This is a genomic window from Actinoplanes ianthinogenes, from assembly GCF_018324205.1.
Taxonomy (GTDB): Bacteria; Actinomycetota; Actinomycetes; order Mycobacteriales; family Micromonosporaceae; genus Actinoplanes; species Actinoplanes ianthinogenes.
Genome location: NZ_AP023356.1, coordinates 6135172 through 6189854, shown reverse-complemented (window position 1 = coordinate 6189854; position 54683 = coordinate 6135172). Strand labels below are relative to the sequence as shown.

61 protein-coding genes and 1 riboswitch (2 of these 62 only partly in view) are annotated in these 54683 nt (G+C 72.1%); of the genes, 31 read left to right on the top strand and 30 right to left on the bottom strand.

Features of this window, described 5'->3' with window-relative positions; genetic code table 11:
• Positions 1–1389 carry the 3' portion of a methyl-accepting chemotaxis protein gene (locus Aiant_RS28120; protein ID WP_229831391.1) on the top strand. It extends 177 nt beyond the left edge of the window, so only the last 1389 of its 1566 coding nucleotides appear in the window; its start codon lies beyond the left edge, outside the window; its stop codon occupies positions 1387–1389.
• Here the strand turns inward: Aiant_RS28120 and Aiant_RS28115 are convergent.
• Positions 1383–1751 carry a VOC family protein gene (locus Aiant_RS28115; protein ID WP_189336152.1) on the bottom strand — a complete coding sequence of 123 codons (369 nt, stop codon included), beginning with the start codon at positions 1749–1751 and terminating at the stop codon, positions 1383–1385. The genes Aiant_RS28120 and Aiant_RS28115 overlap by 7 nt on opposite strands.
• Before the next feature lie 119 nt (positions 1752–1870).
• Between Aiant_RS28115 and Aiant_RS28110 the strand changes: the two genes are divergently transcribed.
• The 6 genes from Aiant_RS28110 (at position 1871) to Aiant_RS28085 (ending at position 6118) form a co-directional block, all read left to right on the top strand.
• Positions 1871–2356 carry a hypothetical protein gene (locus Aiant_RS28110; protein WP_189336153.1) on the top strand — a complete coding sequence of 162 codons (486 nt, stop codon included), beginning with the start codon at positions 1871–1873 and terminating at the stop codon, positions 2354–2356.
• A 175-nt stretch (positions 2357–2531) separates the two neighbouring features.
• A complete protein-coding gene (locus Aiant_RS28105; protein WP_229831392.1) occupies positions 2532–2879 on the top strand; it encodes a hypothetical protein in 348 nt (115 codons plus the stop codon).
• A gap of 40 nt (positions 2880–2919) precedes the next feature.
• Positions 2920–3918, top strand: a complete 999-nt coding sequence (locus tag Aiant_RS28100) for a DUF4388 domain-containing protein (RefSeq protein ID WP_189336155.1) — start codon at positions 2920–2922, stop codon at positions 3916–3918.
• 37 nt (positions 3919–3955) lie between these two features.
• Positions 3956–4453: a roadblock/LC7 domain-containing protein gene (locus tag Aiant_RS28095; RefSeq protein ID WP_189336156.1), complete on the top strand. Its 498-nt coding sequence runs from the start codon at positions 3956–3958 to the stop codon at positions 4451–4453.
• A gap of 62 nt (positions 4454–4515) precedes the next feature.
• Positions 4516–4887 carry a hypothetical protein gene (locus tag Aiant_RS28090; protein ID WP_185040036.1) on the top strand — a complete coding sequence of 124 codons (372 nt, stop codon included), beginning with the start codon at positions 4516–4518 and terminating at the stop codon, positions 4885–4887.
• A gap of 154 nt (positions 4888–5041) precedes the next feature.
• The gene (locus Aiant_RS28085; RefSeq protein WP_189336157.1) at positions 5042–6118 is read left to right on the top strand and encodes a DUF2786 domain-containing protein; all 1077 of its coding nucleotides are present in this window, start codon (positions 5042–5044) and stop codon (positions 6116–6118) included.
• Between the two features lie 4 nt (positions 6119–6122).
• On the opposite strand, the gene Aiant_RS28080 is transcribed toward Aiant_RS28085, so the two are convergent.
• The 6 genes from Aiant_RS28080 to Aiant_RS28055 all read right to left on the bottom strand — a co-directional run bounded on the left by Aiant_RS28080 (position 6123) and on the right by Aiant_RS28055 (position 11997).
• On the bottom strand, positions 6123–6896 hold the full coding sequence (locus tag Aiant_RS28080; RefSeq protein WP_189336158.1) for an SDR family NAD(P)-dependent oxidoreductase: 774 nt from the start codon (positions 6894–6896) through the stop codon (positions 6123–6125).
• A gap of 48 nt (positions 6897–6944) precedes the next feature.
• A complete protein-coding gene (gene dusB / locus Aiant_RS28075) occupies positions 6945–8105 on the bottom strand; it encodes a tRNA dihydrouridine synthase DusB (protein WP_189336246.1) in 1161 nt (386 codons plus the stop codon).
• A 748-nt stretch (positions 8106–8853) separates the two neighbouring features.
• A complete protein-coding gene (locus Aiant_RS28070) occupies positions 8854–9534 on the bottom strand; it encodes a hypothetical protein (protein WP_189336159.1) in 681 nt (226 codons plus the stop codon).
• Positions 9535–9652: 118 nt separating this feature from the next.
• A complete protein-coding gene (locus Aiant_RS28065; protein WP_189336160.1) occupies positions 9653–11032 on the bottom strand; it encodes a glycine--tRNA ligase in 1380 nt (459 codons plus the stop codon).
• A gap of 60 nt (positions 11033–11092) precedes the next feature.
• Positions 11093–11638 (bottom strand): hypothetical protein, encoded by a 546-nt coding sequence (locus Aiant_RS28060; RefSeq protein ID WP_229831394.1) that lies wholly within the window; start codon positions 11636–11638, stop codon positions 11093–11095.
• 17 nt (positions 11639–11655) lie between these two features.
• Positions 11656–11997, bottom strand: a complete 342-nt coding sequence (locus Aiant_RS28055; RefSeq protein ID WP_189336161.1) for an antibiotic biosynthesis monooxygenase family protein — start codon at positions 11995–11997, stop codon at positions 11656–11658.
• Positions 11998–12031: 34 nt separating this feature from the next.
• Between Aiant_RS28055 and Aiant_RS28050 the strand changes: the two genes are divergently transcribed.
• Genes Aiant_RS28050 through Aiant_RS28020 form a run of 7 tightly spaced genes read left to right on the top strand, consistent with a single transcriptional unit; the run spans position 12032 to position 16254 of the window.
• Complete coding sequence (locus tag Aiant_RS28050) at positions 12032–12289, top strand: DUF6703 family protein (RefSeq protein ID WP_189336162.1); 258 nt, start codon at positions 12032–12034, stop codon at positions 12287–12289.
• 51 nt (positions 12290–12340) lie between these two features.
• Positions 12341–13234, top strand: a complete 894-nt coding sequence (locus tag Aiant_RS28045) for a metal ABC transporter substrate-binding protein (protein WP_189336163.1) — start codon at positions 12341–12343, stop codon at positions 13232–13234.
• Entirely contained in the window at positions 13231–14013 is a 783-nt protein-coding gene (locus Aiant_RS28040) for a metal ABC transporter ATP-binding protein (RefSeq protein WP_189336164.1), read from the top strand. The genes Aiant_RS28045 and Aiant_RS28040 overlap by 4 nt, the downstream gene beginning before the upstream one ends.
• 2 nt (positions 14014–14015) lie before the next feature.
• Positions 14016–14876 carry a metal ABC transporter permease gene (locus tag Aiant_RS28035; protein WP_189336165.1) on the top strand — a complete coding sequence of 287 codons (861 nt, stop codon included), beginning with the start codon at positions 14016–14018 and terminating at the stop codon, positions 14874–14876.
• A 12-nt stretch (positions 14877–14888) separates the two neighbouring features.
• The gene (locus Aiant_RS28030) at positions 14889–15188 is read left to right on the top strand and encodes an ArsR/SmtB family transcription factor (protein WP_189336166.1); all 300 of its coding nucleotides are present in this window, start codon (positions 14889–14891) and stop codon (positions 15186–15188) included.
• A complete protein-coding gene (locus Aiant_RS28025) occupies positions 15185–15592 on the top strand; it encodes a Fur family transcriptional regulator (protein ID WP_189336167.1) in 408 nt (135 codons plus the stop codon). The genes Aiant_RS28030 and Aiant_RS28025 overlap by 4 nt, the downstream gene beginning before the upstream one ends.
• A 53-nt stretch (positions 15593–15645) precedes the next feature.
• On the top strand, positions 15646–16254 hold the full coding sequence (locus Aiant_RS28020; RefSeq protein WP_189336168.1) for a hypothetical protein: 609 nt from the start codon (positions 15646–15648) through the stop codon (positions 16252–16254).
• On the opposite strand, the gene Aiant_RS28015 is transcribed toward Aiant_RS28020, so the two are convergent.
• Positions 16220–16774 carry a DUF6328 family protein gene (locus tag Aiant_RS28015; RefSeq protein WP_229831396.1) on the bottom strand — a complete coding sequence of 185 codons (555 nt, stop codon included), beginning with the start codon at positions 16772–16774 and terminating at the stop codon, positions 16220–16222. The two genes, Aiant_RS28020 and Aiant_RS28015, sit on opposite strands and share 35 nt — an antisense overlap.
• An 18-nt stretch (positions 16775–16792) precedes the next feature.
• Positions 16793–17608 (bottom strand): alpha/beta fold hydrolase, encoded by an 816-nt coding sequence (locus Aiant_RS28010; RefSeq protein ID WP_189336169.1) that lies wholly within the window; start codon positions 17606–17608, stop codon positions 16793–16795.
• Between the two features lie 107 nt (positions 17609–17715).
• A riboswitch (TPP riboswitch) is annotated at positions 17716–17819 on the top strand.
• Between the two features lie 58 nt (positions 17820–17877).
• On the opposite strand from Aiant_RS28010, the gene Aiant_RS28005 reads away from it, so the two are divergent.
• The 5 genes from Aiant_RS28005 to Aiant_RS27985 all read left to right on the top strand — a co-directional run bounded on the left by Aiant_RS28005 (position 17878) and on the right by Aiant_RS27985 (position 22955).
• On the top strand, positions 17878–18468 hold the full coding sequence (locus Aiant_RS28005; protein ID WP_189336170.1) for an ECF transporter S component: 591 nt from the start codon (positions 17878–17880) through the stop codon (positions 18466–18468).
• A 3-nt stretch (positions 18469–18471) separates the two neighbouring features.
• A complete protein-coding gene (locus Aiant_RS28000; RefSeq protein ID WP_189336171.1) occupies positions 18472–19878 on the top strand; it encodes an ABC transporter ATP-binding protein in 1407 nt (468 codons plus the stop codon).
• Complete coding sequence (locus Aiant_RS27995) at positions 19875–20666, top strand: energy-coupling factor transporter transmembrane component T family protein (protein WP_189336172.1); 792 nt, start codon at positions 19875–19877, stop codon at positions 20664–20666. Before Aiant_RS28000 ends, Aiant_RS27995 begins: the two co-directional genes overlap by 4 nt.
• A 67-nt stretch (positions 20667–20733) precedes the next feature.
• On the top strand, positions 20734–22443 hold the full coding sequence (locus Aiant_RS27990) for a CehA/McbA family metallohydrolase domain-containing protein (RefSeq protein WP_189336173.1): 1710 nt from the start codon (positions 20734–20736) through the stop codon (positions 22441–22443).
• On the top strand, positions 22440–22955 hold the full coding sequence (locus Aiant_RS27985; RefSeq protein ID WP_189336174.1) for a hypothetical protein: 516 nt from the start codon (positions 22440–22442) through the stop codon (positions 22953–22955). The genes Aiant_RS27990 and Aiant_RS27985 overlap by 4 nt, the downstream gene beginning before the upstream one ends.
• A gap of 45 nt (positions 22956–23000) precedes the next feature.
• Here the strand turns inward: Aiant_RS27985 and Aiant_RS27980 are convergent, their stop codons facing one another.
• The 3 genes from Aiant_RS27980 to Aiant_RS27970 form a co-directional block, all read right to left on the bottom strand.
• The gene (locus tag Aiant_RS27980) at positions 23001–23375 is read right to left on the bottom strand and encodes a PH domain-containing protein (protein ID WP_189336175.1); all 375 of its coding nucleotides are present in this window, start codon (positions 23373–23375) and stop codon (positions 23001–23003) included.
• Between the two features lie 11 nt (positions 23376–23386).
• Positions 23387–24304 carry a 5,10-methylenetetrahydrofolate reductase gene (locus tag Aiant_RS27975; RefSeq protein WP_189336176.1) on the bottom strand — a complete coding sequence of 306 codons (918 nt, stop codon included), beginning with the start codon at positions 24302–24304 and terminating at the stop codon, positions 23387–23389.
• Between the two features lie 150 nt (positions 24305–24454).
• Entirely contained in the window at positions 24455–25456 is a 1002-nt protein-coding gene (locus Aiant_RS27970; RefSeq protein ID WP_189336177.1) for an aldo/keto reductase, read from the bottom strand.
• Between the two features lie 146 nt (positions 25457–25602).
• Here Aiant_RS27970 and Aiant_RS27965 point away from each other — a divergent pair, with 146 nt between their 5' ends.
• From Aiant_RS27965 to Aiant_RS27955, 3 genes are read left to right on the top strand one after another with little or no spacing between them, the layout of a single operon-like run.
• Positions 25603–27105, top strand: a complete 1503-nt coding sequence (locus Aiant_RS27965; protein WP_189336178.1) for a wax ester/triacylglycerol synthase domain-containing protein — start codon at positions 25603–25605, stop codon at positions 27103–27105.
• 3 nt (positions 27106–27108) lie between these two features.
• On the top strand, positions 27109–27405 hold the full coding sequence (locus Aiant_RS27960) for an MTH1187 family thiamine-binding protein (RefSeq protein WP_185040012.1): 297 nt from the start codon (positions 27109–27111) through the stop codon (positions 27403–27405).
• Entirely contained in the window at positions 27402–28076 is a 675-nt protein-coding gene (locus tag Aiant_RS27955; RefSeq protein WP_229831397.1) for an HAD family hydrolase, read from the top strand. Before Aiant_RS27960 ends, Aiant_RS27955 begins: the two co-directional genes overlap by 4 nt.
• 197 nt (positions 28077–28273) lie before the next feature.
• On the opposite strand, the gene Aiant_RS27950 is transcribed toward Aiant_RS27955, so the two are convergent.
• The 3 genes from Aiant_RS27950 to recO are packed head-to-tail and all read right to left on the bottom strand — an operon-like array spanning position 28274 to position 30350.
• A complete protein-coding gene (locus Aiant_RS27950; RefSeq protein WP_189336179.1) occupies positions 28274–28798 on the bottom strand; it encodes a histidine phosphatase family protein in 525 nt (174 codons plus the stop codon).
• Entirely contained in the window at positions 28795–29577 is a 783-nt protein-coding gene (locus tag Aiant_RS27945) for an isoprenyl transferase (RefSeq protein WP_189336180.1), read from the bottom strand. The genes Aiant_RS27950 and Aiant_RS27945 overlap by 4 nt, the downstream gene beginning before the upstream one ends.
• Positions 29574–30350 (bottom strand): DNA repair protein RecO, encoded by a 777-nt coding sequence (gene recO / locus Aiant_RS27940; protein WP_189336181.1) that lies wholly within the window; start codon positions 30348–30350, stop codon positions 29574–29576. The genes Aiant_RS27945 and recO overlap by 4 nt, the downstream gene beginning before the upstream one ends.
• Before the next feature lie 107 nt (positions 30351–30457).
• Between recO and Aiant_RS27935 the strand changes: the two genes are divergently transcribed.
• Positions 30458–31225 (top strand): DUF4097 family beta strand repeat-containing protein, encoded by a 768-nt coding sequence (locus tag Aiant_RS27935; protein WP_189336182.1) that lies wholly within the window; start codon positions 30458–30460, stop codon positions 31223–31225.
• On the opposite strand, the gene Aiant_RS27930 is transcribed toward Aiant_RS27935, so the two are convergent.
• The 8 genes from Aiant_RS27930 to Aiant_RS27895 form a co-directional block, all read right to left on the bottom strand.
• Positions 31184–32242 carry an acyltransferase family protein gene (locus Aiant_RS27930; protein WP_189336183.1) on the bottom strand — a complete coding sequence of 353 codons (1059 nt, stop codon included), beginning with the start codon at positions 32240–32242 and terminating at the stop codon, positions 31184–31186. The genes Aiant_RS27935 and Aiant_RS27930 overlap by 42 nt on opposite strands.
• A gap of 83 nt (positions 32243–32325) precedes the next feature.
• Complete coding sequence (era, locus tag Aiant_RS27925; RefSeq protein WP_229831402.1) at positions 32326–33222, bottom strand: GTPase Era; 897 nt, start codon at positions 33220–33222, stop codon at positions 32326–32328.
• Positions 33223–33736: 514 nt separating this feature from the next.
• Positions 33737–34120: a cytidine deaminase gene (locus Aiant_RS27920; protein ID WP_189336184.1), complete on the bottom strand. Its 384-nt coding sequence runs from the start codon at positions 34118–34120 to the stop codon at positions 33737–33739.
• Entirely contained in the window at positions 34113–35429 is a 1317-nt protein-coding gene (locus Aiant_RS27915) for a hemolysin family protein (protein WP_425322720.1), read from the bottom strand. Before Aiant_RS27915 ends, Aiant_RS27920 begins: the two co-directional genes overlap by 8 nt.
• Before the next feature lie 32 nt (positions 35430–35461).
• The gene (ybeY, locus tag Aiant_RS27910) at positions 35462–35932 is read right to left on the bottom strand and encodes an rRNA maturation RNase YbeY (RefSeq protein WP_189336186.1); all 471 of its coding nucleotides are present in this window, start codon (positions 35930–35932) and stop codon (positions 35462–35464) included.
• A gap of 24 nt (positions 35933–35956) precedes the next feature.
• Positions 35957–37033: a PhoH family protein gene (locus Aiant_RS27905; protein WP_189336187.1), complete on the bottom strand. Its 1077-nt coding sequence runs from the start codon at positions 37031–37033 to the stop codon at positions 35957–35959.
• 155 nt (positions 37034–37188) lie between these two features.
• On the bottom strand, positions 37189–38571 hold the full coding sequence (locus Aiant_RS27900) for a serine hydrolase domain-containing protein (protein WP_189336188.1): 1383 nt from the start codon (positions 38569–38571) through the stop codon (positions 37189–37191).
• Entirely contained in the window at positions 38568–38921 is a 354-nt protein-coding gene (locus tag Aiant_RS27895) for an HIT domain-containing protein (protein ID WP_189336189.1), read from the bottom strand. Before Aiant_RS27895 ends, Aiant_RS27900 begins: the two co-directional genes overlap by 4 nt.
• A 78-nt stretch (positions 38922–38999) precedes the next feature.
• Here Aiant_RS27895 and Aiant_RS27890 point away from each other — a divergent pair, with 78 nt between their 5' ends.
• A complete protein-coding gene (locus Aiant_RS27890; RefSeq protein ID WP_189336190.1) occupies positions 39000–41381 on the top strand; it encodes a beta-glucosidase family protein in 2382 nt (793 codons plus the stop codon).
• Positions 41382–41529: 148 nt separating this feature from the next.
• Here Aiant_RS27890 and Aiant_RS27885 read toward each other — a convergent pair whose 3' ends face one another.
• Positions 41530–42873: an MATE family efflux transporter gene (locus Aiant_RS27885; protein WP_189336191.1), complete on the bottom strand. Its 1344-nt coding sequence runs from the start codon at positions 42871–42873 to the stop codon at positions 41530–41532.
• A gap of 86 nt (positions 42874–42959) precedes the next feature.
• On the opposite strand from Aiant_RS27885, the gene Aiant_RS27880 reads away from it, so the two are divergent.
• Positions 42960–43493 (top strand): PadR family transcriptional regulator, encoded by a 534-nt coding sequence (locus Aiant_RS27880; protein ID WP_189336192.1) that lies wholly within the window; start codon positions 42960–42962, stop codon positions 43491–43493.
• The gene (locus Aiant_RS27875; RefSeq protein ID WP_189336193.1) at positions 43480–44262 is read left to right on the top strand and encodes a class I SAM-dependent methyltransferase; all 783 of its coding nucleotides are present in this window, start codon (positions 43480–43482) and stop codon (positions 44260–44262) included. The genes Aiant_RS27880 and Aiant_RS27875 overlap by 14 nt, the downstream gene beginning before the upstream one ends.
• A 192-nt stretch (positions 44263–44454) precedes the next feature.
• Here Aiant_RS27875 and Aiant_RS27870 read toward each other — a convergent pair whose 3' ends face one another.
• Together Aiant_RS27870 and Aiant_RS27865 are read right to left on the bottom strand one after the other, a co-directional pair.
• Positions 44455–45189 carry a 16S rRNA (uracil(1498)-N(3))-methyltransferase gene (locus Aiant_RS27870; protein WP_189336194.1) on the bottom strand — a complete coding sequence of 245 codons (735 nt, stop codon included), beginning with the start codon at positions 45187–45189 and terminating at the stop codon, positions 44455–44457.
• Between the two features lie 378 nt (positions 45190–45567).
• Positions 45568–46689, bottom strand: coding sequence for an epoxide hydrolase family protein (locus tag Aiant_RS27865; protein ID WP_189336195.1), 1122 nt, complete (start codon positions 46687–46689; stop codon positions 45568–45570).
• Positions 46690–46805: 116 nt separating this feature from the next.
• Between Aiant_RS27865 and Aiant_RS27860 the strand changes: the two genes are divergently transcribed.
• The gene (locus tag Aiant_RS27860) at positions 46806–47414 is read left to right on the top strand and encodes a TetR/AcrR family transcriptional regulator (RefSeq protein WP_189336196.1); all 609 of its coding nucleotides are present in this window, start codon (positions 46806–46808) and stop codon (positions 47412–47414) included.
• Between the two features lie 103 nt (positions 47415–47517).
• Here the strand turns inward: Aiant_RS27860 and Aiant_RS27855 are convergent, their stop codons facing one another.
• Entirely contained in the window at positions 47518–47973 is a 456-nt protein-coding gene (locus Aiant_RS27855; RefSeq protein WP_189336197.1) for a MarR family winged helix-turn-helix transcriptional regulator, read from the bottom strand.
• 89 nt (positions 47974–48062) lie between these two features.
• Here Aiant_RS27855 and Aiant_RS27850 point away from each other — a divergent pair, with 89 nt between their 5' ends.
• Complete coding sequence (locus Aiant_RS27850) at positions 48063–48908, top strand: SDR family NAD(P)-dependent oxidoreductase (protein ID WP_189336198.1); 846 nt, start codon at positions 48063–48065, stop codon at positions 48906–48908.
• Between the two features lie 637 nt (positions 48909–49545).
• On the opposite strand, the gene dnaJ is transcribed toward Aiant_RS27850, so the two are convergent.
• The gene (gene dnaJ, locus Aiant_RS27845) at positions 49546–50685 is read right to left on the bottom strand and encodes a molecular chaperone DnaJ (RefSeq protein ID WP_189336199.1); all 1140 of its coding nucleotides are present in this window, start codon (positions 50683–50685) and stop codon (positions 49546–49548) included.
• 34 nt (positions 50686–50719) lie between these two features.
• Positions 50720–51742, bottom strand: coding sequence for a heat-inducible transcriptional repressor HrcA (gene hrcA / locus Aiant_RS27840; RefSeq protein WP_189336200.1), 1023 nt, complete (start codon positions 51740–51742; stop codon positions 50720–50722).
• Positions 51743–51870: 128 nt separating this feature from the next.
• Between hrcA and Aiant_RS27835 the strand changes: the two genes are divergently transcribed.
• Positions 51871–52359, top strand: a complete 489-nt coding sequence (locus Aiant_RS27835) for a DUF4870 domain-containing protein (protein ID WP_189336201.1) — start codon at positions 51871–51873, stop codon at positions 52357–52359.
• Between the two features lie 4 nt (positions 52360–52363).
• Here Aiant_RS27835 and hemW read toward each other — a convergent pair whose 3' ends face one another.
• Entirely contained in the window at positions 52364–53563 is a 1200-nt protein-coding gene (gene hemW, locus Aiant_RS27830; RefSeq protein ID WP_189336202.1) for a radical SAM family heme chaperone HemW, read from the bottom strand.
• A 49-nt stretch (positions 53564–53612) separates the two neighbouring features.
• On the opposite strand from hemW, the gene Aiant_RS27825 reads away from it, so the two are divergent.
• Together Aiant_RS27825 and Aiant_RS27820 are read left to right on the top strand one after the other, a co-directional pair.
• Complete coding sequence (locus Aiant_RS27825; RefSeq protein WP_189336203.1) at positions 53613–54389, top strand: enoyl-CoA hydratase-related protein; 777 nt, start codon at positions 53613–53615, stop codon at positions 54387–54389.
• A gap of 46 nt (positions 54390–54435) precedes the next feature.
• Positions 54436–54683: the 5' portion of a hypothetical protein gene (locus Aiant_RS27820; RefSeq protein WP_425322622.1), read on the top strand. Its footprint extends 613 nt past the window's final position; 248 of the gene's 861 nt are visible here — the first part of the coding sequence; its start codon is at positions 54436–54438; its stop codon lies beyond the right edge, outside the window.

Sequence of the window (54683 nt, the reverse complement as noted above, 5' to 3'; positions counted from 1 at the left end):
GCGCTGCGGGCCGACGTGATGTCGGCGCTGTACGCGACGAACGCGGCGATGCGCGAGACCCTCGCCGTCGACGAGGTCGCCGACCACGGCACGACCATGCTGGAGATGTACGACGCGGCGGCCGGGAACGCCCCGGCGAGCCTCCGGGCCGACTACGCGGCGATCCGGCCGTCGGTGCAGGGATACATCAAGGCGGCCACGGACATGGTCGCCACCGCCGCCGGCGACCACCGGGCCGCGGCGACCGGTCTCAGCGACTTCCTCGCCGTCTACTCGGACCTCGAGGAGAAGCTCGGCTCCCTGGACGAGCGGATGTCCGGCGAGGTCAAGGCCGCCGCCGCCCGCGGCGCCGAGGCGTCCTCGTCGAGCAACCGGTTCATCGTGTTCGCCGCGCTGCTGGCCGCCCTGATCACCGCGACCGCCTGCGCGCTGACCGTGCGCGCGGTGCGCCGCCCGCTGCGCGGGATGCTGGAGTCGCTCCGCGCCCTGGCCCGGCGGGACCTGACCGTCCGCGCCCCGGTGGTCAACCGGGACGAGCTGGGCGCGATGGCGGCCGCCCTGAACGAGGCGACCAGCGTGCTGCAGAACACCGTCTCGGCGACCGCCGACCGGGTCAGCGTGCTCACCGAGGCCAGCGCGGAGCTCCAGATGCTGGCCGGGACGCTGGACCAGTCGGCGGAGGAGACCTCGGCCCAGGCGCGCAACGCGGACAGCTCGGCCGGGAACGTGTCCGGCTCGGTGACCGACATGCTGACCGCCACCGAGCAGCTGTCCGCGTCGATCCGGGAGATCGCCAAGCAGACGTCGTCCGCGACGGAGACCACGAACGAGGCGACCGCCAGTGCCAACCGGACCGCGGAGGCGGTGGCCCGGCTCAGCGAGGCGAGCCGGGAGGTGGGCGCCATCGTGCAGATGATCACGAACATCGCCGAGCAGACCAACCTGCTGGCGCTGAACGCGACCATCGAGGCGGCCCGGGCCGGCGAGATGGGCAAGGGGTTCGCGGTGGTCGCCACCGAGGTCAAGGACCTGGCTCAGGAGACCGCGCAGGCGACCGCGGACATCACCACGAAGATCTCCGCGATCCAGGAGATGACCACCGGCACGGCCGAGGCGATCCAGGCGATCGCCGAGGTGATCAGCCGGATCGACGACGGTCAGCGGACCATCGCGGTCGCGGTCGAGGAGCAGTCGGCCACCACCGACGAGCTGGCCCGCAACGTGGGCGCGGTGTCGGCGGCGGCCGACGAGATCAGCGGCACGGTCTCGCACATCACCACGTCCAGCGCGAACACCGCGGAGGGGGCGAACACCACCCGGCACTCGGCCGAGCTGGTCAGCGGCGCCGCCACCGAGATCCGCACGCTGATCGGCGAGTTCCGCTACTGAGCTGATTCCTCGCGGGCCCGCACGGAGAGCACACAGAACTCGTTGCCCTCGGGATCGGCCAGCGACACCCACGGGACGTCGCCCTGGCCGATGTCGACCGGCCGGGCACCCATGTTGACCAGCCGCTCCACCTCGACCTCCTGGTCGTCCGGGCGCAGGTCCAGGTGCAGCCGGTTCTTCCCCTTCTTCACGTCGGGGTTGCGGACGAACAGCAGGCCGGGCATCTCGTCCGGGCTGCGCCGGATCTCCAGCACGTCCTCGTCCTCGTCCACGATCACGAAGCCGAGCGCCTCGGCCCACCACCGGCCCAGCCGGGCGGGGTCCTCGGCGTCCACCGTGACCTGCTCCCACTGCATCGGCATGTGACCTCCCGGCGATCGACGCGTGACGATCAGGTTACGCGACTCCGACGGGTGACCCCGCCCGGTCGGCGCACCGGCCGTGCGACGACGGCACTCGATGGCCCGCAGGATGACGTTCCGTGATTCCTGGTTCACCGGCGACCGCCACGGTGCGGCGCCTGCTGGCCGAGTTGGGCGAGTCCGGGAGTACCGGCGCGCTGCACGTGGGCGGCACCCCCGGCGGGGTGTTCTACCTGGTGGCGGGGCGGATCGCGTACGCCGAGTCGCCGGCCGCGCCGAGCCTGGCCGAACGCCTGATCGGCTCCGGCCGGATCTCGCCGGCCATCTGGCGGGCGGCGTACGCGGAGGGCCGCCACGGCTGCCGGGTCGGCCGGGTGCTGCTGCGCGACGGCTGGCTCGGGCAGCACGAGCTGGCTCTGCGGGTGGTCGCGGCGATCGCCGGGGCCACCCACGCGCTGCTGCGGCAGGCGGACGCGCCGGCCCGGTTCGTCCCCGGGGAGCGGCACTGGCTGGGCGAGGTCACGCCGCCGCGGGCGGGTGCGCGGCCGCGCCTGATCCCGCGGCGGCGCCGCGCCCGGCACCGGATCCCGGCCACCGGACCATGACGCACAAACCGTGCGACCTGTCGGCTCCGTGTCACCGGAGGATGGCGCACGGTGGTGGCCGAGGTGACCCGCGGCCACCGGCGAACGATTCCAACTGAACACGGCCGAGCAACGAAGCCCGGTAGCAGCGCTGAGGAGAGAAGTGCCCGGCGTCGATCACTGCCTACAGGAGGCCATGACGATCCCCGGCGCGGTCGGGGCCAGCATCGTCGACTACACCACCGGATTCCCGGTCGCCACGACCGGAGCCGCACCCAATGCCGATCACGAGGCCGCGGCGGCCGGGACCGCGGAGGTCATCCAGGCCGCGAACAGCCGCTCGCTGTTCGTCTCGGCCATCCCGCACGACCTGCTCGAAGACCTGATCATCACGACGGCCGGGGGTTACCACCTCCTGCGGGTCGTCCAGACCGAGTTCGACAGCCGTCTGGTGCTCTACGTCTGGCTGGACCGGGTGCGCGGCAACCTCGCCGTGGCCCGCCGCCAGATGCAGCGCCTCACCGACGAGCTCGTCGCAACATGACCGACATATACCCCAACGCGCACACCAGTGAGGAGTAACGGTGGCCCCCACGAAGACCGCCGCACCCGGTGATCTGCTCACGCAGATCGCCGACGAGCGGCAGACCGGCGCGCTGGTGGTGGGTGGCCATCCCGGCGGCGCGGTCTACGTCTTCGAGGGGCGGGTCATCTACGCCGAGTCGCCGGCCGCGCCCGGGGTGGGCGAGCTGCTCACCTCGTCCGGGCGGCTGGCCGGGCGTACCTGGCAGAACGCTCTGGACCTGGCGACCTCGACGGCCCGGGTGGGCCGGATGCTGGTCGAGCAGGGCCATCTCACCCAGGGCGAGCTGGAGCTGTGCGTGCTCGGGGCGACCTACGACGCGGCGTACTTCGCGCTCGCCACGGCCGCCGCGCCGATCGACTTCCTGCCGTCGGCCACCCACTGGCTGGGCCCGGTCGTGCACATCGACGCGGCCGCGGTGCAGCGCGAGGTCCGGCGCCGCGTCACGCTCCTCGACGACATCTACCCGGACCCGCGGATCGACACGGCCCCGGTCAGCCCGGTGTCCCGGCCGCCGCGGGAACGGGTGACGGTCACCGCGATGCAGTGGGAGCTGCTGATCCACGCGGACGGCCAGCGCACCCCGGCCGACCTGGCGCTGCTGCTGGGCCGTGCGGGGTACGCGACCATCCAGGAGCTGCGCCGGCTCGCCGCCCTGGGGCTCATCGAGCTGCCCACGTCGCGCGGGCCGGACACCACCGAGTTCGTCCGCCTGCCGCAGCACCGGGGCAACGCCGCGCCGGTGGCCCGGCCCACGCCTCCGGTGGTCGAGGAGGCGCCGGCCGTACCGGTGATCAGCGGGCCGCCGCCGGCGCTGCCGCCACCGGCCCCACCACCCGGCGAGGGGAACACCGGGCCGAACCGGTTGCCCCGGCTGGCCCGCCGCAAACCCGGGGCGAAGCTGCCGAAGGAGCTCGCCGTCGAGAACCCGCCGGTGCATCAGGGCACCGACGAAGTCCTGCTCAAACGCATACGCACCGCATTGAGGGCACTGCGGTGACGCGCGCACCCCCGATCAGCAGAAGGAGCGTCCGAGGATGACGGTGGATCCGGCGGTACTCGACGAGTTGGGCCGCCTGCGCAGCAAGGTGCCAGAGCTGTCCGGCAGCGTGCTCGCCACCGCCGACGGGCTGGTCGTCGCGCATGATTCGCACGGTATCGAGCCCGACACCCTGGCCGCCCTCGCCGCGGCGCACCTGGCGCTGGCGCGCCGGTTCGCGCACGCGGTCAACCACGGCGAGCTGCGGGAATCCGTCGTCGAGTGCGACGGCGGGTACATCACCTCGTACGCCGCCGGCCCGAACGCGCTGCTCACCGTCGTCACCTCGGGCGACGCGAACCTCGCCATGGTGCACCTGGAGGCGCGGCGGTGCGTACGCCGGATCACCAAGCTCCTGGCCCTGGAGAACGCGCCGCACCGGCAATTGCGGCCCGAAATCCCGCAACAGACCGGACCGTCGTCGCTCCCGCTGGCCCGGCGGACCCCGATGGCCACCCTGCCGAACACCCCGCGCCGCCGCACGGCGGCCGGGTGATCCGGCGGCTCCACCGCGGCGAATGCGCCGCGTCCATCCACCACAACGGAGGAACGAATCCCATGCCCGACATGGACACCGCACTGAAGGAAATCATGGAGATCGACGGCTGCATCGGCGTCGCTCTCGTCGACCACACCAGTGGCATGGCCCTGGGCACCCTCGGCGGCGGCAAGGAACTCGACCTGACGGTCGCCGCGGCCGGCAACACCGACGTGGTCCGGGCGAAGCTGCGGGCGATGGAGATGCTCAACCTCTCCGAGAAGATCGAGGACATCCTGATCACCCTGGACACGCAGTACCACATGATCCGGCCCCTGACGAGCCGGCAGGGCAAGGGGCTGTTCCTCTACGTGGCCCTGCGGAAGGATCGGGCGAACCTCGCGATGGCGCGGCACCAGCTGCGCCGCATCGAGAACGACCTCGACGTCTGACCCGCACCCGGTAGTCCGTGACCGCCGCCCGGCGGCGGGGAGGGTCCGCACCACCCTCCCCGCCCACGGACCCGCTGGTCTCCGGTACCGGCCGGGTGTGGCAGGGGCAACTGATCGCGCCATGACCGGCCGGCCGGCGGCTAGCATGTGCCGCATGCCGGCCCGGGAGATCCTCGCACGTGTCCGGGCCGGGGAGCTCGATCACGAAACCGCCCTCGACCTGCTGACCGGTGTCCCGGCCGCGGAGGCCGACGCGGTGCTGCGCGCCGCGCTGGGCGAGGAATTCAACCGGCTGTTCCGGCACGGCTGGCAGCCGGTCGAGCTGCACCGGGCCATCGCCCGGCGAGGCGACCCGATTCAGGGCCGCCTGGTCGCCGAGGCCGCCGCCGCGTTCCTGGCCGGCAAGGACCCGGTCGACCCGGACTGGCGTGCCCAGGTCGTACAGATAAGGATCGCCGAAGGCCGCAGACCGGACCGCATCGCTCTCCTCGACGCCTCCCTCGGCCTGCTGGCCGAGCTGCGCCTGCTGCCGCCGATCGAGATCCTCATCCCGCCGCCGGGCACCCCGGCGACGACCGTGCACCACCACGCCGACAAGCGGGTCCTCGACCGGGTGCGGGCGCTGCTGGCCAAGGCCGAGGCGACCGACTTCCCGGCCGAGGCGGAGAGCTACAGCGCCAAGGCCCAGGAGCTGATCACCCGGTACCGGATCGAGGAGGTCACCGCGCCGGCCGTCGACGTGGTGCCGTTCGCCCGCCGGGTCGGCGTCGACCACCCCTACGAGAACGAGAAGGCCAGCCTGCTCGACGCCGTCGGCCGGGCCAACAGCTGCCGCACGGTCTGGTCCCCGGAGCTGGGCTTCAGCACGATCTTCGGCTTCGACGCCGACATCGACGCGGTCGAGCTGCTCTACACGTCGCTGCTGGTCCAGGCGAATCGGGCGATGACCCGCGACGAGCCGGCCAAGGGCCGGGCCCGGGTCAAGGCGTTCCGCCGCTCGTTCCTGATCGCCTACGCGGCCCGGATCGGCGAGCGCCTGCGCCAGGCCGCCGACCGCGAGTACGCCGGGCACGGCGACCTGCTCCCCGTCCTGCGCAACCGCGACCTCCAGGTCCGGGCCGCGATGGAGAAGGTGTTCCCGCGCACCGTCCGCGCCCGCGGCAGCCGCGTCGACAGCCTGGAGGGCTGGGAGTCCGGCCGCGCCGCCGCCGACGAGGCCCGGCTGCGCTGACCGGTCACCCCGGCAGCGCGACGCCGGTGAGCTCCGCGCACAGGTCGAGCAGCCGGTCGCGCAGCCCCTCGTCGTAGGCCTGCGGGTTGGCGCGCAGCGACGTGCGGCGCTTGAAGTAGTGCCCGGTGACCGTGGCCGCGGGCTCGTCCGAGGTGGCCAGCCACACCTGGGTCTCCGCGCCCTCCGGCAGGTCGTCGGTGGCTTGCGGGCCGCCCAGCCGGGTGCGGATCCAGCCCGGGTCCACCGCGTTGCTCAGCGTGCCGGGCCGGCGCTGGGCCACCGCGAACGCGAGCATCACGTCGTACAGCTTCGAGTCGCTGTAGGCCTGCATCCCGTCCCAGGGCCGCGCCCGCCACTGCGCGTCGTCGAGGCGGGCCCGGCCGGCCGACTCCAGCCCCGAGGTCAGATAGATGAGCCGGGCCGGCACCGGCATCAGCGCGGTCAGCAGGTAGGGCGCGACGGTGTTCACCTGGAAGATCCGCTCCAGCCCGTCCTCGGTGATCTCCGGGGCGCGCTGCCCGCCGCCGATCCCGGCGTTGTGGATCACCACGTCGAAGGGCCCCGCGGCCACCGCCCGATCCGCCAGCTCCCGGGTCTGCGCGAGGGAGGCGAGGTCGCCGACGAGAACGCCGGCGGCGTCCGGCACCGCCTTCTGCGCGTCCTCGGCGCGGCGCTCGTTGCGGGCGTGCAAGGTCACCCGGTGGCCGGCCGCCGCCAGGATCTCCGCCGTGTGCCGCCCGATGCCGTCGCTGGACCCGGTGATCAGAATCGTCGCCATGCCGGCAGCTTAACCGGTTCACCCCGGCGGCGCCGATCAGCTCCGGGCTCAGCCGCCGCTGTCCTCCATCTCGGCGCCCTCCGGGACGGTGTCGTCGTCGCGGGAGTCGAGCCAGCCGTGCGGGAGCGACACCTTGCCCGGGGCGTTGACCCGGCCGCGCGGCTGACCCAGCGACTCGACCGGGAACGGCACGGCCGGGTCGAGCTTGCCGAGCAGGTCGTCCAGCTCGGCCAGCGAGGAGATCATGGCGAGGCTGCGGCGCAGGTCACCGCCGACCGGGAAGCCCTTCAGGTACCACGCGACGTGCTTGCGGAAGTCGGCGCAGCCGTGCCGCTCGTCCTCCAGCGCCTCGACCAGCAGCTGCGCGTGCCGGGACATGATTTTCGCGACCTCGCCCAGCGTGGGCAGCACCGGCTGGTAGTCCGGCCCCTGGGTGAACGCGGCCTCCAGGTCGGCGAACAGCCAAGGGCGGCCCAGGCAGCCACGGCCCACCACGACGCCGTCGACGCCGGTGTGCGCCACCATCCGCAGGGCGTCCGAGCCCTCCCAGATGTCGCCGTTGCCCAGCACCGGGACGTCCAGGGCCTGCTTCAGCGTGGCGATCGCGTCCCAGTCCGCCTGGCCGGAGTAGCGCTGCTCGGCGGTGCGGGCGTGCAGCGCCACGGCGGCCACCCCGGCATCCTGCGCGGTGAGGCCGGCTTCGACGTACGTCAAATGGTCTTGATCGATGCCTTTGCGCATCTTGATGGTGAGCGGGAGACCGTAGGCCTCGGCGGCCTGCACGGCCTGCCGGACGATGCGCCCGAACAGCTTGCGCCGCCAGGGCAGGGCCGAGCCGCCGCCGCGCCGGGTCACCTTCGGCACCGGGCAGCCGAAATTCAGGTCGACGTGATCCGCCAGGTTCCGCTCGCCGACCATCCGGACCGCCGCGGCGGTCACGTCCGGATCCACGCCGTAGAGCTGCAGGCTGCGAAAACCCTCGTCCTCGGCGAACGCGATCATCTTGAGCGTCTTGGGGATCCGCTCCACCAGCGCCCGTGTCGTGATCATCTCGCAGACGTAGACACCGCCGCCCTGCTCCCGGCAGAGCCGCCGGAACGCCACGTTGGTGATCCCCGCCATCGGAGCGAGCACGACGGGCGGGTTGACGGCGTGGTTGCCGAGCATGAGCGGTGCGGTCACCGGTCCAGGGTGGCTGGCCTCCCCCATCAAAGTCAAAGTCAAGATCTTCATATACGCACGTCCGCCGTGGTACAGACCGCACGCTCCCGCGCGGGCCGGGGCCGGCGATCTGGCCGCTGACGCGTCCAAACCAATCGCCGCCCCCTTCACTGTCCGCCGCCACTCCCGGAGATCAACCCCCAGCCGGCCTCCAGCGCCCTATTCCGTTCCCGGACAGGGCCACCAGCACCAGCCCGACACTGCTCGGCTGGCCCCCAGCGCCCTATCTCGTGCCCGGATAGGGCCACCAGGGCCAGCCCGATACTCCCCGGCTGGTCCTCAGCGCCCTATCTCGTGCCCGGGTAGGGCCACCAGCACCAGCCCGAAACTCCCCGGCTGGCCCCCAGCGCCCTGTCCCATGCCCGGAAAGGGCCACCAGCACCAGCCCGACACTGCTCGGCTGGTCCTCAGCGCCCTGGGCGGACGCGGGATCGGGTCAAGCCGCTTGACACCCCTGGCGCAGGGGATGTCTTCGCTGTCCGCGGTGCTCACCGAACCCCGGAACCCGCTCAGGCCCCCGAGGTTTCTCACGAAACGCCGCCGGTGAGATGGGCTCGGCTTTTCCGACGCCGCGGGGTGTGCGGCGGCGGAAAAGACGCGCCCATCTCACCGGTTACAAGGCGTTTTGTGCGCGGAGCGAAGCGAAGCCAATCAGCCCAGTTTTGTGCGCGGAGCGAAGCGGAGCCAATCAGCCCTGTCGCGCGTCACCTGATCGAGTGCTTGATCCTGTCCGACATCAGGGCAGATGGTGGGAGACGGCTTCGACGAAGCGCGGCAGCCCCTGCGCCTCCCAGTAGGCCTTGGCGTCGGTCCCGTCCGGCTGCCCCTCGATCTTCACGTCCTCGCCCAGGTCGAAGAAGATGGCGCCGACGTCGAACCAGGCGCCGTTCTTGAGGATCTCGTAGCCGGTCACGTCATGGGTGCAGTCGGTCAGCTTCGCCTTCTTCACCAGCTCCGGCGGGCAGGCCTCGTCCTTCTTCCGCTCCTTGAACTTCTCCGTGTACTCCTTCTTCAGCACCTTGGCCGAACCGAACGCGCGGACCTTGATCTTGAGCCGCAGGCCGGGGTCGTCCTCCTCCATGGAGCTCTCCGGGAAGTAGACCAGCGTCTCGCAGGCGCCGTCCGGCTTCTTCTGACTGCTGGCGCCCAGCGTGGCGTCCAGATAGGTCACCGGCTCGTCCGTGCTCTCCACCTTGACGGCCGACGGGATGATCGCCCGCGCGTCCGACTCCGTGATCAGGTCACAGGCGGACGGCCACTGCGCCATCATCACCAGGCCGTCGTCGCCCGGTTTCCCCACGCTCACCGGCGTCGCCGGCGGGGCCTCGCCCAGCCGGAACGGCCCGGCCGGTTTGCCACATCCGCTCACCGTGGCCGCCAGCACGGCGACGACCAGCAGAGTTCCTCGTTGCCACATGGCTCGACAGCATAGAAACCCGTCACCGTCCCGGCTGCCCCGTCCCACCGGAGCGGGTTCGCCAGAAACGCGGAACGCCGGCCGCCCGAGCGGGCGACCGGCGTCCAGCGGTGCGGGATCAGCAGCCGGGCAGGCGCTTGATCAGGTAGTCCTCGATCTGGGACAGCGAGACGCGCTCCTGCTTCATGGTGTCGCGGTCCCGGACGGTCACCGCGTCGTCGGTGAGCGTGTCGAAGTCGACCGTGACGCAGAACGGGGTGCCGATCTCGTCCTGGCGACGGTACCGGCGGCCGATCGCCTGCGAGTCGTCGAACTCGACGATCCAGCGCTTGCGCAGGTCGGCGGCGAGCCCCTTGGCCTTCGGCGACAGCTCCGGGTTGCGCGACAGCGGCAGCACCGCGACCTTGACCGGGGCGAGCCGCGGGTCGAACCGCATGACGGTGCGCTTGTCCACGCCGCCCTTGGTGTTCGGCGCCTCGTCCTCGTCGTACGCCTCGAGCAGGAACGCCAGCACCGCCCGGGTGAGGCCGGCGGCCGGCTCGATCACGTACGGCGTCCAGCGCTCCTGCTTCTCCTGGTCGAAGTAGGACAGGTCGACGCCGGAGTGCTTGGAGTGCGTGGACAGGTCGAAGTCGGTCCGGTTCGCGATGCCCTCGAGCTCGGCGAACTCGCTGCCGCCGAACTGGAAGCGGTACTCGATGTCGACGGTCCGCTTCGAGTAGTGCGAGAGCTTCTCCTTGGGGTGCTCGTAGAAGCGCAGGTTGCTCTCCGAGAGGCCCAGGTCGCGGTACCAGTCCCAGCGCTGCTGGAGCCAGTACTCGTGCCACTGTTCGTCGCTGCCCGGCGCGACGAAGAACTCCATCTCCATCTGCTCGAACTCACGCGTACGGAAGATGAAGTTGCCCGGCGTGATCTCGTTCCGGAAGCTCTTGCCGACCTGGGCGATGCCGAACGGCGGCTTCTTGCGGGCCGCGGTCGCCACGTTCAGATAGTTCACGAAGATGCCCTGGGCGGTCTCCGGGCGCAGGTAGTGCAGGCCCTCGGTGCTCTCGGTCGGGCCGAGGTAGGTCTTCATCAGGCCGTTGAACATCTTCGGCTCGGTGAAGGTGCCCTTGTTGCCGCAGTTCGGGCAGTTCAGCTCCTGCAGCGAGGCAGGCGGGTTGCCGTGCTTGGCCTCGAACGCCTCCTCCAGGTGGTCGGCCCGGAAGCGCTTGTGGCAGGACTGGCACTCGGTCAGCGGGTCGACGAACGCGTCGAGGTGACCGGAGGCGGCCCAGACGTCCCGGTTCAGGATGACGGCCGAGTCCAGGCCGACGATGTCGTCGCGCTGCTGGACCATGGTCCGCCACCACTGCCGGCGAACGTTCTCCTTGAGTTCGACGCCCAGCGGACCGTAGTCCCAAGCCGAGCGGGTCCCTCCGTAGATCTCGCTGGAGGGAAAGACGAAGCCCCGGCGCTTGGCAAGGCTGACAACGGAATCGATGCGGTCGGCAGGCATGAGTCTCCTACGCCGGCTGGGTGTCGGCGGGGGTCTGGGAAGGTTGGACGAAAAGCGAGATTACTCCCCGACCGAGCACACCTCGAACGCGCCCGTGCTGGTGTTCTGCCCCAGCTGCGCGGACACGTGGTCGACATCGCCGTCGGAACGGGTGAGGTCGACCGGGACCGCGCCGGTGACCGGATTGACGTCGCCGATCGTGTAGCTGTCGAACTGCTCCTCGCGAGCCATCCGCGTCCGATACTGCGCGCGGCTCTCGAAGCTCTTGGTCTCCTGGCACAACTGGTCGTACGCCTTGTCGTAGTCCCGGTCGTGCACGGCGTCGAGATAGTCGCCGACCACCACGTGCGCCTGCTCGTTGAGCGCGCTGGTCATGGCGACGGCCAGGCCGATCACCGCGGCCAGCCCGCCACCGCAGACCAGCACCAGGACGCCGGCGCCGATGCCGAACCCGAGCCCGATCCGGCGGCCCCGCCCCTCGACCGGCGGCGCCGGGAACGGCGGGTGCACGCCCGGGCCGGGCGGCGGGGGCGGCGCGACCGGCGGAGGCGGCGCCACGGCGACCGGCGGCGCGGTGTACGGGAAGGGCGGTTGACCGTAGGCCATGGATCCCAGCCTAATCTTCAGCGCCAGGGCTCGGCGGCCCGGTCGCTGTCGATGATCGTGACGGGCTCCCCCGGGCCGGCACTCGCGAGCGTCTCGAAGGCGGACGGCTCGTCCAGCGACCGCGCCAGCAGCGGGGTGGCGTGCACCTTGACGTCGAACGCGCCCAGCGCCCTCCGATAGGCTCCGACCGACTCCCACTCGGTCACCAGGGTCCAGGCGGCGGTGTCCTCCAGCGCCCGGGTGAGCCGGCCGGACAGGTATCCCGGGCAGGCGGCCAGGGCGGCGAGCGCGGCATGCGCCTGCTCGAGGAATCCGTCCCGCGTGTCCGGCGGGACCGTGAAGCGGTTGAGCACCAGCATGTGACGAGCGTACGCACACCCGACAGGAGCCACGGTGACGACGTCCGACCCTTTCCTGCGCCGCCTCGCGCACGTGAATCCGACCACCGCGTTCGTCACGGCGCTGGTCCTGATGCTGGCCGGGCTGTTCCTGCCCGGGGTGGTGGGCGCGCTGCTGCTCGGCCTGCTGGCGGCCGGCCTGGCCGCGCTGACCTTCACCACCTGGCCGGTGCAGTCGCCGATCACCCGGCTGGTCCGGGTGGTCCTGCTCACCCTGCTGATCGTCGCGGTGGTCGGTAAGGCGATGGCGTAGGAACGCATGCGCTTTTGACAATCATTGTCATTATCGACGACAGTTGGTGGCATGATGCGCCGCCTGCTCGCCCTGCTCCTCGCCCTGGCCGCCCTGGCCGGGTGCGGCGCGCGGGCGCAGGCCGGTGGACGCCTCCCGATCGTGGCCGCGTTCTACCCGCTCCAGTTCGTCAGCGAGCGGGTCGGCGGCGACCTGGTCCGGGTCACCAACCTCACCAAGCCGGGCGCCGAGCCGCACGACGTGGAGCTGAGCCCGCGCCAGGTGGCCCAGATCGTCGACGCCCAAGTCGCCGTCTACCTGCACGGCTTCCAGCCCGCGGTGGACGAGGCGATCACGCAGAACGCGCGGGAGCAGGGCTACGACGTGTCGGGCGCGGTCACCCTGCTGCACGCCGAGGACGCGGAGCACGAGGGGCACGAGCACGGCTCCGCGGACCCGCACGTCTGGCTCGATCCGCTGCGGCTCGCCGAGATCGGTGACCACCTGGCCCAGCGGCTGAGCGAGACCGACCCGGCGCACGCCGCCGGCTACACGGCCCGCGCCGCCGCCCTGCACCGGCAGCTCACCGAGCTGGACGCCGAGTTCGCCGCCCGGCTGGGCAGTTGTCAACGGCGTGAGCTGGTCACCAGCCACACCGCGTTCCACTACCTGGCCGACCGCTATCACCTGACCCAGGTCGGGATCACCGGCGTCGACCCGGAGGCCGAGCCGTCACCGCGCCGCCTGGCCGAGGTCGCCGCGCAGGCCCGGGCGCACGGCACCACCACGATCTTCTTCGAGACGCTGGTCAGTCCCAAGGTCGCCGAGACGATCGCCCGCGAGGCCGGGGCGACCACGGCGGTGCTCGACCCGCTGGAGGGCCTGACCGACCCGGACGCGGACTACTTCTCGGTGATGCGGGCCAACCTGGCCGCCTTGACCACGGCATTGGGGTGCTACTCATGAGTGTCATCGAGGCCCGGCACGTGGCGGCCGGTTACGACGGCCGGGAGATCCTGCGCGACGTCACGCTCAGCGTCGCCGCCGGCGACGTCGTCGCCGTGCTCGGCGCCAACGGCTCCGGGAAATCCACGCTGATCCGCACGGTCCTCGGCCTGGTTCCGGTCCGCCGCGGCCAGATCGGCCTTTTCGGTACGCCCCAGCGCCGGTTCCGTCAGTGGGAGCGCATCGGTTACGTCCCGCAGCGCCTCGGCGCCGGCAGCGGCGTCCCGGCCACCGTCGGCGAGGTGGTGGCGTCCGGCCGGCTGGCCCGCCGCGGCCTGTTCCGGCTGCCCGGGGCCGCCGACCGCGCCGCCGTCCGGGAGGCCCTCGACGCGGTCGGCCTGCTGGACCGGATCGGCGACCCGGTCGCCACCCTCTCCGGCGGCCAGCAGCAGCGCACGCTGATCGCCCGGGCCCTGGCCGGCCAGCCCGACCTGCTGGTCCTCGACGAGCCGACGGCCGGGGTGGACGCGGCCAGCCAGGAGGCGTTCGCCGGGGCGCTGACCAAGTTCGCCGCGGACGGCGGCACGATCGTGCTGGTGCTCCACGAGCTGGGCCCGCTGCGGCCGCTGATCGGGCGGGCCGTGGTGGTGCACGACGGCCGGATCGCGCACGAGGGGGTACCGCCGGAGCCGGCCGGGCACCACGCCGAGCCGGGGCACGACCACGTGCACCCGCACGCCGACGAGGAGAGGGCCGGCATCTGCGAGTGGGCGCCGACCGACGGGCAGAAGGCGTACTGAAAATGGATCTTTTGACCTATCCCTTCATGCTGCGGGCCCTGGCCGGGGCGCTGATCATCGGGCTGGCCGCGCCGGCCCTCGGGGTCTATCTGGTGCAGCGGCGGCTGTCGCTGATCGGCGACGGCATCGGGCACGTAGCGCTCACCGGCGTCGGCGTCGGCCTGCTCACCCACCAGTCGCCGGTGCTCACCGCGGTGCTGGTCTCGGTGGCCGGCGCGGTCGCCGTGGAACTGGTCCGCGAGCGCGGGCGCACCTCCGGCGACCTGGCCCTGGCGCTGCTCTTCTACGGCGGCATCGCGGGCGGCGTGGTCCTGGTCGGGCTCTCCGACGACAGCAGCAACGCCAGCCTGATGCAGTACCTCTTCGGCTCGCTGATCACCACGTCGCCGCAGGACATCGTGGTGATCGCCGGGCTGGGCGCGGCCGTGCTGATCGCCATGCTGCTGTTCCGCCCGGCCCTCTTCGCGCTCTGCAACGACGAGGAGTACGCCCGGGTCAGCGGCCTGCCGGTGCGTACCCTCAACCTGCTGCTCGCGGTGACCACCGCGGTCACCGTGACGATCGCGATGCGCACCGTCGGCCTGCTGCTGGTCTCCGCGCTGATGGTGGTCCCGGTGGCGGCCGCCCAGCAGCTCACCCGCGGGTTCCGGTCGACCATGGCGGTGGCCATGCTGATCGGGGTCTGCGCGGCCGGCGCCGGCGTGGTGCTCTCCGGTGAGATCGACACCGCGCCGGGCGCCACCACGGTGCTGCTGGCCCTGGCCGCGTTCCTGGTCACCACCGGGATCAGCGTGCTCCGGCGGCGGCGCAGAGCCGGGTCACCGGCCCCGGTCGAGCCTCCGGATGTCGTGCTTCATGCTTGAGAGAAAAGGACTATGACGGCCACCGGTTACGAAGCGTACGAGTCCGCGGGCGCGCTGTTGCGAGCGCTGTCCGCTCCGATCCGGATCGCCATCGTCGCCGAGCTGGGTTCGGGCGAGCGCTGTGTGCACGATCTGGTGGAACGACTCGGCGCCCCGCAGCCGCTGGTCTCGCAGCACCTGCGGGTGTTGCGCGGCGCCGGCGTGGTGCGGGGTGTGCGGCGCGGCCGCGAGATCGCATACTCCCTGGTGGACGAACACGTGGCGCACATCGTCGCGGACGCCGTCAGCCACGCGAGGGAGAGCCGATCGTGAACCCGGAGAGCAGCGCGCAGCGCAACACCAAGCAGCGGAGCGCGGTGCGTGAAGTGCTGTCCCATACCGAGGGCTTCCACAGCGCACAGGACCTGCACGCGATGCTGCGCGACCGGGGCGAACGGGTCGGGCTGACCACCGTCTACCGCACCCTGCAGGGTCTGGCCGACGCCGGCGAGGTGGACGTGATGCGCCCGCCCGGCGGCGAGCACCTCTACCGGCGGTGCAGCCAGGGACATCACCACCACCTGGTCTGCCGGTCCTGCGGGCGGACCGTCGAGGTGCTCGGCCCGGCGGTGGAGTCCTGGGCCGACAAGGTGGCCGGCGAGCACGGCTTCGTCGACGTCGCGCACACCCTGGAGATCTTCGGCACCTGCCCGGAGTGCGCCGCCAAGGCTGAGTGATCCCTGAGGGTGCCCGGATGCGCCGATCCGGCCCGGGTGCGAGGCTTCGGCTTGTGAAGCTCTATGCCGACCGCGTACCCACCGCCACCCGCCAAGTGATCACCGACCTCCTCATCCTGTTCTGGATCTACCTGTGGGTCCGCGTCGCGCTCGGGATCCACGACCTGGTGGAGAAACTCGCCGTCCCCGGCGCGAAGCTGGAAAGCGCCGGCAGCGGCATCGCCGACAACCTGGCCGACGCCGGCGGCAAGGTCGGCCGGGTGCCGGTGGTCGGCGACCAGCTCACCAAGCCGTTCACCGGGGCGGCCGACGCCGCCCGCTCGATCGCCGAGGCCGGCCACCAGCAGCAGGAACTCGTCGACAAGCTGGCACTGATCCTGCCGCTGATGGCGATCTCGTTACCGCTGGCCCTGGTCCTGTTCCTCTGGCTGCCGCTGCGGCTGCGCTGGATCCGGCGCGCCTCGGTGGCCGTGACGGTCCGCGACGAGCCGGCCGGCCGGGACCTGCTGGCGCTGCGGGCGCTGGCCTCCCGGCCGCTCGGCGAGCTGACCCGGCTCGGCCCGGACATCGCGCAGAGCTGGCGCAACGGCGACGCGGCCGCCGTCGACGCGCTGGCCGAGCTGGAGCTCAGGCGTCTCGGTCTGCGCCCGTCCCGGAGCTGACGCCGACCGGGGCGTCGTCCAGGACGTACCCGTCCTTGTCGTCGTCGTCGGCCCAGTTGCGGTGGGTGATCGGCAGGATGGCCCAGAAGGTGAGGAACCAGCCGGCCGCCACCACCGTGAGGATCACCGCCCAGCGGGCGTGCAGGACGTAGTCGGTGATCAGCAGGACGCTGCTGACCATCGACACCAGCATGCAGGCCAGCCCGCTGGTGGCCATCCGGTGCGAGTACCGGACCAGTTCCGGCTTGCGGCCCTGGCGGAACAGCGCGCGGTGGAACGCCACCGGCGAGATGATCAGCGCGGTGGCGAACGCCGCGCTCATCAGCGCCACCATGTAGACGTCCTTCTGGAAGTCGGTGGCCTTCGGGAAGCCGCTGGAGAACGGCAGGGTCAGCAGGAAGGCGAACAGGATCTGCACGCCCGTCTGCGCGACCCGTAGCTCCTGCAACAGATCGGCGAAGTTACGGTCCCACCGCTGTTTTTCGGTTTCGTTGGACGAGGGGGCCATGGTCACGGCCATGCCCGGTCCGGCCCATGGTCAAACGCCGATGCGTGCCAGCACCGCGTCGGACAGCTCCTTCGGCGCCTGCTCGGGCACCCAGTGGCTCACCCCGCGCATCGCCACCAGCTGGTAGTCGGCACGCACCCAGTCGGCGGTGCGCAGCACGGCGGTGAGCCCGACCACGCCGTCCCGGTCGCTCCAGACGAACGTGGTCGGCACGGTGATCTCACCCAGGTCGGCGACGTCCGCGGTGCGGAAGCCCCGGTACCAGTTGAGCCCGCCGGTCAACCGGCCCGGCTCGCGCATCGCCTTGACATACAGGTCGGCCCGCGGCCCGATCGGGCCGAGCATCCGGCGCAGCACCAGCGCGCCGCCGCCGAGCAGCAGTTTCTCCGCCACCGGACTGCGGAACAGCTGGAAGTACGCCAGCCGGGCGGACTGGCTCGGCCGGACCCGCAGCGCCAGCATCATGGCCCGCGGGTGCGGCACCGAGATCGCGGTCAGCGTGCGCACCCGGTCCGGGTGCCGGCCGGCCACCAGCCAGGCCACCTGGGCGCCCCAGTCGTGCCCGACCAGGTGCACCGACTCCAGGCCGAGCTCGTCGAGCACGGCGAGCACGTCGGCGACCGCCTCGCCGATCCGGTAGGCGCCCGGGCCGGACGGGCGGGCGCCGGGCGAGTAGCCGCGCTGGTTCATCGCGTAGGTGCGCAGGCCGGCGTGGTGCAGCCGGGGCATCAGGAGGTCGAACTCGCGCCGGTCCTGCGGGAATCCGTGCAGCAGGAGCACCGGCTGCCCGTCCGCGGGACCGCCCTCGGCCACCTCGAACGTCAGCCCACGAGCCTTGACCTCCATGTGATGACTCCCTCGCTGTGCCGGACCGGTACCCCGGTGTTAGCGTCATCGAAGCACATCCACCGAAGCTTGGCCGTGACGGCGAAACCGCGCGTCGCGGCCGAGATTCGATCCGACAGGGGAGCGCACAGCGCTGAGAGTGCGGCCTGGCCGCAGACCCTCGTACCTGATCTGGGTAATGCCAGCGCAGGAAGTTCGGTCTTCTCCAGCCGCGCCATGGGCCGTCCATGGCGTGCGTCTCCTCCCGGTGTACACGCTGGGAGGCGTACATGACATCGACCACCACCAACAGATGGCGCACGATAGACATCGTGATCGCCTCGGTCATCGCCGTCGCGTTCGGCGTGATCTTCTGGGCCTGGGACGCCCTCTGGGCCGCCACCGAGAACGCGTTCCTGTTCTTCCCGCCGGCCCAGTCCGTCCTCTACGGCATGTGGTTCCTGCCGGCCGTGCTGAGCGGGCTGATCATCCGGAAGCCGGGCGCCGCGTTCTTCACCGAGACCGTCGCGGCCATCATCTCGGCGCTGCTCGGCAACAAGTGGGGCGCCACGGTGATCTTCCAGGGCGCCGCCCAGGGCCTCGGCGCGGAGCTGGCCTTCGCCCTGTTCCGCTACCGGGTCTTCACCCTGCCGGTCGGCATCCTCTCCGGCGCCCTGGCCGGCGTGGTCGCCGCGGTCTTCGACTGGTTCGTCTGGACCTACGACTACGACCTGTGGAGCTACCGGGTCCCCTACGCCCTGATCACCGTGGCCAGCGCCGCCGTCGTGGCCGGCGCGGGCGCCTGGCTGGTGGTCCGGGCACTGGCCCCGACCGGCGTCCTCGACCGGTTCGCGGCGGGCCGCGAGCGGGCACTCATCTAGTTCATGGCAGAGGTCTTGCTGCGCGGGTTCGGGTGGCGGCACGCGGGCCGTCGCGCCTGGGCGGTGCGCGGGCTGGACCTGCACGTGCGGCGCGGCGAGCGGGTGCTCCTGCTGGGTCCCTCCGGGGCCGGCAAGAGCACCCTGCTGGCCGCGCTGGCCGGGCTGCTGCCGGAGGACTCCGGCGAGGCCGAGGGCACCGTCGAGATCGACGGGCTGGAGCCGCGCAAGGCCCGGGACCGGGTCGGCATCCTCTTCCAGGATCCGCAGACCCAGCTGGTGATGGCCCGCTCCGGCGACGACGTGGCGTTCGGCCTGGAAAATCGGGGACTGCCCGCGGCCGGGATCTGGCCCCGGGTCACCGACGCTCTCACGCGCGTCGGGTTCCCGTACCCGAATGATCGTCCGACCCACGCGCTCTCCGGCGGCGAGGCGCAGCGCCTGGCTCTCGCCGGGGTGATCGCCCTGCGCCCGGGCCTGCTGCTGCTCGACGAGCCGACCGCCAACCTCGATCCGGCCGGCGCCGCGCTGATCCGCGAAGCGGTCAGCCGCGCGGCCGGCCCGGACACCACACTGATCATCGTGGAGCATCGGGTCGCCGAGGCGTTGCCGCTGGTGGACCGGGTGGTGGTGCTGGCGCCGGGTGGCGGGGTGCGGGCCGAGGGCACGCCCGAGGCGGTCTTCGCCGCCTGCGGCGACGAGCTCGCCGACGAGGGGGTCTGGGTGCCGGGCCGCCCGGTCGCGGCCGCCGCTTCTTCGGTACGACCGTCCGCCGCCGAGCCTCTGCTGAGCGCCGAGCGGGTCACCGTCCCGGGCCGGCTGCCCGAGGTGTCGCTGACCGCGCGGGCCGCCGAGGTGCTCGCGGTCACCGGCCCGAACGGCGCCGGCAAGTCCACCCTCGCGCTGCTGCTCGGCGGTCTGCTCGCGCCGGGCTCCGGGCGGATCACCGGGTTCGGTGACAAGCGGCCACCGCACCGCTGGCGGGCCGCCACCCTGACCCAGCGGATCGGCTCGGTCTTCCAGAACCCGGAGCACCAGTTCGTCACCGCCAGGGTCGCCGACGAGCTGGCGCTCGGCCCGCGGCGGCTGGGCCGGTCACCCGGGGAGATCCGGGTGACCGTGGACGAGTTGCTGCACCGGCTGCGGCTGGACCGGCTGGCGGCGGCCAATCCCTACACGCTCTCCGGCGGCGAGGCGCGGCGGCTGAGCGTGGCGACCGCGCTGGCCACCGCCCCGCGGCTGCTGGTGCTCGACGAGCCCACGTTCGGGCAGGACCGGCGGACCTGGGTGGAGCTGGTCGCCCTGGTCGCGGAGCTGCGGGACGAGGGGCACGGCATCGTCGCGGTCACTCACGACGAAGACTTCGTGCGTACCGTAGCCGATCGGACCCTGGCCCTCGGCGGCCCGGAGTGAACCTGATCCTGGAGCCGGTCGCGGATTCCGGCGCGCCGCTGGCGCGGCGGAATCCGGTCGCGAAGCTCGCCGCCGCGCTGCTCTTCACCCTGCCCCTGATCGCGACGCTGGACCCGGTGACGCCGGGGCTCGCGCTGCTGGTCGAGCTGGCCGCGCTGCCGTTCTTCGGGGTGCGGGCCCGGGTGCTCGCGCGGCGCGCCTGGCCGCTGCTGGTGGCCGCGTTCGGGGTGCTGGTCAGCATGCTGCTGTTCGCCGCCGACCGGGGCGGTGACCTGCTCTTCTCGCTCGGCCCGGCGGAGGTCACCACCGGCGTGCTGAGCAGCGCGGCCGGGTTGATCCTGCGGATCTTCGCGGTGGCGCTGCCCGGGATCGTGGTGTTCGCCACCACCGATCCGACCGACCTGGCCGACGCGCTGGTGCAGAACGCGAAGGCGCCGGCCCGGTTCGCGATCGGGGCGCTCGCGGCCTTCCGGCTGTTGCCGCTGCTCGGGCAGGAGTGGCGGATGCTGACCCTGGCCCGGCGGGCCCGCGGGATCGACACCGGGCGCAGTCCGGCGGTGTTCGCGTCGACCGGCTTCGCGCTGCTGGTCGGGGCACTGCGCCGGGGGGTGCGGCTGGCGGTGGCGATGGACGCGCGGGGGTTCGACTCGGGGACGCCGCGGACGTTCGCCCGGGTGCAGCGCTTCACGGGGGCCGACGCCGCGCTGGTCGTCGTGGCGTTCCTGCTGTCCGTCCTGATCCTCACCGCGACGATCGCTCTCGGTCTGTTCCGGCCGATCATCGGTTGACGCGTGTTCGTCGCGACGCCACCGTCTCGACAAGGGACGTTGGCCTGCAACCGCGAGATTGCCTCCCATGGGTCATGGCCACGATCATCCCGTTGCGGCGACGACAACCGGCAACGATCTCCCCGAAGCGCTCGATCCGAGCATCCCGGACAGCGAACTCTCCCCGGCGGACCACTCGCGCCGCACCTTCCTGCGCGGCGCCGGCCTGCTCGGCGCGGGCGCGGCGGCCGCGTCGGTGCTCGCCCGGCCCGGCGCCGCGGCGGCCGCCGGGCTCCCGCACACCCACGACCAGGTCGGGGGCGGGTCGGCGAAGGGCGGGTTCGCCTGGCTCGCCGGCGACCACCACATTCACACGCAGTACAGCTCCGACGCCCAGTACCGGGTGCTGGACCAGGCCGGGCACGGGCACGCGTACGGGCTGGACTGGCTGGTCATCACCGACCACGGCAGCGCCACGCACGCCAAGATCGGCGTGGACCGGGTGAACCCGGACATCGTGAAGACCCGCTCCGCGCTTCCCGGGCTCCTGACCTTCCAGGGCCTGGAGTGGAACATCCCGGGCGCCGAGCACGCGACCGTTTTCGTTCACCCGGGTAAGAACGAGGTGGACGTGCTCAAGCGGTTCGAGAACGCGTACGACGGGTCGTTGCAGCCGGCCACCAACACCGTCGAGCAGAACGAGGCCCTGGCGATCGCGGGCATCAAGTTCCTCGGCGAGCAGGTCAGGGCGCGCAAGGTGGACGGTGCGCTGTTCCTGGCCAACCACCCGGCCCGGCGCGGCGTCGACTCGCCGCACGAGATCCGCAACTGGCGGGACACCGACCCGAGCATCGCCATCGGCTTCGAGGGCGCGCCCGGCCACCAGGCCGCCGGCATCCCGGCGCCGAACGGGCGGGGCGGCGCCCGCGGCTACTACGACAACAACCCGTCGGCCGCGTCGTTCCCCGGCTACCCTCTGGAGAGTTACCGCACCTGGGGTGGCTTCGACTGGATGACCGCCACGGTCGGCGGCCTGTGGGACAGCCTGCTCGCCGAGGGCAAGGCCTGGTGGATCACGGTGAACTCGGACTCGCACGTGGTCTACCTGGACCAGTCCGACCGGGGGCCGGACAGCGACTTCGAGGCCAACGGCAGGTACGACGACCCGGTCTACACCGGCAAGACGCTGACCACGGCCGGTGACTTCTGGCCCGGTTACTACGGGCGGACCAATGTGGGCTCGACGTCGTTCTCGTACCGGGCGGTCATGGACGGCCTGCGGGCCGGGCGGGTCTGGGTCGACCACGGCCGCCTGATCAAGGGCCTGGACGCCCGGGTCCGGGTCACCGGCGACCGCCGCCGGCACACCGGCACCCCGCTGGGCGGGGTGCTCCAGGTCAAGCGGGGCACCTCGACCGAGCTGACCCTGGACCTCGATCTCCAGGACACCCCGAACTGGGCGGCGTTCGTCCCGAAGCTCAAGCGGGTGGACGTGATCGTCGGCACGGTGACCGGGCCGGTCGCGAACCGGGACGCCTTCACCGCGCCGGACACCCGGGTGGTCACGTCGTTCGAGATCAGCCGGAGCGGCGGGCCGGTCTCGCTCAGCTTCGACCTGGGGCGGCTGGACAAGCCGTTCTACGTCCGGGTGCGGGGCACCGACGGGAACCGGACGCAGCCCGGGCTGATGGGGGCCGGGGTGGACCCGTACGGACCCCGGCTGGACGTGGCCGGCGACGCTGATCCGTGGGGCGACCTGTGGTTTTACACCAACCCCATCTGGGTCCTCCCCCGATGACACACGCCGTTGGCGCCGCTGCCGTTCCCGGCAGCGGCAGCGCCCGGATCGTCGGGGTCAGCCTCGGGCACCGCACGCTGGCCGAGGCCGACCACTGGATCCAGGAGCTGACCCCGGTCCCGGTCCTGGCCTGCACCCACCTGGTCGCGGCGCCGTTCCCGCACGTCGCGATCAGCCTGCTCACCCCGGCCGAGTTCGACACCGACCCGGCGTTGCGGCCGGCCGCCGACGCGGCGGCGACCGGACCGGCCGGGCGGGCCGTGCGCTTCCCCGGCAGCACCCGGCTGACCGGCGCGCTCACCGTGAGCGAGATCCTCCAGCGCAGCTCGATCGCCCGGGTCGAGGTGCTGGGCGGCGGTCCGGCCGGCCCGGAGACGATCGTGGACACCGGCGATTTCGTCCGCCCGCAGTTCCGCTCCGGCGAACTGGTCCTGGTCACCACGCCGTCCGCCGGAGACCGCCTGGTCCCGTTCGAGCGCCGCGACCCCACGCCCTGCTGCGCCACACACTGACGCCTGACCGGCCCGGGACTGCCTCCGCGGCCCGGGCCGGCCGGATCACAGGACGTAGGCGGCGATCATCTGGCTGAGCTGCCGGATGTCCACGTTGCGCTTGAACTCCAGGCGGACCTTGCCGAGCCCGCTGAACCACAGATCCAGCTCGGTGTCCCGGTCCAGGCTGCCGGCCGTCTCCACCGAGAACGCCTGGATCTTGCCGTAGGGCAGCGAGGTGAAGTCCGTCTTCGACCCGGTGATGCCCTGCACGTTGGCGGCGATCAGCCGCTTGTTCGTGAAGACCACGAAGTCGCGGACCGACCGGAACGCGAAGATCACCTGCTCGCCCTGGATCAGGAACGGCGCGACCTGCGGAATGAGCTCGCCCGGGTCGCACGGGTTGAGCTTGAAGACGGAGCCGTTGTTGAAATCGATCACAGCCGGTGACCCTAACGTCCCAGCAGGCCCGCGACGTCGGCGGCGAGCTTGATGGTGGCCTCGATCTCGGCCTTGCGGATCGACACGCTCTCGACGTTGAATCCGTAGGGGACGCCCAGGTGCTCGCAGAAGTCGCGCAGGTCACGGGCGATGTCGAGGCAGTGCTTGTACGACTCGGCGACCGGGTCGGCGGCGTGGCGCAGCGAGTTCTGGAGCCAACGGGGCACGTCGACGCCGAGCCAGCCGAGGAACTCCAGCGTCTTGAGCGAGCCGCACAGCGACAACGTGAAGATCGTGGTCCGCGGCTGGACGCCACGCGCCTGGCACTCGTAGTAGTAGTCGGAGATCAGGTTCTTGGTCTCGTTGACGTGGTAGACCACCTGCGAGATGAAGAAGCTCGCGCCCCGCTCCTGCTTGGCCAGCATCCGCAGGTGCTCCTCGCGCCGCTCACCGATCACCACGGCGCCCAGCGGCAGCTCCGGGCGCACCTCGGCACGCAGCTCCTGGGCGCGGCGCAGCCCGGTGCGCACCTGTTTGCCCCCGGACGACGCGCCGACGAAGACGCTCAGCACCCGCTCCGGGTCCGCCTCCCGCATCCAGGTGGCCAGCTCGTCCTCCCGGTACTTCCCGACACAGCGGTAGATGATCACCGGCTGGGACCAGGCGTCCAGGTGCGTCGCGTAATACTCGGCCGGGTCGAGGGTCGCCAGGAACGGGAACGGCCGCTCGTCCGGGTTCCGATCCGACTCGTCGTCGATGTCGTAGAGAATCAGCCCGTCGAGGTCGAGCCCGCCGATCCGCTCCAGCGTGACCTCGGCGATCTCCTTGATCCGCTCCTCGGCCGTGCTGCGCTTCGGCGGCGTGATGCTGAACAACAAAACCCCGCTACGAGTCTCAGCAAGCAGCCGCGGCAGTCCCTCACGAGTCATGCCCCCACCCTAAAAACCCATCTCCGAGTGACCGGCACAACACCCCCCGCCATCCCGCCAGCCGAACCCCTTCCGGTACGCGCGGCCTCAGCCCCACACCCTCACCGTCAAGCAACCGTGCCGGGTCGGAGGAGTAATGCGGATCTCCCGTCAGGCGAGGTCGGACAGATCGGTTTCGGTCAGGTGGAGGGCGGCGGCCGCGATGTTCTGCTCCAGGTGGGTGAGGTCGCCGGTGCCCGGGATGGCCAGCACGTGGGGCCCCTGGTGCAGGGTCCACGCCAGCCGCACCTGATGCTCGCTGGCCCCGTGCCGAGCCGCGACCCGCCCCACCGCCGCCGCCCGCCGATCCCCCTCCGCGCCCGCCTCTCGCCGATCCCCGGCCGCGCCGGCCTCTCGCCGGTCCCGCGCCGCGCCTGCCTCTCGCTGATCCCGGGCCGCGCCGGCCTCTCGCTGATCCCGGGCCGCGCCGGCCTCTCGCCGCGTTCCCGCGATCGCGAAGAACGGCACGAAGGCGATGCCCCGCTCCCCGCACACCCGCAGCAACTCGTCGTCCCCGCGCACGTCGACCGAGTAGGCGTTCTGCACGCAGGACACCGGCGCGATCCGCATCGCCTCGTCCAGCTGGGCCAGCCCGACGTTGGACAGTCCCAGGTTCCGGATCAGTCCCTCGGAGCGCATCGCGGCGAGCGCGCCGAACCGCTCCGCGAACGGAACCGCCACATGCCGCGTGATCCGCAGGTTGACCAGGTCCAGCGTCGCCACGCCGAGCCGCCGCAGGTTCTCCTCGACCTGCCCGCGCAGCCGCTCCGGCGTGTCCGCCGCACCCCAGCGTCCGTCCGGCAGGCGGACCGGTCCGACTTTCGTGGCGATCACAACCCGATTTCGGTACGCGCGGAGCGCCACCCTGATCAACTCAGTCGCATGCCGCACCGGCCCCGGCCCGACGTCGATGATCCCGCCCGGCGAGCAGTAGAACGTCGCCGTGTCGATGTGATCCACCCCGAGCTCGACGGCCCGGCGCAGCACCCGGATCGCCACCTCGGTGTCCGGGTCGGCGGTGAGCCGCATCGACCCGAACCCCATCCGGTTCACCATCCGATCCCCGAGCCGCCACGTCCCCGCCGCCGAAGCATCCACCAGTCCCGAAGTCACCCGGCGACCGTAGGCGCCCCCCACCCTGATCACCCTCGGTCAGTCACCCGATACCGATTCGTCCCCGTCACTGCTACTTTGTAGGCACCGCCAAGCAGGGTCCACCGGCCCTGCCGAACCCGCCGCCACCCCGGCATGCTGGTGGCATGGAGAGCCGTTTTCCCCGGCTCACCGCCGAGGACCTGATCAACCTCGCCGCCGAGAGCCCGGACACCCCGATCCACGTGGCCGCCGTAGCGTTGCTGGACGGCACAACGCTGCTCGACCCGCACGGACGCCCCCGGCTGGCCGAGATCCGAACCGCGATCGAGTCCCGCCTGGACCGCGCCCCCAGGTTGCGCCAGGTGATCCGCGCCGCAGGCCCGTTCGCCGGCCGGCCGATCTGGGCAGACGCCCTCGACTTTTGCATCGACGACCATGTCAATGTCGCCGACCTGCCGGCCCCCGGCGACGAGAGGTCCCTGCTTCGCCTCACCGAACACCTCATCCGCCCGGTGCTCGACCCGGCCCGGCCACGCTGGCGCATGTGGCTGGCCCCCGGCCTGCCCGACGGCGGGACAGCCGTCGTCTTCGTGCTGCACCACGCGATCGCGGACGGCATGGCCACCATCCGCCTGCTGACCGCCCTGCTCGACACCACACCGATCGACGACGACAATCCCGGCGAGACCGCCACCTACCGACATCCTCAGCCGGCGCCACGCTGGATCGACCTGCTCGCCGACAACCTCCGCAGCCACGCCCCACAACACCAGCAACGGTCCAGCCGCGCCCCACGCCAGGAGCAACCGTCCGACCGCGCCCCGCAGCACGAGCAACGACCCGAGCGCGCCGCGAGCCGGGCCGGATCGGTGAGGTCCGCGCTGCGAACGCTGGCCGCGGCCTGGCGAGCACCGCGCACCTCGCTGAACGTGCCGCTGACCCCGGGCCGCCGCCTGGCCGTGCTACGCCTCCCGCTGGCCGACGCGCGTACCGTCGCGCACCGGCACTCCGCCACCGTCAGCGACCTGATCCTGGCCCTCGCCACCGGCGGTGTCCGGTCGCTGCTGCTCTCCCGTCACGAACCACCCGTCCGGCTCAACTGCTCGGTCGCGGTGTCGCTCCGCACCGGCCCGGCGGACCGCCCGGAGGGAAACCGGACCGGCGGCCTGCTGGTCCGCCTCCCGGTCGCCACCGACGAGGCCGCCGACCGGCTCCGGGCCATCGCGGCCGCAACCACCCGGGCCAAACGCGAGCAGTCGGTCGCCACCGCCACCGCCATGCTGGTGGCCATGGCTCGGTTCGGCCTGATCCGCCGGTTGAGCCGGAGACAGCGCGTCACCACGGTCATGGAGAGCAACATGACCGGCCCGGCGACACCGATCCGGCTGCTGGGCGCCCCGGTCCGGCAGGTGTTCGCCGTCGGGAACCTGGCCGGCAACGTCGGCCTCTCCGTGGTGGCACTCTCCTATGCCGGGGAGCTGGCGATCACGGTTCAGGCCGGCGCGGACGCCTTCCCCGACCTCCCGGCGATGACCACCGGCATGCGCCGGGACTGGACAGCCCTCGCCGAGGAAGCCGCGGCCGGGGACCGGAAAGACCGCCCGGGCGGGCGAGACGGAGCAGAAGCCGGTGCCTGCGCGGCTGATCATCGGCGCTGCGAAGATTGAGGCATGCTGGTTGCCTTCTCCGTCACGCCGATCGGGGCCGGGGATTCCGTCGGTGACGCCGTCGCCGAGGCCGTCCGGGTCGTTCGCGCCTCCGGACTGCCGAACCGTACCGATGCCATGTTCACCACCGTCGAGGGCGAGTGGGACGAGGTGATGGCCGTGGTCAAGCAGGCGGTCGACGCCGTCGCCGCGGTCGCGCCGCGGGTCAGCCTCTCGCTCAAGGCGGACGTCCGGCCCGGGGTGACCGGTGCGCTGACCGCCAAGGTCGAGCACATCGAGCGGGTGCTGGGCGAGTCATGAGACGTCTGGTGATGTGGGACATCGACTACACGCTGCTGCGCGGCGGCGGAGTCGCGGCTCAGGCGTGGAAACTGGCGTTCACCGAGGTCACCGGGGTCGCCTGGCGGGACACCCCGATCTTCGGCGGGCGTACCGACCTGGACATCTGCCACGGGGTCTTCGCCGCGCACGGGGTGACCGACTGCACGCCGGAGCGGTTCTTCGCGCGTTACGTGGCGATCGTCGAGACCGTCCGGCACCAGTTCGCCGAGCAGGGCGAGGTGATGCCCGGCGTCCGTGAGGTGCTCAAGCATCTCGGTGAGCGCCCGGACGTGGTGCAGACCCTGGTCACCGGCAACGTCCCGGAGGTCGCCGCGGCGAAGGTGGCCGCGTTCGGCCTCACCGGCTCGTTCGACGCCGAGGTGGGTGGGTACGGCACCGACGACAGCGTGCGGGCCACCCTGGTCCGGCGCTCGCGGGAGCGGGCCGAGGCGAAGTACGGCGAACCGTTCCGCCTGGTCGTGATCGGCGACACCGTGCACGACGTGACCGCGGCGCTGGCCAACGACGCGGTCGCCGTCGCGGTGGCCACCGGCGCCACCCCGGCGGCGGAGCTGGCCGCCGCCGGCGCCCACGTGGTGCTGCCCGACCTGACCGACCTGGAAGCCGCCGTCGAAGCCCTGACCAGGTGAGATCCCCTCAGCGACAACGCATCACCGGGGAGCGGCCGGGAGCGTGAGCCGCCGCGGACCCGCACGACACGCGCCGCGGTCGTGCGCGGGCCGGGCATCGCGGGCCGACTCCCACAGGGCTGCCGGTCGTACCGGAAAAAGATGCGCGAGAGACGGGCGGCATCGCGGCAGCGGGGATGGTCCTGGGCAGCGATCGGTCAGAGCGGCCGCAGCTCCGGCGGGAACCCGGTCCACTGCAGCGCCGCCGGCAGGTGGCTCACGTCGTTGAACATGATCACCCGCGGTTTCTGTGCCGGGAAGTACCGGATCAGGGTCAGGCCGGCGTTGCACGAGTTGAGCCCGCGCCACCGGTCGTCCGGCGCCTCCAGCGCGTCGCGCACGAACCACGCCACCTGGAAGGCGTGCGTGATCAGCAGCTGGTGCGTCTCGGCCGGCGCCGGACCGGTGAACCGTTTGATCATGGCGGCCGAGTTCGCCGGCGTCGGGAACTGGTCGTCCAGCTCGTCGGCGGCCTCGCACGGGACGCCGGGCAGGTGCGCGGCGACCAGCCCGGCGGTCTGCGCGGCCCGGGCCAGCGGACTGTGGAAGATCGCCGTCAGCGGCACCCCGGCCATCCGCTCGCCGAGGAGGGTGGCCTGCTGCTCGCCGTCGCCGGTCAGGCCGGACTCGTCCTCGTTGGCGAAGGCGTGCCGGGCGATCCAGAGGTGCCGGATCTCGATCATGTGGGACTCACCGGGTTCGGCAGGGCGCCGCCGAAGCGCCGGTCGCGCTGGGCGTAGAGCTCACACGCGTACCACAGGTGGCGGCGGTCGAAGTCCGGCCAGAGGGTGTCCAGGTAGACCATTTCGGCATACGCCGACTGCCAGAGCAGGAAGTTCGACGTGCGCTGCTCGCCGGAGGGCCGCAGGAACAGGTCCACCTCCGGGACCTCGGGATGGTAGAGATACCGCGCGATGGTCTTCTCGTTGACCTTGTCGGCCTTGAGCTTGCCGGCCGCGACGTCCCGGGCGATCGCGGCGGCCGCGTCGGCGATCTCCGCCTGGCCACCGTAGTTCACACAGAACTGGAGGGTGAGCGTGCTGTTGTTCTTGCTCATCTCCTCGGCGGTCTGCAGCTCGGAGATCACGCTTTTCCACAGCCGGCCGGCCCGGCCGGACCAGACCACCCGGACCCCGAGGTCGACCAGCTGGTCGCGGCGGCGGCGGATGACGTCCCGGTTGAAGCCCATCAGGAAGCGCACCTCGTCCGGCGAGCGCTTCCAGTTCTCGGTGGAGAACGCGTACGCCGAGAGGTAGGGAATGCCCAGCTCGATGGCGCCCTCGATGGCGTCGAAGAGCGAGTGCTCCCCCTGCTCGTGCCCCTTGGTGCGGGACAGGCCCCGCTCCTTGGCCCAGCGGCCGTTGCCGTCCATCACGATCGCCACGTGGCGTGGGATCGCGGCGGACGGCAGCGCGGGTGGCCGGGCGCCGGAGATGTGGGGGGTGGGCGGACGCGGGCTCACGGTTTCAACTCCCGTCGATCGACAAGCGGCAGCGAGCGCAGCGAGCGCTCCATGTGCCATTGCAGGTGGGCGGCGACCAGCCCGGAGCACTCCCGGCGCACCGAGGGCGCGGACGCGTCGGCGACCGGCCAGTCGCCCGCGGTCAGCGCGGCCATCAGGCCGAGCGTCGCCGGGCTGGGGTGGGCGGCGCCCGGTGGTCGGCAGTCGGGGCAGACCGCGCCGCCGGCCGGGACGGCGAACGCCGCGTGCTGCCCGGGCTCGCCGCAGACGGCACACTCGGTGACCGCCGGCGCCCAGCCGGCGAAGGCCATGCCGCGCAGCAGGTAGGCGTCCAGCACCAGGGTGGCGGCGTGCTCGCCGGCCGCCAGGGCCTTGAGCGCGCCGAGGGTGAGCTGGAACAACCGCAGCGAGGGCTCCCGCTCGACCGGGGTGAGCCGCTCGGCGGTCTCGCAGATCGCGCTGGCCGCGGTGTAACGCGGATAGTCGGCCAGGAAGCTCTTGCCGAACAGCGACAGCGCCTCGACCTGGCTGACCGAGTGCAGCGAGCTGCCCACCCCCTCGGGCGAGCCGGCCAGCTGGAGGTCGATGTGCCCGAACGGCTCCAGCCGGGCGCCGAAGCGTGAGGTGGTGCGCCGCACGCCGCGGGCGACCGCGCGCAGCCGGCCGTGCCGGCGGGTCAGCAGGGTGACGATCCGGTCGCTCTCGCCGAGTTTCTGCGCGCGCAGCACCACCGCGTCGTCGCGGTAGAGATGGCGGCGGTATCCGGCAGGCACCCCGCCATTCTGCCCCGTGCCTACGACAAACCCTGACCCGGATCTCAGGGTCGACTCCGGGACGGGACCGATGGTGCGTCCTGTCACCCCCCGCATAGCGTCAGGGCATGAGCCGCAGAGTTGCCATCCTTGTTCTCGCCGCCGCCTCGGTCGCCGCCCTGGCCGGCTGCGACGGCGTGGTGGGCGCCACGATGACGTTCAACGACACGGAGAAGGTCAAGGTCACCGACATCGTGCTGGACGGTGGCAGCGGGGACGTGCTGGTGACCACCGGAAACGTCACCGAGACCAAGATCAAGCGAGTGGTCCGCGGCGGCAACGGCTCCAGCACGACGTACCAGCTCTCCGGGAGCATCCTGACGCTGCCGACCACCTGTGGTTTCGACTGCCGCATCTCCTACGAGGTGCAGGCGCCCACCGGGGTCAAGGTGCGCGGCAAGGTCAGCTCCGGCGACGTGTCGCTGACCGACGTCGGGGCCGTCGACCTCACCCTCACCTCCGGTGACCTGCGGATCAACGGCTCCGACACCCCGGTGAAGGTCAAGGCCACCTCCGGGGACATCGACATCGCCCGCGCCCCCGGCGTCACCGTCGAGGCCACTTCGGGCAACATCGCGGCCCGCGAGATCACCGGCCCGGTCGACGCCCGGGTCACCTCCGGCGAGCTCGACCTGGAGCTGGCCAAGCCGGCCTCGGTGACCGCCGAGGTGAGCAGCGGCGACCTGATGCTGCTGGTGCCGGCCGGCAGCTACCGGATCAGCCAGCACACCGGCAGCGGCGACGCGAACATCGAGGGTGTCACCAACGACCCCCGGTCGGCGAACGTGCTGGACCTACGCACGCGCAGCGGCGACCTGACCGTCCACGCCGTCTAGTCCGGCGGCGGGAGCGGGCGCCGGCGAGACCGGCACCGGGAGACGGCGGCCCGGCAGCAGCGTGGGCCGCCGCCCGGCGGCCACGTCCTCGACCCAGCCGACCAGCGCCAGCGCCACGGCGAGCAGCACACCCACGACCGCGAACCGCCAGGTGAGCCCGACCGGCCCGGTGAGCGGCAGGTCGTGCCGCTCGCCGAACTGGGTGACCGCCACCACGATCGGGATGTGCCACAGGTAGATGCTCAGCGCCCGGGAGTTGAGCACGGTCAGCACCCGGTGATCCCGGACCATCGGCGAGCAGCCGAGCGCGACCAGCACGAACGCGGCGGACCAGAGCGCGTTGCCGATCGGGATGTCGTTCAGGTCCCAGCCGCGCGGGCCGGGGTGGGTGGCGACCCAGGCGATCCCGGGCAGCGCCAGCCCGGCGGCCAGCCCGAACAACCGCTTGCGCGGGATCCGCCGCAGGTACCCGTCGTGGTGGGCGAAGCCGAGCAGCCACGCCCCGCCGTACAGCGCGAGGTCGTGCACCACGTTGACCACCTTGACGCCGGTCAGTTCCAGGACCACCAGGGCGGCGTACGGAACCAGGATCGCGACCAGCGGGAACCGCCGGAAGACCGGCAGCGCCAGCGGCGAGAGCAGCACGAACCAGAGGAAGTCACGCAGGTACCACGCGTGGCTGAGCGCGGCCATCCACCAGCCGGTGGCCTCCGGGTCGACAAGCGGGAAACCCCAGAGCAGCAGGTGTACGTCGAACGGGGTACCGCTGAGCAGCATCGCCGGCACCGCGATCACCAGGGTCAGCAGCCAGAGCGAGGGCAGCAGCCGGCGCAGTCGCCGCTCCACCGCCCACGCCCCGAACCGGTCGAGCGACGCCGCCATCAGCGACCCGGCCAGCGCGAACATCACCGACATCGCCGGGAAGACGATGGTCAGCGCGGTCCAGCCGGTCAGGTGGTAGACCACCACCCGGACGGTGGCGATCGCGCGGAGCAGGTCCAGGTACCGGTTGCGCATGGCCAACCGTGTTACCCGCAATCGACCGAAGAGTGCAAATTCCGGTGAATTATCCCATAGTCAGAGAATGTCCAACTATCGATCTAGAAACCGAGCTTGCGGAGCTGCTTCGGGTCCCGCTGCCACTCCTTCGCCACCCGGACGTGGAGATCGAGATAAACCTTGGTACCCAGAAGTTGCTCGATCTCACCTCGCGCCCGCGAACCGACCTCCTTGAGCCGCGCGCCCCGGGTCCCGATCACGATCGACTTCTGACTGTCCCGCTCCACATAGAGATCCGCGAAGATCTTGGTGAGGTTGCCCTCGACCATCATCTCCTCGACCAGCACCGCGATCGAGTGCGGCAGCTCGTCGCGGACGCCCTCCAGGGCCGCCTCGCGGATCAGCTCGCCGATCAGCACCTGCTCCGGCTCGTCGGTCAGCACGTCGTCCGGGTACAGCTGCGGGGACTCCGGCATCAGCCGCACCATCGCGTCGGTCAGGTTCTCCACCTGGTGCCCGGAGACCGCGCTGACGGGGATGATCTCCGCGAAGTCGTACAGCTCGGACACCTGGAGCAGCCGCTCCGCCAGGGTCGCCGGGTCGACCAGGTCCACCTTGGTCACCACCGCGATGATCTTGGCCTTGAGCTCGCCGACCTCGGCCGAGATGAACCGGTCGCCGCGCCCCACCGGCTCGTCCGCCGGGAAGCACACCCCGATCACGTCGACCTCACTCCACACCTCGCGGACCAGGTCGTTGAGCCGCTCGCCGAGCAGCGTCCGGGGCCGGTGCAGACCCGGTGTGTCGACCAGCACCAACTGCGAGTCCGGCCGGTGCAGGATGCCGCGGATCACGTGCCGGGTGGTCTGCGGCTTGTTCGAGGTGATCGCGATCTTCTGCCCGACGATCGCGTTGGTCAGGGTCGACTTGCCGGCGTTCGGCCGCCCGACGAAACAGGCGAAACCGGCGCGATACACCCCGTCGTCCCGGCGTTCCACGGTCGCCGCCTTGTGCTTGCGCACGCGGGGCTTGCGCTCCGGGCGGGCCTCCGGCACGCCTGCGGACACATGCGATTTTTCGGTACGCCCGAGCGCCGCGTCCCGGCGGGCGGCCGGCGTGCTGGGGGCGCCCTGACCGCTCCGGGTTCCGCCGGGTGTCCCGCGACGGCTGCCCGGCTCGGCGGCGGGACGTTCTCCACGCGTACCGAAAGAGCCGGAACCTCGGCCCGAGCGTGACCCGGCGCCGGACCCGCCTGCCGCGCCCCGCTCCCCGGACGCACCGCCCCGCGCGCCGCCTGCCTTGCGTCCCCGCTGGTCCGCGCCCTGCTGCTCGGCCCGGCGGGCCGCGCGACGCTCCTGACGCCGCAGCTCGTTGCGCTCCCCCGCCGTGAGACGACGCTCGTCCGGCCGCTTCTGCTCGTCGGTCATGCTGAGCCTTCCTTGGGCATGCCCTCGTGGCCCTCGCACGCGGCGTCGCTGTTCGGTGCGGGTGGCTGCCGCTCGGTGCTGTCGGTCATGCCGTGACCGTGCCGACCAGCTTGCCCGACGGGCCCGCGACGTGGATCAGGGCGTCGGCGGCCAGGTCGCGGACCGCGGCGTGGCCGGCGCCGTCCAGGCCGGCACTCTCGGTGACCACCGCGGCGGCCTCGATCTTGGTGGCGCCGGAGGCCGCGGCCTGGGCCACGGCCAGCTGCAACGCGGTCACCGTCAGGCTCGGCAGGGCCACCGAGGCGGCCGCGTAGGTGCGGCCGTCCTGGTCACGGACCGCGGCGCCCTCGGCCGCACCCACCCGGGCGCGGGAGGACCGGGCCAGGGTGACCAGCTTGGCGTCCTCGGCACTCAGCTCGGGACCGGCCGCGCTCGGCACGGCGATGGCGGCAAACGTCTGCTCAGGCATCGGCGGGAAGTCTTTCCTCGTTCTCGGCTACGTTCTCGTCGTTCTCGTCGGCGGACGGCTCCGGCACCCGGCGCACCAGCACCGAGTCGATCCGGTTCCGCCGGCCGGTGGTGCCCTCGGCGATCAGGTGCAGGCCCTCGACGTCGGCCGCGGCGCCCGGGATCGGCACCCGGCCCAGCGTCTGCGCGAGCAGGCCGCCGACCGTCTCGACCTCGTCGGTGGGCAGCTCCACCCCGAAGACCTCGCCCAGGTCCTCGATCGGCAGGCGCGCGGCGACCCGCACCGCCCCGTCCTCCAGGTGCTCGATCGGGGGACGCTCCACGTCGTACTCGTCGGTGATCTCGCCGACGATCTCCTCGAGGATGTCCTCGATCGTCACCAGGCCGGCCGTGCCGCCGTATTCGTCCACCACGATCACCAGGTGGTTGCGGGCCGCCTGCATCTCGGAGAGCAGGTCGTCGACCGGTTTCGACTCCGGCACGAAGGTCGCCGGGCGCATCGCGTCGGCCACCGCCTGGGCGGCCGCGGCCGGATCGCCGTTCTGCGTCCGGCGGATCACGTCTTTCAGATAGAGCACGCCCAGCACGTCGTCGACGCTCTCGCCGATCACCGGGATCCGGGAGAACCCCGAGCGCAGGAAGAGGTAGAGCGCCTGCTGGAGGGTTTTCGGCGCCTCGATCCACACCATCTCGGTCCGCGGCACCATCACCTCGCGGGCGATCGTGTCGCCCAGCGCGAACACCGAGTGGATCATCTCGCGCTCACCGTGCTCGACCACGCCGCGCTGCTCGGCCAGGTCGACCAGCTCGCGCAGCTCCACCTGGCTGCCGAACGGGCCCTCCGGGAAACCCTTGCCCGGGGTCACCGCGTTACCGATCAGGATCAGCAGCGAGGCGAGCGGGTTGAGCACCCGGCCCAGCCAGCGGACCAGTGGGGCGGCGGCGCGGCCCACCGCGTACGCGTGCTGGCGGCCGAGGGTGCGCGGGGCCACCCCGACCACCACGAAGCTGATCAGCGTCATGGCCCCGGCGGTGATCAGCGCGGCCGACCAGCCGACGCCCCAGGTGTCCACCGCGACCAGCGCCACCAGGGTGGTGGCGGTCAGCTCGCAGAGCAACCGGAGCAGGAGCAGCAGGTTGACGTGGCGCACCACGTCGGAGGAGACCGCGGCCAGCGCACCGGCGCCGCGCTGTCCCTCCCGCTCCAGCTCCGTGGCCCGGGCCGTGGAGACGGTGGCCAGCGCCGCGTCGGTCATCGAGGCGAGGCCGGCCAGCAGGACCAGTCCGACCGCGAAGATGATCAGTTGCAGGTCCGGGAGGCCGGCCGAGGCGGGGTCCACGGTCAGCCGGCTTTGCGTCCGGCACGCCAGCTTTGCAGCAGTTTCGCCTGTAGGGCGAACATCTCCCGCTCCTCCTCCGGCTCGGCGTGGTCGTAGCCGAGCAGGTGCAGCGCGCCGTGCACGGTGAGCAGGTGCAGCTCGTCGGCGGGCGTGTGCCCGGCCGCGACCGCCTGCTTGGCCGCCACCTCGGGGGCCAGCACGATGTCGCCCAGCAGGGCCGGCTCGCCGGCGCCGGACTCGCCCGGACCGTGGTCGACGCTGCCCTCGTCCATCGGGAAGGCGAGCACGTCGGTCGGTCCGTCGCTGCCCATCCAGCGATGGTTCAGCTCGGCCATGTAGTCGATGTCGACCAGCAGGATGGAGAGCTCGGCGAGCGGGTTGACCCCCATCTCGTCGAGGGCGTGCCGGGCAACCGCGAGGATCGCGTCGGTGTCGACCTCGACTCCCGACTCGTTGGCGATCTCGATGGACATAGTGGTGCGATTACCCCTTGCGAATCAGCGCCGACGCCCGGCCCGGCCGTTGGCGGCCCGCCCGGGAACGGCATGAACGGAATTTGCTGCCTGCTGCTGCTCCTGCTCGGCGTCGAACCGCGCGTAGGCGTCCACGATCTCCGCGACCAGCCGGTGCCGCACCACGTCGGAGCTGGACAGCTCGGCGAAGTGCACGTCCTCGACGTCGCGCAGGATCTCCCGGACCACCTTGAGCCCGCTGCTGGTGCCACCGGGCAGGTCGACCTGGGTGACGTCACCGGTCACCACGATCTTGGCACCGAACCCGAGCCGGGTCAGGAACATCTTCATCTGCTCGGGCGTGGTGTTCTGCGCCTCGTCCAGGATGATGAACGCGTCGTTCAGCGTCCGGCCGCGCATGTACGCCAGCGGGGCGACCTCGATCGTGCCGGCCGCCATCAGGCGCGGGATCGACTCCGGGTCGAGCATGTCGTGCAGCGCGTCGTAGAGCGGGCGCAGATAGGGATCGATCTTCTCGGTGAGGGTGCCGGGCAGGAAGCCCAGCCGCTCGCCGGCCTCGACCGCGGGGCGGGTGAGGATGATCCGGTTGATCTGTTTCGCCTGGAGCGCCTGCACGGCCTTGGCCATCGCCAGATACGTCTTACCGGTACCGGCGGGGCCGATGCCGAAGACGATCGTGTTCTCGTCGATGGCGTCGACGTAGCGTTTCTGGCCCAGCGTCTTGGGGCGGATGGTGCGGCCCCGCCGGGACAGGATGTTCAGCGTCAGCACCTCGGCGGGGCGCTCGGAGGTGTTCTCCTCGAGCATCCGCAGGGTGCGCCGGACGGCGTCCACGCTGAGCGTCTCGCCCTTCTCGATGAGCTCGATGAGCTCGGAGAAGAGCCGCTCGGCGGTGGCGTTGTCGGCCGGCTCGCCGGTGATGGTGATCTCGTTGCCCCGCACGTGCACGTCACTGCTGACGGTGCGTTCGATGAGGCGGAGGATCTCGTCCTTGGCGCCGAGCAGGTTCACCATGATCTTCGGGTCGGACACCGAGATCTTGGTCTGCGCCCGCACCGGGCTGGACGAGCCCGTGCTGGAAGGGTTCGGCGTACCGGTCATAGGGCGGCCCTGTGGGCCTCCGCCACCTGCTCTCTTTCTCGGCGTCGTCCTCGGTGCCAGCTAAGACACGTGGGGCGGCGTGCTCAAGGATCGTGCCATCCTATCCGCTCGCCCGCCCGCGCGCCGATGCCATTATCGGCTGGCCGTTCCGCAGATCACCCACCTGCCACACCGAACGGCCCGTCCGAGGCCAGGCCGCCGTCGAAGGCCTCCTGCCCCCGGGTGAAGCGGTAGGTCGCCCAGTGCATCCGGACCACCGCGCCGGACTCGTCCCGGTGCAGGCGCAACAGCTCGCCCGTCTCGCGCCCGGAGGTCGTCCGCAAGACGTCGGCCTGATCCGGCAGCGGCCGGAAGACGGCCGGCGGCCGGTCCCCGGGCGCCTCGGCCGCGCGGGCCTGCAACTGCCCGTCGTGCCAGCCGAAGACGAACTCGGAACCCTCGCTCCACCAGCGGCCCAGCACCGATCGGTAGGGCTGCGGCGCCGGCGCGGCCGGCCGCCACGGCCGGATCTCCGCCGGGTCGTGCTCGACCGCGAGCCGCAGCAGCTCGTGCACCAGCTCGTTGACCTGCCCGGCGGTGCCGGAGGAGCCGAGCACGGCACAGCCCAGCCCGCCCGGGTTGCCCTCGCCGCCGCGCCGGCCGTAGACGCCGGCCAGGAAGCCGGGCATCGCGCCGTCGTGCCCCACGTGCATCACCCGCCGGCCCTCCGGGCAGAGGATCAGGCCGAGCCCGAACCCGGCCGCCCAGAGCGACTCGTCGGTGGTCGTCGCGGGCCAGCGCATCTCCTCGGCGGTGGCCGGGTCCAGCACGGCCGGCGCCGGGTCGACCAGGAACGCGGCCCACTTCGCCATGTCCGCGGCGGTGCTCCACAGCTGTGCGGCCGGGGCGATGCCGCCCAGGTCGAACGCCGGCTCCGGGCGGGCCGCGTCGGAGTACGCGTCGACCAGGTACCCGACCACCGCCGCGGCCGGCCGCTCGACCGTGGTGTGCCGCAGGCCGAGCGGGGCGAGGATCCGCTCGGTGAGGATCTCGGCCCAGGTGCCGCCGCGCAGTTTGGCGACCATCTGACCGAGAACGGCCAGGCCCAGGTTGGAGTAGTGGAAGCGCCGCGCGTTCGGCAGCACCCGCTCGGCCCGGTCCAGCTCGGCGAGCATCCGGCCGGTGTCCGGGGTGATCAGCGTGTCCCAGACGTCGCCGTACGGCTCCCGCTGGAACCCGGCGGTGTGCGAGAGCAGCCGGCGGACCGTGGCGTCGCCGTGCGCCGGCACGTCGAGGTAGCGGGCGACCGGCTGGTCCAGGTCGAGCAGCCCGTCGTCGCGGGCCTGCATGACCAGCACCGCGGTGAACGTCTTGGTGACCGACCCGATCCGGAACCGGCTGTCCGGCCCGAGCGGGTACGCCGGGTTGCCCGACTCGCCGACGGTCAGGACCCACGGCTCGCGGTCGGCGCGGACCAGGGCGACGCTGAGCGCCGGGATCCGGCCGTCGGCCTGGGCCTTGCGGACGGCGCGCTGATAGCGGGCGTGCGGCACGGTCACCGGCCGGACAGCATCGGGCCGAGTGGCGCGCCGCCGAGGACGTGCGCGTGCACGTGGAAGACCTCCTGGCCGCCGTTGCGGCCGGTGTTGAAGATGACCCGGAAACCGTCCCCGGTCAGGCCCTCGGCCTCGGCCACGGCGGCCGCGGCGGCCAGCACGTCGGCGGCGGCGGCCGGGTTCGCGGTGGCCAGCGCCACCACGTCGGCGTGATGCTCGACCGGAATCACCAGGACGTGGGTCGGCGCTTTCGGGTCGATGTCCCGGAAGGCCACGGTGGTCTCGGTGCGGTGCACCACGGTCGCGGGGATCTCGCCGGCGACGATGCGGCAGAACAGGCAGGAGTTGTCCACCTGTCGGATCTTATGCGGGCCGATTCTGGGCTTGAATGGGCACCGGAATTCCGTACTTGCCCTTGGGAGCGCTCTCAGATGACCGACATTGATCACCTTGTCGACCGGTTGACGCTGGACGAGAAGGTGTCCCTGCTGACCGGGCAGGACTTCTGGTCGCTCCCCGAGATCCCGCGCATCGGGCTGCGCTCGCTGGTGATGTCGGACGGCCCGATCGGCGTGCGCGGCACCGGCTGGGCACCCGAGGATCCGTCGGTCGCGCTGCCCAGCCCGACCGCGCTCGCCGCGACCTGGGACCCGGAGCTGGCCGCCGACGCCGGGCGGGTGCTCGGCCAGGAGGCCCGCCGCAAGGGGGTGCACGTGGTGCTCGGCCCCACGGTCAACCTGCACCGCACCCCGCTGAACGGCCGGCACTTCGAGTGCTACTCGGAGGATCCGCTGCTCACCGGCGAGATCGCGGCCGGGTTCGTGCGCGGCGTGCAGGAGCACGGCGTCGGCACCACGGTGAAGCACCTGGTCGGCAACGACTCCGAGACCGACCGGATGACGGTGGACGTGCGGATCCCGGAACGGGCGCTGCGCGAGCTCTACCTGGCCCCGTTCGAGCGGGTCGTGCGGGCCGGCGGGTGGGGCGTGATGAGCGCCTACAACAGCGTGAACGGCACGTCGATGGCACAGAACGGACGTCTCCAGCAGGAGATCCTCAAGGACGAGTGGGGTTTCGACGGAGTGGTCGTCTCCGACTGGCGGGCCGCTCGGTCGACGGTCGGGGCGGCGCTCGGCGGCCTGGACATCGCGATGCCCGCGATGGACAACCCCTGGGGACCCGCCCTCGCGGAGGCGGTCCGGTCCGGGTCCGTCCCGATCGAGGTCGTCGACGACAAGGTACGCCGGGTCCTGCGCCTGGCGGCCCGCGTCGGCGTCCTGTCCCCGCCGCCGCCCGGTCCCGGTCTGCCCGCCGTTGCGCAGGCCGCTCCCGGTCCGCTGGACGGTGACGAGGTCGCGCACCGGATCGCGGCCCGGTCGTTCGTCCTGGCCCGCAACGAGGGGCTTCTCCCCCTCGGTCCCGAAGAAACGGGGCCGGTCGCGGTGATCGGCGCCCTCGCCCAGGACGCCCGCGTGCTCGGCGGCGGCAGCGCCCAGGTGGCCCCGCCCCACGTGATCTCCCCGCTGGACGGCATCCGCCGGACGTTCCCGCACGTCTCCTACGCGGTCGGAGCCGACCCGCGGCCGTTCCTGCCCGCGGCCCAGGGCCCCGGCTGGTCGCCGTTCCGGATCGACATCGGCGCCTACCGGTTCGCGGTGCCGACAGCGGCGGTCCGCTGGCTCGGCGACCCGCCCGGCGGGCTGGCCGTCGACGAGATCAGCTTCCTGGAACTGACCACCACCTACACCCCGGAGACCGGCGGCGAGCACATCTTCGCGATCTCCGGCTTCGGCGCGTTCGAGCTGACCGTCGGCGACCAGAAGCTCTACCAGGGCTCCCTGCACCCGCCCGGCACCGGCCGCGCCGACCTGCTGCTGCACCCGCGCGAACAGCGGTTCACCGTCACCCTGCCGGCCGGCGAGCCGGTCACGGTCACCCTGCGGCAGAGCTTCGAACCGGGAACCGCCCACTCGGCCGGCACCACGCTCGGGCACCGCCCGCCCGGCCCCGACGAGGACGGCCTGATCGACGAGGCGGTCGCGCTGGCCGCCCGCTCGGACGTGGCCGTGGTGGTCGTCGGCACCACCGAGCAGGTCGAGTCGGAAGGCTTCGACCGGACGTCGCTCGCGCTGCCCGGCCGGCAGGACGAGCTGGTGACCCGGGTCGCGGCCGCCAACCCGCGCACGGTCGTGGTGGTCAACGCCGGCTCGCCGGTGCTGCTGCCGTGGGCCGACGAGGTGGCGGCGGTGCTGCTCACCTGGTTCCCCGGGCAGGAGGCGGGCGCGGCCCTCGCGGCAGTGCTGGCCGGCGCCGAGGAACCCGGCGGGCGGCTCCCGACCACCTGGCCGCGGCGCGAGGCGGACTGCCCGGTGCTCGCGGTCCGGCCCGAGAACGGATCCCTCGCGTACGACGAGGGCATCTTCATCGGATACCGGGGCTGGACGGAGCGCCCGCGCTACGCGTTCGGTTCCGGCCTCGGCTACACGACCTGGGCGTACTCGGACCTCACGGCGTCACCCGAAGCGGCCACCGTGACCGTGACCAACACCGGCGGGCGCACCGGGCGGGAGGTGGTGCAGATCTACCTCTCCTCGTCCGCGCCCGCCCCGGCCGACCGGCCTCGCCAGTGGCTGGCCGGTTTTGCCTCGGTCCAGGCCGAGCCGGGTGAGTCGGTCACGGTCCGGATACCGCTGCCGGAACGCGCCTTTCAGATCTGGTCCGACGGCTGGCAGACCATCCCCGGCCTGTACACGGTGACTGCCGGGCACGCCCTCGACGATCCTCGCCTGGTCACCGAGATCGACCACTCCTGAACCCACGGGCGGCCGTGGGCGGCCGGCGGTGGCCGTGGGCGGCCGTCGGGTGGCTCGGAGGCGGAGGTCGCTCCGGGGCCGCAGGCGTGCCGGACACCCCGAGTCCCCAACTCCGCCGGCCCGCCCACCCTGGGGGCTCCCCCGCTGATCAGTGTGGCGAGAAGTCGCGGGGGCGGGTGAGGCGGCTGTGGACAACGTGACGTTGTGGAAAAGCCCGGATGCCCGGGAAGAGGCGGCCGAGGCGGAGCACCAGGAGCAGTTGGAGGAGCGCGGCCAGGCACATCGCCAGCCAGACGCCGGGCAGGTCCAGGCGAGCGGACAGCCACCAGGCCAGGACGGTCTGGGTGGCGGTCCCGGTCACGGTCACGGCGAACAGCGCGGGTCCCCGGCCGGCCGCCATCAGGAATCCGGCCAGTGCGATGACCCCCGCGATGGGTGTCAGGTAGCCGCCGACGCAGCGCAGGAAGAGCACGCCGATCGTGGTCACCTCCCGCTCGGCGGTGAACGCTCGCATGATCAGCGGGGCGAGCAGGGCGAAGACGGCGCTCGCGGCGGCGCCGGCGGCCAACGCCAGGGTGAGCACCTGGCGGCCGATGGCGGGACGCTGATCCGGGTGCACGGCGAGGGTTCGCGGGGCGTGGATGGTCGCGGCGTTCCGCAGGGCATAGAACGCCATGGTGGCGAAATACAGCACCTTCAGCCCGATGCCGTACGCGGCGACCGCGGCCACGCCGGACCGGCCGACGACGGCGAGCAGGGCCAGAGCGCCGCTCATGCGTACCAGGAAATCGCCCGCGATCGGTGCGCCGGTGCGCAGGACCGCGCCCACCGCGGGGTTTTTCCGGGCGCCGCCTCCGGCCGCCCGATGCCGCAGCACCAGCCCGATGACCAGCGCGACAGCGCGCCCGGCCGTGGTGGCCAGGGCGGCACCGGTGATGCCGAGGGCCGGCAGCGGACCCGGTCCGTAGATCAGCAGCGGGTCGAGGATCAGGATCAGAGCGTTGGCGGTCAGCGCCAGGCGCATCGGCGTACGGGTGTCGCCGTGCCCGGCGAAGATCCCGTCGACGACCTGCTGGGCATAGAAGATCGCCACGCCCGGGAAGAGCACGGCGAGGTAGCCGGCGGCGAGCCGGGCCGCCGCGGGGTCGTCGAGGAAGGCGTCGGCGAGCGGATGCCGCAGGGCCAGCCCGGCGAGCACCACCACCGGGGTGATCAGCGTGTACAGCAACCAGCCGGCGCGGATCACGGATCGGGCGGCGGCACCGTCACCGGCGCCGTGCGCGGCCGCGAGCCGCACCGTCACCCCACCGTTGATCAGTAGAACGATGCCGAGCAGCGCGTTCTCCACGCCGGTGGCGACCGCGACCGCGGCGACCGGAGCGGGACCGAGCCGGGCCACCCAGGCGACGTCGACGATGCCGGTCAGCACGCCGGAGAGCAGCGCCACATAGTTCGGCACGGCCAGGCGTACCAGCGGTGTTCGATGATCCATCGCTACCTCGTTTCGTTCTACCTCGAATCGAGGTGCCACGGAACGATATAGGCTGACCCGGCACCGAACAACCGGGAAGGGCAGTGATGCTGGCGCTCGCGATCCTCGGCTTCCTGCACGACGAGCCGCTGCACGGCTACGAGCTGAAGGACCGGATCACCTCGCTCACCGGCCACGTGCGCCCGGTCAGCGACGGCGCTCTGTACCCGGCGATCAACCGGCTCACGGCCGCCGGCCTGCTGGAGCGCCGCACCGAGCCGGGCACGTCGGCCGCCCCCCGGTGGATGCTCTCCCTCACCGAGGCGGGCCACGCCGAACTGCTCCGGCGCCTCCGCACACCCTCCGAGGTGGAGATCACCGATCGGAACCGGTACTTCACCGTCCTCGCGTTCCTGCGCCATCTGCCGGATCGGGCGGAGCAGGCCGAGGTGCTCCGGCGCCGCCTGGCGTTCCTCGCGGCTCCGGCCACGTTCTTCTCCCGGGGCGGGGAGCGGCTGCGGGCCGCCGACGTGGACGATCCGTTCCGGCAGGGGATGTTCGAGATCGCCCGGGCCACGTCCCAGGCCGAGCGCGCCTGGCTGGAGCGCACTCTGACATCCTTGATCGATGACGGCGACTGACCGGGGACGCGTCTTCGGCGAGGTGGCGGAGAGCTACCACCGGGTGCGTCCCGGATACCCGGCGGAGCTGGCGGCCGACCTGCTGGCCGAGGCCGGTCCCGGCCCGGTGCTGGAGGTCGGCGCCGGCACCGGGAAGGCGACGGCCGGGTTCGCCGCGCTCGGCGCCGAGCTGACCTGCCTGGAGCCGGACCCGCGGATGGCCGCCGTGCTGCGCCGGAGTCTGCCGGGCGTGCGGGTCCTGGAGACCACCTTCGAGAGCTGGACCCCGGACCGGGCCTACCCCCTGTTGATCAGCGCCCAGGCCTGGCACTGGGTCGACCCCGCCCGCCGCGCCGCGCTGGCCGCGGCCGCCCTCGCGCCGGGCGGCCTGTTCGCCCCGTTCTGGAACGTCTTCTTCGTCGCCGACCCCGACCTGCACGCCGCACTGACCGAGGTCAACCACCGCCACGGCCTGGCGGGCGAACACACGCCGCACCACTCGCCGGCCGGCAGCCGGTCACCGGAGCCGCTCTCCTTCGCCAAGGAGTGGCCGGAGCTGCACCTGCCCGGCGACGCCTTCACCGGCATGCGGACGCTGCGCTACCGCTCGGCCCGCTCCTACTCCGCCGACCTCTACCGGGAGCACCTGCTGTCCCTGTCGCTGTACCGGACCCTGCCCCCGGACCGCGCCGACGCCGTCCTGACCGACACGGTCGCCGCGGTCGAGGCCGCGGGCGGCACGATCGACTTCGTGGTGCACACCGACGTGGCTCTGGCCCGCCGCCGCTGACCTCCAGGTCCGCCGGACCTTTCCGGCCCGCCGGATTTCTTTCGGTACGCGTGGAGCACGCGCACCCTCGACGTGTGCCGGACCGATGTCCCCGGTCGGCTTCAGCAGCAGCCGAGCCGGCTGGAGAGGACCGCGAGCACGGGGACACCAGACCTCGACGCGCGCGAGACCGACGTCACCCGGTCGGCATCATCACCAGCGGCCGAGCCGGGTGGAGAGGACCGCGAGCGCCGCGACGCCGGCGGTCGAGGTGCGCAGGACCGCGTCGCCCAGGCGGACCGGGACGGCTCCGGCGTCGCGGAAAGCGTCCCGCTCGGCGTCGCTGATGCCGCCCTCGGGGCCGACCACCAGGATGATCTCGCCGGTCGCGGGCAGCGGCGCGGCGGTCAGGCGCTCGGTGGCCTCCTCGTGCAGGACGAAGGCGGCGGCCGCGTCGGCGAGCCGGGCGGCGACCTGCTTGGTGGAGCAGTCCGGGTCGCCGGCCACCGACGGCAGCCAGGACCGGCGGGCCTGCTTGGCGGCCTCCCGCGCGGTCGCCGCCCACTTGTCGCGGGCCTTGAAGCCGCGGTCGCCACGCCACTGTGCCACCGACCGGGACGCCGCCCACGGCACGATCTCGTCAACGCCGGTCTCGGTCATCGCCTGCACGGCCAGCTCGCCCCGGTCCCCCTTGGCGATGCCCTGCACGACGACCAGCCGCGGGTCGGCCGCCGCCTCCTGAGCCCGCTCCCGCACCGCCACGTCGACGCTGCCCCGGCCCACCGCGACCACCTCGGCGTGCGCGGTCCCGCCACGCCCGTCCGCGAGGATCAGCGCCTCGCCGACCCGAAGCCGCTGCACGGTGGCGGCGTGGTGCCCCTCCGGGCCGTCCAGCGTGAACGACGACCCCGGGGGCAGGCTCTCAACCAGAAACAACGGCGCTGACACCCCCGCACGCTACCGCGCGGACCTCACCGCTCCCCCTCAGCCCGGCACGGAAACGAGGGCGCCCGAGAGCGGGCGATTCGCGGACCGGCTCACGCTCCTCCGGACTGCGGAAAGACGGGTCGCACCACGAGCGGTCCGACGGCCCGACGCGAAGCGGCCCCCCGAAGCGGCCCCCCGAAGCGGCCCCCCGAAGCGGCCCCCCGAAGCGGCCCCCCGAAGCGGCCCCCCGAAGCGGCCCCCCGAAGCGGCCCCCCGAAGCGGCCCCCGAAGCGGCCCCCCGAAGCGGCCCCCCGAAGCGGCCCCCCGAAGCGGCCCCCCGAAGCGGCCCCCCGAAGCGGTGGTGGGCCGTCGGCCACCACCGCTTCGCGCCGGGTCCGGTCAGGAGCCGGCGGCGTGGAAGAAGGCGGTGACGTCGTCGGCGAAGAGCTTGGGCTCCTCCGCGGGGAGGAAGTTGCCACCGGCGGGAAGCTCGGTCCAGTGGGTGACCGGCGCCTCGCGCTCGGCGAAGCGCCGCACGGTGATGTCGGTGACGCCCAGGGCGACGCCGAGCGGGACCGTCGACTTCTCCTTCGGCGCCCAGGCCGACGGGTCGTGAGCGGACTCCCAGTACGTGTTCGCCGAGGAGCCGGCGGTGCCGGTGAACCAGTAGAGGCTGACGTTGGTGAGCAGCAGGTCGCGCCCGACGGCGTCCTCGGGGAGCTGAGCGGCCGGGTCGGTCCACTCCTGGAACTTCTCGACGATCCAGGCGAGCTGGCCGACCGGCGAGTCGTGCAGGCCGAACGCCAGGGTCTGCGGGCGGGTCGACTGGATCGCGGCGAAGCCCATCCGCTCGTCGCGGAACTCCTGGAGGCGGCGCAGCCGGTCCTGCTCGGCCTCGGTCAGCCCGTCGAACTCGGCCGGGTCGCCGGACGGGAAGGTGATGTGACCGTTGACGTGCACGCCGATCACCCTGTCGGGGGCCTGGCGGCCCATCTCGACGGCGATCCACGCGCCGCCGCCGGTGCCCTGCACGCCATATCGCTCGTAGCCGAGACGGGCCATGATCTCGTTCAGCGCGGCGGCGCTGCGGGCCGTGCTCCACCCCGGGGCGGTGAGCGGGCCGGAGAAGCCGACGCCCGGGTTGCTGACCAGGACCAGGTGGAAGTGCGCCCGGAGCGCCTCGACCACCGGCAGGTACAGCGCGAACGACGCGGGCCAGTCGTGGCTGATCAGCAGCGGGACGGCGGCCGGGTCGGCCGACCGGACGTGCGCGAAGTGCAGGTTCTGGCCGTCCACCTCGGTGGTGAACTGGGGCAGCTCGTTGAGCCGGGCCTCGGCGGCGCGCCAGTCGAACTCACCGGCCCAGTAGTCGGCCAGGCCGCGCAGGTAGTCGACCGGGACGCCGCGGGTCCAGCCCTGGCCGGGGATCTCCGGGGTCCAGCGGGTGCGGGTCAGCCGGTCGCGGAGGTCGTCGAGGTCGGCCTGGGGCACATCGATGCGGAAGGGGCGAATCGGGGCCATGTCCTGCTCCTCGGTGGAGTGCCAGTCGAACGGAACGGAATGCTTTGTTCCGTTCCAATGTAGCAGCTTCACGAGCGGAGCGGAATACTTCGTTCCGTTCCGGTAGGCTGCTCGGCATGAGGCGATCCGGGCGCGGCGAGCAGGCCGTCCGCAACAACGAGGCGATCCTGGTCGCGGCCCGCGAGATCTTCCTGGCCGATCCGCGGGCGCCGGTCGCCGCGGTCGCCGAGCGGGCCAAGGTCGGCATCGGCGCGCTCTACCGGCGCTATCCGAGCAAGGAGGATCTGCTCCGCACGCTGTGCCACGACGGACTGAGGACGTTCATCGCCGAGGCGGAGCGGGCCGGGCAGGAGCCGGACGACTGGGCCGCGTTCACCACGTTCCTGCACGGCGTCGTGCGGGCCGACGTGCACTCGCTGACAGTGCATCTGGCCGGCACGTTCACCCCGACCGCGCAGATGGACGAGGACGCGAGGGTGGCCTCCGGGCTCGCCACCGGCCTGATCGAGCGGGCCCGGCCACACCTGCGCCCGGGCGTCGACGCCGCCGACGTGACACTGCTGCTGGAGATGTGCGCGGCGGTCCGCGTCCCGGACCGCGAACGCACCGCTGAGCTGCGCGACCGCTGCCTGACGATGCTGCTCGACGGCTTGCGCGCGGACGGAGCACTGCCCGGCCCGCCCCCGACCACGGCCGAGCTCAACTGGCGCTGGCTACCCCGATGACGGCCACGAGCCATGGCCTGTCCTGCCGTTCAAGCGGGGCGCCGGACGGCATCCGGCACCACCCGGGCCTCGCCTCGCACTCGCCTGATCGGCAGGACAGGCCTCAGCCGCTGATCGGGGTGATCACCTGACCCGCGGCGGCCCAGTCGATGCGGGCCAGCAGGTCACGTAAGGTGACGAGTTCGTCCGGGGACAGGTCGCCGAGCAGCGGGCTGTCCACCGCGGTGCGGGCCATCAGCCGCGCGCGCAGGTCCAGGCCCGCCGGGGTGAGGCTGACCACCCGGGTGCGACCGTCCCGCAGGCCGGCCTCGGCGCCCGCGACGCGCTCGATCAGGCCTCGGGCGATCAGGCGGTTGATCAGGCTTGTCGTGTTGGAGCGGTCGGCCCACAGGCGCTCGGCGACGACGCTGACCGGCAGCTGACCGCCGGGCTCCAGCACCAGCAGCGCCTTCGCCTCGGCGCGCGACAGGCCCAGCTCGGCGAGACGTGCGGTGTAGTGGCTGGTCAGGCGCTCGACCAGGCGATAGGCGAGCGGGACCAGGTCGGCCGGGACAGTCACCAGCGCAGCCTACCGCCGGCAGATGGTGGTTTGACAACCATCACCTCGCAGAATAATAGTGGTAGCACCACCACTAATAGGGAGAGGTCATGCGAGAAACGGTTGTGGTCACCGGCGGGTCCAGCGGGATCGGGCGGGCCACCGCGACGGCGCTGGCCGCTCGCGGTGCGACGGTCGTCGTGGTCGGCCGGGACACGGGGCGCATCACGGCGGCGGCCCGGGAGATCACCGCGGCCACCGGGAACGCGGCGGTCGAGCCGATCGCGGCCGATCTGTCGGCGCTGGGCGAGGTGCGCCGGCTGGCCGAGCGGATCGGCGAGCGGCACCCGGTGCTGCACGCCCTGGTCAACAACGCGGGGGTCAACAATCCGCGGCGGCGGGAGACGGCGGACGGGCTGGAGGAGACGTTCGCCGTGAATCATCTGGCGCCGTTCCTGCTCACCGGGCTGCTGACGCCGCTGCTGCGAGCGGCCGGCGCGGCCCGGGTGGTCACGGTGACATCGTCGGCCTTCCGGATGGCGCGGATCGACTTCGACGATCTCCAGCTGCGCGGCGCGTACCGGCAGCATCGCGCCTACAACCAGTCGAAACTGGCGAACATCCTGTTCACGACCGAGCTGAACAGGCGGCTCGGCGGGACGGGGGTGCGGGCGTTCGCGGTCGAGCCCGGCTTCGTCCGCACCGGGATGGTGCCTCCCTACCCCTACCGGCTGTTCGGCTTCCTGCGCAGCGAGCCGGAAAGCCCCGCCCGCGTCATCGCGGCCCTGGCCGCCGGCGATCTCCCGGCAGCGGAGGCCACCGGGGTCACCCTACTGAGCAGCGCGGGCCGGCCGATCCGTCTCACCGGCGCCGCGGCCAGCCCCGAGACCGCCGCCCGCCTGTGGACCGCGAGCAGCCGCCTCACGGCCGGAGATCCTCTACCCGTCGGCCCCTGACTCCCGGGCAGCCTTGCGGTGACCACCCGCCGACAGCGAAGGCCCCGACGGCCCATCCGGCAACGAGATAGGGCGCTGAGGACCAGCCCGGAGCGTCCAGCTGGCCCCGACGGCCCCACCCGGCAACGAGATAGGGCGCTGAGGACCAGCCCGGAGCGTCCAGCTGGCCCCGACGGCCCCATCCAGCAACGAGATAGGGCGCTCAGGACCAGCCCGCAGCGTCCAGCTGGCCCCGACGGCCCCACCCGGCAACGAGATAGGGCGCTCAGGACCAGCCCGCAGTGTCCGGCTGGCCCCGACGGCCCCATCCAGCAACGAGATAGGGCGCTCAGGACCAGCCCGCAGCGTCCAGCTGGCCCCGACGGCCCCACCCGGCAACGAGATAGGGCGCTCAGGACCAGCCCGGAGCGCCCGGCTGGCCCCGACGGCCCCAACCGGCAATGAGATAGGGCGCTGAGGACCAGCCGGGTTTTGATCTCCGGAACCACCCACGGACAGTGAAGGGGCCGGCGATCGCTCTGGACGCGCCAGCGGCCAGATCGCCGGCCCCGGCCCGCGCGGGAGCATGCGATCCGCACCCCGCCGGGCCCGCGTCAATGAAGATCTTGAAACACCGACCGGAGAACAGATACCCCGCTCAGTGGCCGTTGAAGGCGTCCCGCATCCGGCTGAAGAACCCGCCCTGCTTGCTCAACTCGGCGATGTCCTCCCCGCGGGTCTTCGCGAAGTCCCGCAGCATCCGCTCCTGATCAGCCGTCAGCTTCGTCGGCGTCTTCACATCCAGGTGGACGAAGAGATCACCGCGGCCCTGACCACGCAGATGCGGCACCCCCTTGCCCCGGATCCGCAGCGTGCTGGCCGGCTGGGTACCCGCTTTGACCTCGATGTTCTCCTCGCCGTCGAGGGTCTTGATGGTCATCCGGGTGCCGAGCGCGGCGGCCGTCATCGGCAGGGTGACCCGGCAGTGCAGGTCGTCGCCCTTGCGCGAGTAGACGTCGTGCGGGCGCTCGTGGATCTCCACGTAGAGATCGCCGGCGGTGCCGCCGCCGGGGCCGACCTCGCCCTGCTGGGCCAGGCGGATGCGCATGCCGTCCTCGACGCCGGCCGGGATCTTCACGGTCAGCGAGCGGCGGGTGCGAATCCGGCCGTCGCCGGCGCAGGTCGGGCACGGGCTCGGGATGATCGTGCCGTGGCCCTGGCAGTTCGCGCAGGGGCGGGACGAGACGACCTGGCCGAGGAAGGTGCGCTGCACCGACTGCACCTCGCCGCGGCCGCCGCAGACCTCGCAGGTGGCCAGGTGGGTGCCGGACGCGGTGCCGGCGCCGGAGCACTGGGTGCAGAGCACCGCGGTGTCGACGGTGATCGGCGCCTCGACACCGAACGCGGTCTCCACCAGGTCCAGCTCGAGACGCAGGATGGCGTCGGCGCCGGGACGGGTGCGCGGCCGCGGCCCGCGCGAGCCGCCACCGGCCGCGGTGCCGAAGAAGGCGTCCATGATGTCCTGGAAACCGACGAACGGGCCGGCCCCGCCGGGACCGCCGCCGGGCGCGCCGCCGCCGGGCGCCAGCGGGTCACCGCCGAGGTCGACGATCTGCCGCTTCTGGTCGTCGGAGAGGACCTCGTACGCCGCGTTGATGTCCTTGAACTTCTCGTGCGCCTCCGGATCGGGGTTGACGTCCGGGTGGTACTGCCGAGCCAGTTTGCGGTAGGCGCGCTTGATCTCGTCGTCGGTGGCTTCCCGGCTCACGCCGAGAATTCCGTAGTAGTCCTTGGCCACGGGGTTTGGAGTCCTCAATGTCTGCGCGGATCCGTCAATTCTGTGCCAACAGGTCGCCAACGTAGCGTGCCACTGCACGAACAGTAGCGATGGTGCCGGGGTAGTCCATCCTTGTCGGCCCCAGCACACCGAGCCCACCAACGATCGTCGCACCCGGTCCGTAACCCGTGCTGACCACGGACGCGGACCGGAGGTTGTCGATCTCGTTCTCGTCGCCGATCCGGACCCGGGTGGTGCTCGGCTCCAGGTCGCCGATCAGTTTGAGGAGGATGACCTCCTCCTCCAACGCTTCGAGAACGGGACGCAGTGTGCCCTGAAAGTCCAGCACACCGCCGCGGGTGAGGTTGGCCGTCCCGGCGAGCGCGAGGCGCTCCTCACTCCGCTCGACCAGTGTCTCCAGCAGAACGGTGGCCAGACATGCCATGTTCCCCCGGCTCCCGGGAGCGCACTCCTCGACGAGTTTCTGCACCAGGGGCGGGGTGTCTGCCAATTTCTGGCCGGCCAATTTCTCGTTCACCCGGCGGCGTAGATCCCAGACGTCGCCCTCGGGGACCGGAGCGGGCATCTCGACCAGGCGCTGCTCGACCCGGCCGGTGTCGGTGATCATCACGAGCATCAGCCGGGTGGTGGAGATCGGGACCAGCTCCAGGTGGCGCACCGCCGAGCGGGACAGGCTCGGATACTGCACCACTGCGACCTGCCGGGTGAGGGTGGCGAGCAGGCGGACCGTGCGGTGCACCACGTCGTCGAGGTCGACCACGCCGATCATGAAGCGCTCGATGGCGCGGCGCTCGGCGGGGCTGAGCGGCTTGATCCGGGTGAGGCGGTCGACGAACAGCCGATAACCGGCGTCGGTGGGCACCCGGCCGGCACTGGTGTGCGGTTGCCGGATGTAGCCCTCCTCCTCCAGCACGGCCATGTCGTTGCGCACCGTGGCCGAGGAGACCCCGAGCTGGTGGCGCTCGACCAGCGCCTTGCTGCCGACCGGCTCGCGAGTTTTCACATAGTCCTCGACGATCGCCCGGAGGACCTCGAGCTTGCGGTCATCCAAACTCATATGACCCCTCCCCCTCAATCGCGTCCCTCTGGCACTCCCGCGGACAGAGTGCCAGTCTACTTCGCGGCAGGCGGCAACGCGATGATCGAAAGGTCAGCCGTTGTTCGGCCTCCGATACCGTGTCGGCCATGACCGAGCCACCTCGACCGCCAGGTGACGGGTACCCTACGTCGCCCGGAGCGCCCTACACTCCCCCGCCGGGCCCGGGATATCCGCCTCCTCCGCCCTACGGCCCGCCGTCCGGCGGATATCACCCCGGCTATCCGCCGCCGCTCAGCTCGGAGGATCGGACCTGGATCCTGGTCGCCCACCTGGGCGGCGCGGCCGGCGCGTTCCTCGGCGGCGGCCTCACCGGCTGGGTCGCGCCGCTGGTCTCGCTGCTGGCCCGGGGCGAGCAGTCCCCCGCGGTCCGCGCCGAGTCGGTCAAGGCGCTGAACTTCCAGATCCTCTGGACGATCATCGCGGTGATCGGATACGCCACCTTCTGCTTCGGGATCGGCGTGGCGATCGCCGGGATCGCCTGGCTGTTCGCCACCATCGCCGGCGGCATCGCCGGGGCGAAAGCGGCCAACAACGAGCCGTTCCGGTACCCGGCGAGCGGCAAGTTCCTGAGGTGACCGCTCAGACCAGGTCGCGGATCACCGCGTCGGCGAGCAGACGGCCGCGCAGCGTGAGCACCAGCCGGCCGGCCGCGTAGGCGGCCGGATCCAGCAGGCCGTCGCCGAGGGCCCGGGCCGCGCCGCCCGGGTCCACCCGGTCCAGCCCGATCCCCTCGCGCAGCCGGACGCGGAGCATCACGTCCTCGACGTGCCGGTCCTCATCGGTCAGCAGCTCGCGCCCGTGACCTGGGGAAACACCATCATTCAAACGATTTGCGTACGCCGAGGGATGCTTCACGTTCCACCACCGCACCCCGCCGACGTGGCTGTGCGCGCCGGGTCCGAGTCCCCACCAGTCGGCACCGGTCCAATACAGCAGGTTGTGCCGACACTCGCCGCCGGATTTCGCCCAGTTCGACACTTCGTACCACTGGAAGCCGGCCGCGGTGAGCGCCTCCTCGGCGGCCAGGTAGCGATCCGCGGCCACGTCGTCGGAGGGGTAGGGCAGCTCGCCCCGGCGCATCCGGGTGGCCATCCGGGTGCCGTCCTCGACGATCAGGGCGTACGCGCTGACGTGGTCCACCCCGGCGTCCACCACGGTCCGCAGCGAACGGGCGAAGTCGTCCGGGGTCTCGCCCGGGGTGCCGTAGATCAGGTCCAGGTTGACGTGCTCGAAGCCGGCCTGCCGGGCCTCCTGGGCGGCTTGCGGCGCCCGGCCGGCGGTGTGTTTGCGGTCGAGGACGCGCAGGACGTGCTCGGCGGAGCTCTGCATGCCGAGCGAGATCCGGGTGAAGCCGGCGGTCTTCAAATCGGATAAATACGCCACATCAACAGATTCCGGATTCGCCTCAGTGGTCACCTCCGCGCCGGCGGTCAGACCCCAGGTCCGGTCGATCCCCTCCAGGATCCTCCCCAGGTCTTTTGCCGTCAGGAGCGTCGGCGTCCCCCCACCGACGAAGACCGTGTCCACCCGGCCGGGCTGGATCACCTTCGCCGCCAGCTCCAGCTCCCGCAGGACCGTGTCCGCGTACTCGTCCCGGCTCGCCCCGCCGCCCAGCTCACTCGCGGTGTACGTGTTGAAGTCGCAATACCCGCACCGGCTCGCACAGAACGGCACGTGCACGTAGACCGCGAAGCCTCGCCCGCCCACGTCACGAGTCGCTGCGTCGGGAAGGGACCCGTCCGCGGGAACGGGTTCGCCATCAGGGAGTGCGCCGGCCATCCGCCAAGTGTGCCTGGTCCCCGACCAAGGAAACGTTAAGGTGCCCGACATGGATCTGGTCCGTACCGTCACCGCCGCCGGGGTGACCACCCTCACCCTGGACAGCCCCGCGAACCGCAACGCCCTGTCCCGCGCGCTGATCACCGAGCTGCTCACCGCGCTCGGCGCCGCGGCCACCGACCCGGCGACCCGGGTCGTGGTGCTCTCGCACACCGGCCCGGTCTTCTGCTCCGGCGCCGATCTCAAGGAGACCGCCGCCACCGCGCCGGGCGAGCGCCTGCCGGTCGAGCTGATGGCCGACCTGCTCGCCGAGCTCTGGGAGTTCCCGAAACCGGTGGTGGCCCGGATCGCCGGGCCGGCCCGGGCCGGTGGCCTGGGCCTGATCGGCGCCGCCGACCTCGCGGTCTGCGCCCGCTCGGCCACCTTCGCGTTCACCGAGGTCCGGCTCGGGGTGATCCCCGCGGTGATCAGTGCCACAGTGCTGCCCCGGCTGGCACCGCGGGCCGCGGCCGAGCTCTACCTGACCGGCGACGTCTTCGACGGCGCGCGGGCCGCGGAGATCGGCCTGGTCTCCGCCGCGGTCGCGGACGACGAGCTGGACGCGGCGGTCGACGGGTACTGCGCCTCGCTGATCAAAGGTGGTCCGCTGGCCCTGGCCGGGACCAAGGAGCTGATGCGCCGTCACCGGTCGGAGTCCATTCGCACCGAACTGGCCGACCTCAGTGACCGGTCGGCGGGATACTTCACCTCCGCCGAGGGCCGGGAGGGTGTCGCCGCGCGCCGGGAGAAACGTGACCCGAATTGGGTTCCGGCGCAGTCACGATGATCTCCGTGCGCTCGTTGATTAGGCTTGGCGTCCGAACGAGGAGGAGGTGCGAGTGCACATCAAGCCAGTGGTCGGCGTGATCTGCTCGCTCGTCCTCATCGCCGTCGTCAGCGTGATCGTCGTGCTGCACCAGAGCCCGGGCGGCATCAAGCTGCCCCGGATCGGCCCGGAGTGCACGGTCCGCGCCGACGGCGAGGTCACCCTGGACTCGGTGCAGATGGCCAACGCGGCCACCATCGCGGCCGTCGGCATCCGCCGGGAGATGCCGGAGCAGGCCCTGGTGGTGGCGCTGGC

Coding starts and splice junctions, on each gene's coding strand:
- Aiant_RS28115 (WP_189336152.1), bottom strand. CDS start 1,751: ATGCCGATGCAGTGGGAGCAGGTCACGGTGGACGCCGAGGACCCCGCC.
- Aiant_RS28105 (WP_229831392.1), top strand. CDS start 2,532: ATGACGATCCCCGGCGCGGTCGGGGCCAGCATCGTCGACTACACCACC.
- Aiant_RS28095 (WP_189336156.1), top strand. CDS start 3,956: ATGACGGTGGATCCGGCGGTACTCGACGAGTTGGGCCGCCTGCGCAGC.
- Aiant_RS28090 (WP_185040036.1), top strand. CDS start 4,516: ATGCCCGACATGGACACCGCACTGAAGGAAATCATGGAGATCGACGGC.
- Aiant_RS28085 (WP_189336157.1), top strand. CDS start 5,042: ATGCCGGCCCGGGAGATCCTCGCACGTGTCCGGGCCGGGGAGCTCGAT.
- Aiant_RS28080 (WP_189336158.1), bottom strand. CDS start 6,896: ATGGCGACGATTCTGATCACCGGGTCCAGCGACGGCATCGGGCGGCAC.
- dusB (WP_189336246.1), bottom strand. CDS start 8,105: ATGGGGGAGGCCAGCCACCCTGGACCGGTGACCGCACCGCTCATGCTC.
- Aiant_RS28070 (WP_189336159.1), bottom strand. CDS start 9,534: ATGTGGCAACGAGGAACTCTGCTGGTCGTCGCCGTGCTGGCGGCCACG.
- Aiant_RS28065 (WP_189336160.1), bottom strand. CDS start 11,032: ATGCCTGCCGACCGCATCGATTCCGTTGTCAGCCTTGCCAAGCGCCGG.
- Aiant_RS28060 (WP_229831394.1), bottom strand. CDS start 11,638: ATGGCCTACGGTCAACCGCCCTTCCCGTACACCGCGCCGCCGGTCGCC.
- Aiant_RS28055 (WP_189336161.1), bottom strand. CDS start 11,997: ATGCTGGTGCTCAACCGCTTCACGGTCCCGCCGGACACGCGGGACGGA.
- Aiant_RS28045 (WP_189336163.1), top strand. CDS start 12,341: ATGATGCGCCGCCTGCTCGCCCTGCTCCTCGCCCTGGCCGCCCTGGCC.
- Aiant_RS28040 (WP_189336164.1), top strand. CDS start 13,231: ATGAGTGTCATCGAGGCCCGGCACGTGGCGGCCGGTTACGACGGCCGG.
- Aiant_RS28035 (WP_189336165.1), top strand. CDS start 14,016: ATGGATCTTTTGACCTATCCCTTCATGCTGCGGGCCCTGGCCGGGGCG.
- Aiant_RS28030 (WP_189336166.1), top strand. CDS start 14,889: ATGACGGCCACCGGTTACGAAGCGTACGAGTCCGCGGGCGCGCTGTTG.
- Aiant_RS28015 (WP_229831396.1), bottom strand. CDS start 16,774: ATGGCCGTGACCATGGCCCCCTCGTCCAACGAAACCGAAAAACAGCGG.
- Aiant_RS28010 (WP_189336169.1), bottom strand. CDS start 17,608: ATGGAGGTCAAGGCTCGTGGGCTGACGTTCGAGGTGGCCGAGGGCGGT.
- Aiant_RS28005 (WP_189336170.1), top strand. CDS start 17,878: ATGACATCGACCACCACCAACAGATGGCGCACGATAGACATCGTGATC.
- Aiant_RS28000 (WP_189336171.1), top strand. CDS start 18,472: ATGGCAGAGGTCTTGCTGCGCGGGTTCGGGTGGCGGCACGCGGGCCGT.
- Aiant_RS27990 (WP_189336173.1), top strand. CDS start 20,734: ATGGGTCATGGCCACGATCATCCCGTTGCGGCGACGACAACCGGCAAC.
- Aiant_RS27985 (WP_189336174.1), top strand. CDS start 22,440: ATGACACACGCCGTTGGCGCCGCTGCCGTTCCCGGCAGCGGCAGCGCC.
- Aiant_RS27975 (WP_189336176.1), bottom strand. CDS start 24,304: ATGACTCGTGAGGGACTGCCGCGGCTGCTTGCTGAGACTCGTAGCGGG.
- Aiant_RS27965 (WP_189336178.1), top strand. CDS start 25,603: ATGGAGAGCCGTTTTCCCCGGCTCACCGCCGAGGACCTGATCAACCTC.
- Aiant_RS27960 (WP_185040012.1), top strand. CDS start 27,109: ATGCTGGTTGCCTTCTCCGTCACGCCGATCGGGGCCGGGGATTCCGTC.
- Aiant_RS27955 (WP_229831397.1), top strand. CDS start 27,402: ATGAGACGTCTGGTGATGTGGGACATCGACTACACGCTGCTGCGCGGC.
- Aiant_RS27950 (WP_189336179.1), bottom strand. CDS start 28,798: ATGATCGAGATCCGGCACCTCTGGATCGCCCGGCACGCCTTCGCCAAC.
- Aiant_RS27935 (WP_189336182.1), top strand. CDS start 30,458: ATGAGCCGCAGAGTTGCCATCCTTGTTCTCGCCGCCGCCTCGGTCGCC.
- Aiant_RS27930 (WP_189336183.1), bottom strand. CDS start 32,242: ATGCGCAACCGGTACCTGGACCTGCTCCGCGCGATCGCCACCGTCCGG.
- Aiant_RS27920 (WP_189336184.1), bottom strand. CDS start 34,120: ATGCCTGAGCAGACGTTTGCCGCCATCGCCGTGCCGAGCGCGGCCGGT.
- ybeY (WP_189336186.1), bottom strand. CDS start 35,932: ATGTCCATCGAGATCGCCAACGAGTCGGGAGTCGAGGTCGACACCGAC.
- Aiant_RS27905 (WP_189336187.1), bottom strand. CDS start 37,033: ATGACCGGTACGCCGAACCCTTCCAGCACGGGCTCGTCCAGCCCGGTG.
- Aiant_RS27890 (WP_189336190.1), top strand. CDS start 39,000: ATGACCGACATTGATCACCTTGTCGACCGGTTGACGCTGGACGAGAAG.
- Aiant_RS27885 (WP_189336191.1), bottom strand. CDS start 42,873: ATGGATCATCGAACACCGCTGGTACGCCTGGCCGTGCCGAACTATGTG.
- Aiant_RS27880 (WP_189336192.1), top strand. CDS start 42,960: ATGCTGGCGCTCGCGATCCTCGGCTTCCTGCACGACGAGCCGCTGCAC.
- Aiant_RS27875 (WP_189336193.1), top strand. CDS start 43,480: ATGACGGCGACTGACCGGGGACGCGTCTTCGGCGAGGTGGCGGAGAGC.
- Aiant_RS27865 (WP_189336195.1), bottom strand. CDS start 46,689: ATGGCCCCGATTCGCCCCTTCCGCATCGATGTGCCCCAGGCCGACCTC.
- Aiant_RS27860 (WP_189336196.1), top strand. CDS start 46,806: ATGAGGCGATCCGGGCGCGGCGAGCAGGCCGTCCGCAACAACGAGGCG.
- Aiant_RS27850 (WP_189336198.1), top strand. CDS start 48,063: ATGCGAGAAACGGTTGTGGTCACCGGCGGGTCCAGCGGGATCGGGCGG.
- hrcA (WP_189336200.1), bottom strand. CDS start 51,742: ATGAGTTTGGATGACCGCAAGCTCGAGGTCCTCCGGGCGATCGTCGAG.
- Aiant_RS27835 (WP_189336201.1), top strand. CDS start 51,871: ATGACCGAGCCACCTCGACCGCCAGGTGACGGGTACCCTACGTCGCCC.
- hemW (WP_189336202.1), bottom strand. CDS start 53,563: ATGGCCGGCGCACTCCCTGATGGCGAACCCGTTCCCGCGGACGGGTCC.
- Aiant_RS27825 (WP_189336203.1), top strand. CDS start 53,613: ATGGATCTGGTCCGTACCGTCACCGCCGCCGGGGTGACCACCCTCACC.